Here is a 57,671-nt window from a genome sequence, read left to right as displayed (position 1 = left end):
CGCGACCGCCTTTAAGCGGCAGCAGGCGCAGGACAGCACGGCCCAGCGTCGACTTGCCACAACCCGATTCACCGACCAAGCCTAAGGTCTCGCCGGGCTTGAGATCGAAGGTGACGCCGTCGACCGCCTTGACGATCGCCGGCACCCCGCCGCCGAAGAGCCGCTTGCGGCTGACGTCGAAATGGACCTTGAGGTCGTGGACGGAAAGCAGGGGCGCGCTCATGCGACCACTCCGATCTTGGTTTGCCGGACAGCGCCGATCTCATCGAGGTGACAGGCCTTGGCGCGGCCAGCCCCCCCGCTCTCGCGCAGGGCGGGGCGTTCGCTGGCACAGCGGTCAAAGGCATAGGGGCAGCGCTCGCGGAAGGAGCAGCCGCTCGGCAGGTTCTGCAGATTGGGCGGTTGGCCGCCGATGGTCGCAAGACGGTTGATGCCGCTTTCATCGAGGCGCGGCATGGATCGCAGCAAGCCCTCGGTATAGGGGTGCTGCGGGCGCTTGAAGATGTCCCGGACGGACCCTTTCTCGGCGACGGCACCGGCATACATCACCATCACGCGGTCGGCGAGGCCGGCGATGACGCCGAGATCGTGGGTGATGAGCGCAATCGCCATACCGTTGTCGCGCCGCAGCTGCGAGAGCAGATCGAGAATCTGTGCCTGCACGGTGACGTCGAGCGCCGTGGTCGGCTCGTCGGCAATGAGGAGCTCCGGTCCGCACAGCAAAGCCATTGCGATCATCACGCGCTGGCGCATGCCGCCCGAGAATTCATGTGGGTGCATGTTGATGCGTCGGCGGGCTTCGGGAATCTGCACCTGATCCAGCATGCGGATGGAGGCTTCCGTCGCTTCCTTCTCGGTCATGCCCTTATGCGTCATCAGCACTTCGGTCATCTGCCGGCGCACGGTGAGATAGGGGTTCAAAGACGTCATCGGATCCTGGAAGATCATCGACATGCGGGCACCGCGGATCTTGTTGAGTTCCGCCGTGGTGACGCCGAGGATTTCCGTGCCGGTCACCTTGACCGAGCCGGTGGCGCGGCCGTTGCTGGCCAAGAGGCCCATGATCGACATGAATATCTGGCTCTTGCCGGAGCCGGATTCGCCGACGATGCCCAGTGTCTCGCCGCGCTGGATGGTGAAGGAGACGTTGCTGACCGCGTTTACGTCACCTTCCGGCGTCCAGAAACTGGTGTTGAGATTGGTGACTTCAAGAACGTTGCTCATGGCGCCCTCACCGATCCTTCGGGTCGAGGGCGTCGCGCAAACCGTCACCGACGAAATTGAGTGCCAGCAGCGTCACCACCATGACGGCGCTGGGGAAGACCACGGCCCAGGGCGCGATGTCCATCGCGCGGGCCCCTTCACTGATCAACATTCCCCAAGACGAATTGGGCTCCTGGACGCCCATTCCCAGAAACGACAGAAAACTCTCCGTCAGAATCACCGCTGGAACGGTCAAGGTCATATAGACCACGACCGGCCCCAGGCAGTTGGGAATGATGTGCCGAGTGATGATGCGCCAACTAGAAACCCCGCTCGCATGGGCGGCCTCGATGAATTCCTTGCGGCGAATGCTGATCGTCTGGCCGCGAACGATACGTGCCATGTCCAGCCAACTGACGGCGCCGATGGCGAGGTAGATCAGCACCATGTCACTGCCAAACAACATCTTGGCCCGTTGGCCAAGCGTTGCGGAAAGCAGAATGACAAAGAAAATGAAGGGCAGGGAATATAGTATATCCACGATGCGCATCATGACGCTGTCCGTTCGGCCGCCGACAAAGCCGGCCGTGGCACCCCACAGAGTGCCGATGAGAATGCTGACAAGCGTGGCAACGAGACCGACAAAGAGTGAGACCTGACCGCCGTAGAGTGTTCGCGCGAACAAGTCTCGACCATTCTGGTCAGTGCCAAAGTAGTAACCCAGCTCAAAATTGGGCGGGATGCTCATCGACTCCAGCGTCCAGTCCACTTCTTCAGGATCGTGCAGGCCGAGATATGGTGCGCCAAAGCAGAGCAAGGCAACGACGATGAGAATGGCCAGGCCAACAACCGCGGCCTTGTTGCGCATAAAGCGGCGGCGGGCGTCGGCCCAGAGGCTGCGGCCCTTGGTTTCTGGCTGGACGGCGAGGGCGGTGATATCAGTCATAGCGCACCTTCGGGTCGAGCAGGCCGTAGCAGATGTCGGCGATAAGGTTGCAGATGATGACGAGGGCGCCGAATAGGACGGTGACGCCCAGCACCAGCGTGTAGTCGCGGTTGATGGCGCCTTGCACGAAATAGCGGCCGATCCCGGGAATGCCGAAAATCTGTTCGATGATGACCGAGCCGGTGACGATATTGGCAATGGCTGGCCCCATATAGGAGACGACTGGCATAAGTGCGGCGCGAATGGCGTGGCGGGTCAGCGTCACGACTTCGGGCAGTCCCTTGGCGCGGGCGGTGCGCACGAAATTGCTGCGCAGGATCTCCAGCATCGAGCCACGGGTGAGGCGCGTGAAGGCGGCGATCTGCGGAATGGCCAGCGCAACAATCGGCAGCACCCAATTGGATGGCTTGCCCCAGCCACCAACAGGCAGCCAGTTGAGCATCAGCCCGAACACCAGCGTCATGATCGGGGCGATGACGAAGTTCGGCACGGCGATACCGAGCATCGCTGTGCCGACGCTCAGATAGTCGATGATGGAATTCTGCCTGAGCGCGGACCAGATCCCTAAGGTCACGCCGATGACGAGAGCGATGGCGATGGCCGACAGACCGAGGGCCAGCGAGGTCGGGAAGCCCTGCCAGATCAGTTCGGAAACCGTGAAATCCTTGTATTTGAACGAGGGGCCGAAATCGCCCTGGGCGAGATTGCCGACATAGCGCGCGAACTGCTGCGGCAGGGGTTCGTCCAAATGGTATTGCTGGATGAGCTTGGCTTCGACTTCGGCCGGAACCTTGCGTTCCTTGTCGAAGGGGCCACCGGGCGCCAAGCGCACCATGAAAAACGACACTGCCAGAATGATGAACAGGGTCGGTATCGCGCCAAGCAAGCGCCGGAATGTGTAGTTAAGCATAAAAGCCGCCTCCCATCGGTGCCGAAGAACGGTGCCGAGGCGTATCGGGTCAAAGAAAAGCGACCCGGTGGCATGATGCCACCGGGTCGCCCATCACGCAAATCTTACTCGGCAACCGCGAGGAAGCGCGCCAGATGGAAGTCGAGAATGTTGTATTCCCAACCGGCCACCTTCTTCGACACCATGTGCTGTGATGTGTAGTGGTAGATCGGAATCATCGCATAGTCGTTGAGGAAGATCTGTTCCGCGTCGTGGAACATCTGCATGCGTTTGGCGGGGTCGGTTTCCGTGCCCGTACCCTTCACCAGCTTGTCGTATTCCGGATTGTTGTAGCCGGCGTCGTTACGTTCACCGGCGTCGGAGAGGAACATATCGGCGAAGTTGATGGGATCGTCATAGTCGGCGATCCAGGCCGCGCGGGCGACGTCGAACTGCTTCTTGTCGCGGGTCTCGAGATAGACCTTCCACTCCTCGTTGCGCAGCGAGGCGTCGACGCCGATCTGCTTCCACATGCTCTGCACCGCCACGGCGATCTTCTTGTGGTTCTCGCTGGTGTTGTAGAGCAACTCGACCTTGAGCGGGTTCGACTTGTTGTACCCGTGCTTCTCAAGCAGCTTCTTGGCTTCCTCGAGGCGCTGCTTCTGCGGCATGTCCTTGAAGTCGACAAAGGCCTGCTTGTAGTTCGACATCGGCGGTTCCCACGAATAGGCCGGGGCCTCGCCGCCTTGCGTGATCTTGGAAACCAGGACCTCGCGGTTGACGCCCAGTGACAACGCCTTGCGGAGGTCCGCCTGCGCGCCCAGCGGTTCGCGGGTCAGGTTGATCACGTAGTAATAGGTGCCGAGATAGGGCGTGTTCTTGAACTCGTCAGCGAAATTCTTTTCCAGATCCGGAATCTGCTCGGACGGCGCGTCATAAGTGACGTGAAGTTCGCCAGCCTTGAACCGCTTCAATTCCTCGGCCAGGTCTTCGGTCGGATACATGACGACCTTGTCGACCTTCACATTGGTGGCGTCCCAATAATTTGGATTCTTGACATAGGTCAGCGACGCCTGCGGCGTCCATTCGGTCAGCTGATAGGCGCCGTTGCTGACGATGTTGCCTGGCTTCGTCCAGTCGTCCTTGAACTTTTCCACCGTCGCCTTGTGCACCGGATAGGAGATCGGGTGACGCAGCAGCCCCAGGAAATAGGGGGTGGGTCCGGTCAAGGAGACCTTCAGCGTGTAATCGTCGACGGCTTCGGCGCCGATCTTCGAGAAATCCTTCTCCTCGCCCTTGCGGATCTTTTCCGCATTGACGATGACGTCGAGGATCGGGGCGTAATCAGCGGCGGTTTCCGGGTTCACGGCATCCTGGAAGCCGAACACGAAATCTTTCGCCGTCACGGCATCGCCGTTGGACCACTTCGCATTCTTGCGCAGATGGAAGGTGTAGGTCTTGCCGTCATCGCTGATATCCCAGCTCTCGGCAGCACCCGGGATGATGTCGCCGTTCGGGGCATAGGTGGTGAGGCCTTCGAAGATATCGGCCTCGATATTGGCTTCGGTGACACCGGTCGATTTATGCGGATTGATCGTTTCCGGCTCGGCGCCGTTGCCACGGTTCAGCACCATTTCGGCCTGTGCCAGCGCGGTGCTGGTCAGCAGCGCGGCAGCGGTTACGGCCGGCAGTACCAGCCTCTTCATTACCTGGTTCATTTTTTGAAACCTCCTCTGTCATTCGGAAGCGTGAGGACTGCAGCGCGGTTTGGCGGCAAGGTTTGCGACTTGCCCGCTTCCGACGTCTTGCCCTCAGCTGGCGTCATCTTTCTTCAACAATTGGCATGGTTCAATAGAAATAGCTGATTTGTCGCGGTTTTCCGGCGTATGCGCCGGCTCCGCGAGGGCCGCTTTTGTTCCAATTTTCGGATCAAATTCAGTCGATCCGCGAGGCGGACCCGGCGCATCGACGGGTTGCCGACAATCCCTTCGCCGGAGCGCCGGGCTGTCACAGACATCGGCGCTCTTGGTAAACGCTTGTACGAAAGCGCTGGTTCAGGCCGCCGGTTCGGTTGGCAAGGTCTCTTCGGGCTCGGGAACGGGTTCGGACGCCTCCGCGGGCGGGGCCGGGGCCGCCACATCCTCGCTTTCCGTCAACGCGTCACGCGCTGATTCGCGGCGCCAGCGGGAGATGATCGCGCTGGCCTGCGCAGGCTCGGTCCGATCAAAGAAGTCGAGCGCCTGGCCGAGATCGGCAGCCCCGACGCCGCCCGATTTCGTACGCAGCTTCCGAACCTGCAGATAGATCTGGGCGAACTCGTCGCGCCGCAGACCGATCGCGCGCGCGATGAAGGCGATGCTGTCGCCGCCATTCTCATTCATCAGCTTGCGCACCAGGCCCATGCGCAGATTGGCAAGATGTGCCACTTGCGCCTGAAACAGGGCCAGATTGCCGCTGCGCAACGCGCTGATCATCGAACTTGGCGTCAGTTCGATATCTGCCGGTTCTGCGGCAGCCGGTGCCGCCGCTTCCTCCGGCAAAGCTGTCGCCTTCTGTCCATAGAGGGGCTGCTGCGCCGAGGCAACCATGGCGTCGAACAGGAAGCGGCCATTGAGGCTCTCGCACACCTCGGGGTCTGCCCAGGTCATCATGTCCTCGGCCAGGCTCTCCGGCAGCTCGCGCCGCTCGGCGATCAGCTTCTGCAGGCCGACATCGGTCATCGCCACCAGCGCCGCTGATGACAGCGCCGGGATGGAGAAGGGAGCCTCCGGGTCTTCCAGAAGGTGCCGCAGAATTTCAGGATCCTCGAGCCGGGCCAGCGCATCGATCACGGCAATGCCAAGGCCATTGCGCTTGGCGATCACGGCGCCGTGGCTGAGGCCGCGGGCGTCGATCACCGCAATAAGGTCGCTGGGTTCCAACCGGTTGTTGGCGAACAGGACCGGCGAGGCGATCTCGATCTCGTCCTCGGCAAAGACTTTCAGCAAATCCGGCTCGGCCAGGGTCGACCCCGCCATCTCATAGGCCAGTTCCATGCGGGCCTGTGGCAGGGTCTTGGGCCGCAGCAGGCGCAGGATCTCCGCCAGCATGACCTTTTCCTTGGGCTTCATGATGGCACCGCGGCGCCAGAACAGGCGCGCCAGCAACGCAAACATCTTCGAGCGGCCGTCCGGCGACTTGTCGCGGGCCACCAGCGCCAGTTCCTTGAGGTCGAACCCCTCGCTCACGCCCTCTAACTCCCGACTCAGCAGGGGATGCTCATCATTGGTAACCCGCGGAGCAGGCATGGGTAAAGGAGTTCGGCCACAGGGTATAAGTGAAGAAAATCCCCCTCCCCCTTTGAGGGGGAGGGCGGGGAGGGGGGTATCTTTCAGTCGCATCAGTGCGGTGGAGAGAGACCCCCCGCCCGCGCGTTCCGCGCGACCTCCCCCTCAAGGGGGGAGGTTGGGTGTGGCCTACTTCACCGGGGTCAGATGGTTACCGTCGATGACGCGCGTGCCGGGCAGGGTGACGATGGCGCGGGTGCCCTCGCCCAGTGTGCTTTCCAGCCGCAGATCGCCGCCGTGAAGGCGGGCGAGGCCCAGCGACAGGGTCAGGCCCAGGCCGGTACCTTCATATTTGCGATTGAGCCCGCCATCGGCCTGCGCGAAGGGATGCATCACGCGGTCGATATCCTCGGCGGCGATGCCGATGCCAGTGTCGTTGACCACCAGCACCATGTCGCCGTTCCGCGCCATGCTGGCGGACAGGGTGATGCGCCCGCCCTTGGGCGTGAATTTCACGGCATTGGCGAGGAGATTGGCGAGGATCTGCTTCAGCTTGCGCTTGTCGGCATGGATGCGCGGCAGGCGCAGCGGCAGGTCGACATTGAGGGTGAGACCTTGGGCCTGCAGGCGATCGTGGATGAGGCGGGAAACGGAATCGAACAATTCCTCGATGTTGCAGGCGCTTTCATTGATCTCGGCCTGGCCGTTCTCGATGCGTGAAACGTCGAGGATGTCGTTGATGATGCCCATCAAATTGATGGCGCTGCCGTGAATGTCCTTCACATAGGACCGGTATTCGGGGTTCTCGACCGGCCCCAGCAGGCCCATGCGCATGACGTCGGCAAAGCCGATGATGGCGTTCAAGGGCGTCATCAGTTCGTGGCTCATATTGGCGAGGAACTGGCTCTTGGCCCGGTTCGCAGTTTCTGCGGCTTCCTTGGCCGAGCGCAGGTTCTCTTCGCGTCGGGTCAGTTCGGTGATGTCGCTGGCTGAACCGCGATAGCCGATGAGGGCACCGCTCACCGGATCAAAGACCGGCAGGGCGCTCATCAGGAACAGCTTGCGCTTGCCGGTTGCGTCCTCGGCGTCGAAGGGGAGGTCACGGAAGGGCGACAGTTTCGCCAAGCGCCGCTGCAGATTGGTGCGCAAGGCATCGGAGGCAACGAGGTCGAGCAGGTTCCGCCCGATCAGCTGCTGCGGCACCATGCCAAGGGCTGAAACAACGCGCTGCGTCACCAGCTTGAAATTGAGCGCCGCATCCGTCTCCCACATCCAATCGGCGGAGAGGCGGATGAAATCCATATGCCGGTCGACCGTCTGCGTGGCGTCGTCGGCGCCAGCGCGACCATCCTGCAGCAAGGTGAACAGACCGGCAAAGCCGCCGGCCTGGCCGTTGGCCTCGTTCATCGGCTCGAAGCGCGCGCGCAGGCGCTGGATGTTGCCGGCGGCGGCGAAATCCCAGTCACGGAACACGGTGCCGCGGCGGAGGTCGATTTCCTCGGCGATCTCGGCCAATCGCAGCCTTTCGCCGATCAGGCCGCCATCGATGCGGGTTTCGTTGATGCGGCGGCAGGCGGCGTTGGCCCAGGTGATCTGCCCCTTGGGGTCGCACATCATCATGGCCGGGCCGAATTCGACCAGTTCCTGGCGGAAGAGGTCGGTGAGGCGTGTGGGCGAAGGCGCCGCTTCATTGGCCGGACTAGCGACCTTGGGCTGGCTGATGACGACGTTAGCCGAGGCGAAGCTGGGCGCCAGAGGAGTGACCTTGTTCATGCGCGTTTCTTCTCCTGCCCTTCTTCGATCGAGCGAATGGCAAACAGGTAATCAGGGTCGCGCCGCCAGCGCGTCAGCACCGTCTCAGCCGCAGCATGCGAGAGGCGGTCGAAAAATTCCAGCGCCCGGCCGAGCTCGGCTGGCGCGAAGGTCGCCTGCGCATTGCGGGCGCGGCGGGTCAGCAGATAGATGGTCGCGAATTCCTCGCGGTTGAGCCCCATGCCGCGGGCGGCAACGGCAAGGCCCTGGCCGCCCGGTTCATAGGCGATGCGGGTGATGAGCCTGAATCGCAGCCCGCTCATTTCCGCAAACATCGCTTCGAAAAGCTGGATCTCGCCCTTGCGCAGGGTTTGCAACAGCAAACGCGGCGTCAATTGCCGACCGGCGCCCAAGGCACGGGCGAGGACCGCAGAGGCCTCGTCCATCTCGGCCTGGGCAACGGCTTCGGCCACTTCTTCCTTGACCAGCGGTTCCAGCCGGTCGTCGAGGATGGCGGGATCGATGTCGAACCGGTCGAGCAGGGCCTGGCGCAGGCCCGCTGCCACCCAATAGATCATGCGGCGCGCCAGATCGGCCGGCAGATCGCGGCGGCGCACCAGCGGTTCCTGAAATTCGTCGACCGTCTTCGACTGTTCGACCAGGTAGGCGAGTGTCACCTTGGCAATACCGGCGTCCTGGTTTTCCAGCAGGGTGCGGATGACGTCGCGGTCGCCGGTTTCGACCAGCGCGTCCGAGACGGTGCTGGAGATGTCGCGCCGCATGGCGACGGTGAGAATGTGCTGGCGTGAGCGATGGCGGATCACTTCGATGAGGTCGACATCCTGCAGCACCGCCGAGCGCAGGAGAATAGGTGTCGCCACGTCGATCTCGTCATTGGCGAGGAGAACCGCCAATTCGCGCGGCAGGCCCGGCGCATCGGCCAGACGCAAGGCCAGCTTGCGTTTGACGTCGCGCGCCACTTCGCCGATCAGTTTTTCCAGAATGTCGAGCATGAGCGCGCGCTCTTGCGCGGAGAGGACATCACTGCGGTCGTGGAAAAGATCGCCCATGACGGCAAATAGCTCTGCCCGCCCTTCGTCGGAGCGGAGCCGCGCTAAAGCCAGCAATTGCTCGCCGTCGATGCTTTCGTTTGCCATCACCGCTGTGCAAGAGATTCAAGGGTGCCTTACAAATACCGGCACATCCCACCCCAAATCCCGCGCAGTTCCCCCGAAAAAGCCCCGGATAGTCGAGGCTAAATGCGGAGAATGGTTAAAGTCAACCTAATTTCGGAACTTTGATCCGTAGGTGTATGATTTGTAAGAGTATTTTTTTAAATAAAATGCAATATAACCACAAGATGAATGTTAGCTAACCATGGTGCGGACTAAATGCAGTGGGTTTAAGACAAAATGACGTTTTCGGGTCGGGCTTCACTTTCTTCGCTTGACCGCGGGACGTGCCGGACGGGGCGCCAGGCTGCGGTTTTCCCGGCGCTACATTTTATGTCGCTACACAATATGTGCGCGCGCGCACTGCCACTCTCGGCCGGTCGCTTATATGATAGGAGCGATGACACAGAAGCTGATCCGCATTCGCTCCACGCTTCCGGCCGCCTTCCTGGCGCTGCTGGCGTTGTTGTTTTGCCTGGCGCCCGCCGCCGCCGAACCGCGCCTGGCGCTGGTCATCGGCAACGGCAAATATGGCAAGGAAATCGGTTCCCTGATCAACCCGCCCAATGACGCTAACCTGGTTGCCGACAGCTTGGCCAAGCTGGGCTTCAAGGTGACCAAGCTCGTCAATGGGGACCAGAAGGCGATGAAGCGGGCCATCTCGACCTTCGGCCAGGCCCTCAGCGCTGCGGGTCCCGAGGCTGTCGGCCTGTTCTTCTATGCGGGCCATGGCATCCAGGTCGATGGGACCAATTACCTGATCCCCGTGGGCGCTGCGATCGCCGCCGAGGCTGACGTCGATCTCGAGGCCGTCTCTGCCGAAACGGTGCTGAAGCAGATGGAATATGCCGGCGCCCGGGTCAACATTGTCATTCTCGATGCCTGCCGGAACAACCCGCTGCCACGCTCGATGCGCGGCGCCGATCGGGGCCTGGCGCGCATGGATGCGCCGGCCGGATCCTTCATCGGCTATTCGACCTCGCCCGGCGATGTCGCCAATGACGGCGACGGCAAGAACTCTCCCTATACCGCCGCCCTGGTGAGCGAGATGTCGAAGCCAGGTGTCGCCATCGAGGAAGCGTTTCGCAATGTCCGCGTCAAGGTCATGCAGACCACCTCGAAGCAGCAGGTGCCGTGGGATTCCTCCTCGCTGACCGGCGCCTTCTATTTCAACGAACAACAGGCCGCGCCCGCCGCCGTCGCCGCGGCGGCCCCCGCTGCCAAGCCGATCGCCAATGCGGCCAAGGAGAAGGCCTATTGGGACGGCATCAAGGACAGCAAGGATGCGGACGACTATCAGGCCTATCTCGCCAAGTTTCCGGATGGCCTCTATGCCGATGTCGCCCGTGACAAGCTCGATCGCTATGGCGGCAAGGTGAAGACGGCCGCAGCGGCACCAGACTCGCAACCAGCAGCCCAACAACAAGCAGAGCGCAGTCCCGAACCGGCCGCAGAACCAGAAACGCAGGTCGCGTCTCTCCCTGCGGCAGATGCCGAGCCGGCGCCGCAGCCCTCAAATGCCGGCGACGGGCTGCTGCTTTCCGCCAAAGTCAGCGGCCAGCTCAAGGCTTATCTGTCGCAGCTGCAGAACCGCAACGGTGCCTTTGCCGTGTCGCCGGACGGGCGTTTTTCTGGTTCCTTCACCTGCGAGGAAGTGGGCCAGTGCATACCGGGCAAGAAGGGCCAGCGGCAGAATACCGACCCGCGTTTCCCCCGTAATGCAGCGCTGCAGAAATGCGCCAGCGTCTCGAAGCAGGAATGCGTCATCGTGCTGATACGCGGTGAGCAGAAGCAGCCCTATTCCCTGGCCAGCGAATAACCACACCCGGATCAATCGCGCATGCGCACGCGGGCCTGCGGGAAGCGCAGCACGACCCGGGTGCCTTGACCCGGCTCGCTGCTGAGGTCGATCGACCCGCCATGAAGCTCCATCAGTCGCTTGGTGATGGCAAGGCCAAGGCCCGTGCCGCCGAAACGCCGGCTGATGGTGGCATCCGCCTGATGGAAGGCTGAAAAAAGGTTCTGCATCGCCTCGGCCGACATGCCGATGCCGGTATCACGGATCACGATGACATAGTCGCCGCCATCACCCAGCCGTCCGGTAAGGTAGATGCTGCGCTCTGGCGGTGAGAATTTGACCGCGTTGGTCAGAACGTTGAGCAGCACCTGCGCCACGGCGCGTGCATCGGCAAACAGTGCCGGCAGATCACGCTCCCAGTTCTGCTCGATCCGCACATTGCCTTCGTCCGCACGGGCCTGCAGCATGCGCAGGCAATCCGCGGCGATGGTGGGTATGTCGACCATCTCTTCGAACAGATCGACCTTGCCCGCTTCCAATTTCGACATGTCGAGGACGTCGCTGATCAGCTTCAGCAGCAACTGACCGCTTTTGTGGATGTCGTCGGCATAAGCCGAGTAGCGGTCGGGAGCATCGCCGAAATGGCGATCGCGGATGACCTGCGAGAAGCCGATCACCGCATTGAGCGGTGTCCGCAACTCGTGGCTCATATTGGCCAGGAACTCGGTCTTCGAACGGTTGGCGATCTCAGCGGCATTCTTCGCCCTGATCAGTTCAGCCTCGCGCTGGCGCTGTTCGGTGACATCCTGCAGCGCGCCGGCCACCTCGACGACGCGGCCCTGCGCATCGATCGTCTTCTCGCAGAATGACCGCACATAGCGGATGCCGCGATAGCGCGACAGGATGCGGTAATCCTGGATTAAACTGGTCTCTGGTCCGCGCAGGAAGGATTCGTAACGGTCCCAGCTCGACTTGGCGTCTTCGGGATGCACGATCCGCTGATGCCAATCGTAGTCGTTGAGCGCCACATCCTCGGGTGCCAGACCCAGCAGATCGGCGGTATCACCCGAGGATTGATAGATGCCCGGCAACCCGTCGACGCTGTCCAGCGACAGTTGCCACGACCAATGGCACAGGCCCGACATGCGCAGCGAGCGTCGCAAATCGGTTTGCGCGCGTTTCAGCTGGCGTTCCGATGCGCGCAGCTCGGTCACGTCCTGGAAAGTGCCTACGATTTGGATGACATTTTCATCGTCATCCAGAATCCACTCGGCATTTTCGCGGATATAAAGGATATGCCCATCCCGGTGGATCGCGCGGTACTCGATCGAATAAGAGCTGCTGGCACGCGTGCGGAACGCCTTGTACTTGGCGAACACGTCGGTGCGGTCATCGGGGTGGATGATCATGGCGGCAAAATCGTCGCCATAGCCGGGCAATTCGTCGGCCGGATAGCCGAAGATGTCCTGCGCCTCCTCGGAATAGATGAAGCGGCCGGTACGATGACCTGGATCCATTGGCCGCAGCGGATTGTCCGACTGCCAATGCCAATGGCATAGCTTGGCGAGGCGATGCGCCAGACGCAGATACGTCTCGTTGCGCAGCAGCGACATCTCATGGCGGCGCAATTCGGTGATGTCGAGGCCGATCTTCAGCAATGCCGGTTGCGTGCCGGTGCCGTGGCGCAGGGCGACGTTCGACCAGCGAATGACCCGCCGCTCGCCCGATTTCGATATCCAGGCGCTTTCGCGAAAGACTGGCCGGTCGCTGCGCAGTGCTTGCAGTTCGACCATTTGCTCGGCTTCCCAATCGTCGGCGGGGAAGCGGCTTTGCCACACGGTCTGTTCCATCAGTTCGCGGCTGGTGAAGCCCGAAACGCGCTCGGCCACGGCATTGGCCTGCAGCATATGGCCGTCATGGTTGCGCAGGATAACGATGGCGTCGGCCGTCTCGAAGCCGGCATCGACCAGCTGCCGCTGGGCAGCGATGGTCGCGTCGCTGGCCTTGCCCATGCGCAGAACCACGGCGATGCCGGTGACGGCCAGGACCACGATCAGAACATAAAGAGCGCCTTCGATGGCGGGTGATCCCGCGACGAAGATCGTGGCGATGCTGGCCAATGCCATCAGCCCGAACAGGGCGCAGGCAACCCAGCGGCGCGCGACGCTGCGCGACTGCGATCCCCACAGAGTCGACAATGCGCTGCCGGCGCGCGCGGGTTGGCTTGTCGACCGCGGTGCCGCAGTCGAAGTGCCGTAAGCCACACCTCTCTCGTCTCTTCTCGCTCTGCCTTCGCCCATCATGATCCGAATTGATCGCCACGATTGGCTGCGCGCCCACACCCGGGCACGGCAACGGGACCTCATACTAGGGAGGCGTTGATTAACAACTCTTTACGATAGTGGAGGCCGTTATTGCTTCGCGCCAGGCCGGTGGATGGTCGCCTATCCGCGCTGTTTATGCTGCGTCGCAGCGAAGCGGCGGGCCGGTCGAGTCCAGTACTGGATGCCGGGCTCATTCGCGCTGGTGCCCTGCAATAAAGCTGCGTCTTGTCGCTCACCCAGGACAGATTTGAGCGATCACCCGTCTCGCCTCGCCATGTTTTTGCAAAGCCTAATGTCTTTCAGAAAAGACTACCCAAGCGATTGCGAAGCCGGGATGATCGACTTCAACAAAGCTAATTCTCTCCCGCCACAGGGAAACTTCATGGCCCATTCGTCATGCCGGTTTTGAAATCGGCGCTCAATCTTCAATCTACGGAATGCCGGGCCAACGCTGCCGCCATGGCGGAGCAGGTCGCCGCCTTGCAGCGCCTGCTGGCGGAGATTGGCGAAGGCGGTGGACGTGAAGCGCGCGCGCGGCATACCGCGCGGGGCAAGCTGCTGCCGCGCGAACGCATCCAGCTTCTGCTTGATCCGGGTACCCCCTTTCTGGAGCTATCGAGTCTCGCGGCGTATGGCGTCTATGACGATCATGTGCCGGCGGCAGGCTTGCTCACCGGCATCGGCCGCATCGCCGGACGGCTCGCCGTCATCGTCTGCAACGATGCCACGGTGAAGGGGGGCACCTACTATCCGCTGACCGTCAAGAAGCACCTGCGCGCCCAGGAGATCGCGGCGGAGAACGGCTTGCCTTGCATCTATCTCGTTGATTCCGGCGGCGCCAACCTGCCCAACCAGGATCAGGTCTTTCCCGATCGCGATCACTTCGGCCGCATCTTCTTCAACCAGGCGAACATGTCGGCAGCCGGTATCCCACAGATCGCCGTCGTCATGGGGTCCTGCACGGCGGGCGGCGCTTACGTGCCGGCCATGTCGGACGAAAGCATCATCGTCAAGAACCAGGGTACCATCTTTCTCGGCGGCCCACCGCTGGTGAAGGCGGCGACGGGTGAGGTGGTGAGTGCCGAGGATCTGGGCGGTGGCGATCTCCATGCCCGCCGGTCCGGCGTCGTCGATCATCTGGCCGAGAATGATTGGGATGCCTTGCAGCGGTGCCGCGATATGGTGGCGCGCTTGGGGCGCGGGGCCGGCGCACCGCTCGCGCCAAGCATCGCCTCGCGTGAACCACTTTATGACCCAGCCGAGCTTGGCGCCATCGTCCCGGTCGATACCCGCAAGCCCTATGATGTCCGCGACATCATCGCCCGCATTGTCGATGCGTCGGCCTTCGACGAATTCAAGCAGCATTACGGCGAAACGCTGGTCTGCGGTTTTGCGCACCTCTATGGCCATCAGATCGGCATCATCGCCAATAACGGCATTCTGTTTTCGGAATCGGCCCTCAAGGGGGCGCATTTCGTCGAGCTATGCGGCCAGCGCAAGATCCCGCTCGTGTTCCTGCAGAACATCACGGGCTTCATGGTGGGAAAGAAATACGAAGCCGGCGGCATCGCCAAGGACGGCGCCAAGCTGGTGACGGCCGTCTCCACCGTCGCCGTGCCCAAGCTTACCGTCATCATCGGCGGATCCTTTGGCGCCGGGAATTACGGCATGTGCGGGCGCGCTTTCGGGCCACGCTTCCTCTATATGTGGCCCAATGCCCGCATCTCGGTGATGGGCGGTGAACAGGCGGCCTCGGTGCTGGCGCAAGTGAAGCGCGACAATATCGAGGCCAAGGGCGACGCCTGGCCGCCTGAGGAGGAGGAGAAATTCAAGCAGCCGATCCGCGATCAATATGAACGTCAGGGCCACCCCTATTACGCCTCGGCAAGGCTGTGGGATGACGGCATCATCGCGCCCGCCGATACCCGCCGCGTATTGGGCCTCAGCCTCGAGGCCGCGTTGCAGCAGCCGATCGGTGAAACCCGCTTCGGCCTCTTCCGTATGTGAAAGAAAAAGATCATGACCGATATCGAACTTGAAATTGCCGGCCGTGTCGCCCGCATCACCATCAACCGGCCGGATCGGCACAACGCGCTCGATATCGCCATGATCGATGCCTTTCATGCGGCGCTTGATAAGGTGGCAGTGGATAAGTCGGCCCGGGTGCTGGAGATTCGCGCCCGTGGGGAGTCCTTCTGCGCCGGTGCCGACATCAATTGGATGCGGCGCATGGCGGAATATGACGCTGCCAGCAACATCGCCGACGCCAAGCGCCTTGCGGGCCTTTTCGAGAAGATCGCTTTTCTGCCCCTGCCGACGGTTGTCGCGGTCAACGGCCCGGCCTATGGCGGCGGCATCGGCATTGTCGCGGCCTGTGACTTCGCCATTGCCGTGCCGCAGGCTGATTTCGTGCTGTCGGAGGTGAAGCTCGGCCTCATTCCGGCGGTAATCAGCCCGCATATCATCCGCGCCATCGGCCCGCACGCAGCCAAGCGCCTCTTCCTCTCCGGCCGGAAATTCGATGCGGCCGAGGCCGAGCGCCTCGGCCTCCTTGCCGAAATCGTGGCACCGGAGAAGCTCGATGAGGCGGTGAATGCGCTGACCCGGCAGCTGCTCGACAACGCCCCTGAAGCGATGGCGGCGGCAAAGGAGCTGGTGCAGTTCGTGGCATCGAAGCCCTTGGGACCGGACGTCATCGCTGGTACGGCCGACCGCATCGCCGCCCGTCGCGCCAGTGCCGAAGGCAAGGAAGGCCTCACGGCGTTCCTGGAAAAGCGCACACCTGCCTGGCGCAAGGAATAGGCGGCGATGAATGCGTCGACACACCCCTCACCCCAACCCCTCTCCCCGCAAGCGGGGCGAGGGGCTTTTTGCGACGCTCGATCGGAACTCCCTCGCCCCACGCAGTGGGAAGAGGGGCGGGGTGAGGGGTCTTTGTTGCTGTCTGGTGGGGCCTAACCGATGTTCACCAAGATCCTCATCGCCAATCGGGGTGAGATCGCCTGCCGCGTCATCCGGACTGCGCGCGCGATGGGGGTGAAGACGGTTGCCATCTATTCCGATGCCGACCGGCATGCCCGCCACACGCAGCTGGCCGATGAGGCGATTCATATCGGCCCCGCGCCGGCGCGCGAGAGCTATCTGAAGGGCGAGCGCATCATTGCCGCCGCGAAATCGGCGGGCGCCCAGGCGATCCATCCGGGCTACGGATTCCTTTCGGAGAACGCGGCCTTTGCAAAGGCGGTGACGGAGGCCGGGCTTGTCTTCATCGGCCCGCCGGCGAAATCGATCGAGGCGATGGGCGCCAAGGATGCGGCCAAGGTGCTGATGCGCAAGGCGGGTGTGCCCGTGGTCCCCGGCTATGAAGGCAAGGCGCAGGATGCGGCGACCTTGCAAAGGCAAGCCGACAAGATCGGCTATCCAATCCTCATCAAGGCCGTGATGGGTGGTGGTGGACGCGGCATGCGCAAGGTCGACAAGGATGCCGACTTTGCGGAAAGCCTGGAATCGGCGCAGCGCGAGGCGCAATCGGCCTTTGGCGACAGCACGGTCCTGATCGAGAAATATCTCACCCGGCCGCGCCATATCGAAGTACAGGTCTTTGCCGATGGGCATGGCAATGTCGTGCACCTCTTCGAGCGCGACTGTTCGCTGCAGCGGCGCCATCAAAAGGTGATCGAGGAAGCGCCGGCCCCTGGCATGACCGAGGCCATGCGGAAACGCATGACCGATGCGGCGATTGCTGCCGCAAGGGCCATCGACTATGTCAGCGCCGGCACGGTCGAGTTCATCGCCGAGGGCGACAATCTCGACAATTTCTACTTCATGGAGATGAATACCCGCCTCCAGGTCGAGCATCCGGTGACCGAGATGGTAACCGGCCTCGATCTCGTCGAATGGCAGCTTTGCGTCGCTGCCGGTGAGCGACTGCCGAAATTGCAGGATGAGATCGCACTTTGTGGCCACGCCTTCGAGGCGCGCATCTGTGCCGAGGATCCGGCCCGCGACTACCGGCCGGAGACGGGCCGGCTGCTGCAATTCAGCGTACCGGAAGGGCCTTTTATCCGGCTCGATTCCGGTTTCGGGCAGGGCGACGAGATCTCCGTCCATTACGACTCCCTCATCGGCAAGCTGATCGTCGGCGGTGCCGACCGCGACGACGCGTTGGCGCGCCTGCGCGCCGCCCTCGGCCGTTCCCATGTCGCCGGTATCGCCAGCAACCTCAATCTGCTGACCCGCGCGGCTGGCGAGCTTGATTTTGGCACTGGCCACATCGACACGGGCTTCATCGCGGCGCATCCAGCCTTGCTGCGCCATACGGCCCCAGATTTCCCCGGCTGGGCGTGCCTCGCTCTGGCCGAACAACTTGACCTCGCGGCCGCGCGCGCAACAGACGCCTCGCCCTGGGCCGCTACCGACAACTGGCGCCTGGGTGGGCTGGCGCCGCTCGTCTGGCATTTCGAGTATGACGGCGTCGACCACGCGGTCTCGCTGCTGGCCCAGGGCGATCACTGGCTGGTCAGCTGGCGGGATGAGGCCTTGCCGCTGCGCCTGGTCGAACGCCGGGCGGATTCCTTCACGATCGAGCTGGGTGACCGGCAATATCACGCCCATCTCCATGCCGACGGTGCCACGCGCTGGCTCAAAGTGGGGCCGACGCGCTGGCGCGTGCGGGCGCTGGGTGCCTTTGGCCGCCCGCCGGAACGGCGCGACCAGGCGGGGGGGCACGGCGGAAGCGTCAGCGCCCCCATGCCCGGTCGCATCGTCTCGGTCCAGGCCGCGATCGGCGATATGGTCGTGGCAGGCCAGATCTTGCTGCGGCTGGAAGCCATGAAGATGGAGCACAATCTCGTCGCCGGCTCCGCCGGCAAGATCGCCGCCGTGTTGGTGGCGCCTGGGGATCAGGTGGTGGAGGGGGCGGAACTCATCCGCATTGAGGCCGGCGCATGAACCTGCCGGCCACAGTCCGCATCGTCGAGGTCGGCCCCCGCGACGGCCTGCAGAATGAAGCGGCACCCATCCCAACGGCGGTGAAGATCCGCCTCATCGAGGATCTGGCGGCAGCGGGTTTGTCGGAGATCGAGGCCGGGGCCTTCGTCTCGCCGAAATGGGTCCCGCAGATGGCGGATTCTGCTGCCGTCCTTGCCGGCCTCACGCGCGACCCCAGGAAGCGCTATCCGGTCCTCGTTCCCAATCTGCAGGGGTTGGAAGCGGCGCTGACGGCCGGTGCCCGCGACGTGGCGGTCTTTGCTGCGGCTTCTGAGAGCTTTTCCAGGAAGAACACGAACTGCTCGATCGACGACAGCATCGCGCGCTTCGAGCCCGTCCTCTCCCGCGCCCGTTCGGCAGGTGTTCCGGTTCGGGGCTATGTCTCCTGCGTCCTGGGCTGCCCCTATGAGGGGGAGATCGCCCCAGAGGCCGTGGCACGCGTCGCTAAGTCCCTGATCGATATCGGTTGCCATGAGATCTCGCTGGGCGACACGATTGGTGTCGGAACCCCCCTTGCCACCCAGCGCATGATCGGCGCGGTGGCGGAAGCGGTGCCGATTCCGCAGCTCGCCGCCCATTTCCACGACACCTACGGCCAGGCGCTGGCCAATCTGCTGGCCGCCATGCAGATGGGTATATCGGTCATCGATTCCTCGGTCGCTGGCCTCGGCGGCTGCCCTTATGCCAAGGGGGCGACAGGCAATGTCGCTACCGAAGATGTCGTCTTCATGCTCGACGGCATGGGCATCCAATCGGGAATCGATCTCACGCGATTGGCCGAGGCCGGCTGGCGAGTCCTGCGGCACTTTGACCGTGCGCCGCAAGCTGGCGTCTCGCGCGCGCTTTGGCAGAAAGCGCAGAAATCACAGGCATAACTCGCATGTGATGCGATTGGTGATTGCCGTCACTCGCCATTTATGGAATCTAAACATATCTATTTGGGCAAGTCGTTCAGCCGGGCTCATCCGGCCAACTTGCGAGAGAGATTGGGTTGCACCATGCGTAGTCGTTACGTTTTCGACGATGTCATCGAACTCACCACGCCGATCCGCCTGAAGAATGGCGTCACGGGCTATATCTCCGGCCGTTGCTGGAACGTTCGTCGCGGGGTCGAGGAATATGACGCCATGCTGGAAGGCAACCAGATGATCCGCGGCCTCGTCGCCCATGATTTCGAGGTGACCGGCCAGCCGCGCCTCGACCGCGTCCGCGCCGCCTGAGGGCGGATCGGGCGCGACGCCGGCGCCTTTTAGACTTCCTTAACGGGATACCCCTAGCATCGACAGGTCAAATGACCGTCTGGTGGAGGGTGTCATGAGCATCGGCAAATGGTTAACGGAATTGGTGGTCGGCCAGCCGGCCTTGCAGCCCATTCCCGTTCGCGCCCAGTCCCGCGCTCAGCTTATCGCCGAAGCCCGCCGTCAGGTGGGGAATGTGAGCGCCGAGACCCGCGACCGCCTGGCCGACGCGTTCGAGGCCCAGGCTGCCCGCCAGCGCATCGACCGGCAACTCCGCGATACCAGCGGCGCCCAGAACATGACCGATGTCATGCGCTCCATGATGAGCCGCCGCTAACACCGTCGCCTCCAGCCCAACTTTTCCTGAGTCTCACGCGGCCCTATCCCGCCCCGCTATCCCGCCCCGCTATCCCAGTGGGGGTATGCGCATGAATCCGGCACAGCCCAGCCCTGCGGGGTGTGGGGTTTAAGCGTGGCCCACCACCCGCTATAGTCCCGCCCGACTTTCCGAGGGGGCCGGAAACGCATCGGCCGCCCTTCATCATCATGAACGAAGAGGGATATGCGATGACGTCGAATGCGAACCTGCAGAAGCGCCGCGAAGCGGCCGTGCCGCGCGGTGTTGGCAATGCCTATGCGATCTTTGCCGAGAAGGCCAAGAACGCCGAGATCACCGATGTCGAGGGCAAGCGTCATATCGACTTTGCGGGCGGCATCGCCGTCATGAACACCGGCCATGGCCACCCCAAGATCATCGCCGCGGTGAAGGACCAGCTCGACAAGTTCAGCCACACCTGCTTCCAGGTGAACCCCTATGAGAGCTATATCCGCCTCGCGGAGCGCCTCAACAAGCTCGCCCCCGGGTCGACGCCGAAGAAGACCATCTTTCTGACCACCGGTGCCGAAGCGGTCGAGAACGCGGTGAAGATTGCGCGCGCGCACACCAAGCGAGCCGGCATCATCGCCTTCAGCGGCGCCTTCCACGGCCGCACGCTGATGGGCATGGCGCTCACCGGCAAGTACCTGCCCTATAAGAAGGGCTTCGGCCCGTTCCCGACCGACGTCTATCACGTGCCGTTCCCCGACCCCACCCAGGCCGACGGCGTGCAGCAATCCCTGAAGACCCTGGAGACGCTGTTCAAGGCCGATATCGGCCCGGACAACATCGCCGCCATCATCATCGAGCCGGTGCAGGGCGAGGGCGGTTTCAACCCGGTCCCCTTCGAGCTGATGAAAAAGCTGCGCGAGATCTGCACGCAACACGGCATCATGCTGATCGTCGACGAGATCCAGACCGGCTTCGGCCGCACCGGCAAGATGTTCGCCCATGAGCATAGCGGCATCGAAGCCGACCTCATCACGGTCGCCAAATCGCTGGCCGGCGGCTTCCCGCTCTCCGGCGTCATCGGCAAGGCCGAGATCATGGACGCCCCGTCCGCCGGCGGTTTGGGTGGCACCTATGGCGGCTCGCCCATCGGCTGCGCTGCGGCCAATGCGGTGCTCGATGTCATGGAAGAGGAAAAGCTGGTCGAGCGCGCCAATGTCATCGGCAAGCTGATGAAGGACCGCTTGGCCGACATGAAGAAGCGCAACACCACCGGCAATCGTATTGGTGACATCCGTGGCCTCGGCGCCATGGTCGCCTGCGACATCATCAAGGCCGACGGCTCGCCCGACGCGGACCTCACCAAGGCGATCACCGCGAAGGCCGGCGAGAACGGCCTCATCCTGCTCTCCTGCGGTGTCAACGCCAACACGCTGCGCTTCCTGATGCCCTTGACGTCTGAGGACAAGATCATCAACGAAGGCTTCGACATCCTCGAAAAAACGATCGCCCAGGCGATCGAGGGTGCGACGAAGGCGGCGTAACACTATCGCTTCAGAGGTCGGGCAGGCCCGACCTCTGGGGTGATGAGATGAGTTGAGGAATAGTCGCGTCGGCTTCGGGTGGGCGCGCTTCCTGTTTAGCCTGCGGATGTGTACGGCCTCTGCTTTGTGCTGTTCTCCAAGCCACTAGATTTAACTGGAGTGACCTTGGGTTCGCAGTGCTCCCCTACCCATGCTCAAGTCGTTGATACCTTCCGGGATTATGACGGGACGATGAACGGGTTCAAGGCAAGAAATTCGAGCCGGTAGGTAACAAGATGGTCGGAACGTTGATCTGAAGGGGAGGTTTTGTCGACCCCGCTCGGTTACAACTCTACTAGGCAAGGACGCTCTCGTTACGAAGCAAAGCGCCATCACTCGGCCTGCACTCTGCTACAACCAAGCAATCTGATGCCAGCTATATAACTACGATCAAGCTCCCACCGGAGCCGTCGTCCGCGGCATATCGCACGACCAGCTTTTCGGAGTTCATAACATTCATTACAAACTCTTCGCCGCTGACAGGATCGTTATGAACGCTGAAGCCACCTGACTGCGAGAACAATTCTGCTACCCGAAGAAGTGATGTGGCGGCTTGCTGGACACTAGCGTTCCCAACGATAGAGCTTCCATTTGAAGCTGTTTTTATTGCATTGCACAAGTCCTGCGGTTGCATAGTAGCGATCCTTTGCAGCGATACATGAACAACTTAGGAGGGCGGCTACGGTTTAGCCAAGCTAGGCGCATGACGCATGGTTTAAGTCGTGATCGCCGACCTTTCTTTCCGGCGAGCTGACAGAGCACTTAGTCGCAGATACTAAAAGAGTTTGACTCCTATAAAGTGTATTTGTCTAGTATAAAGGTATGTGAGGTTGTTTCGCGCGTAGGTAGGGTCGAATGAGAATCTTTTTGGTGGTTGTATGGCTCGTGCTGCTGGGGGTGCTCTTTGTTCTAGATTGGCCTCAGTTCAAGTTGGACAGTGACGTCGCGAATGTCGCGATCAAAGGGCTGGCGCAGGCGATGATTATTGCCTTTACCTACCTTATTTCCTTTGATGCGCGATCGGAGCATTACGCGGAAGTCGAAAAGAAAGTCGATTCTATCATCGACGTAACAAATTCAATTTCTGAGTTGTCGAAGAGACAAAGTGCAAAGGATGATGTTCGCACCCTTGTTAGTGTCCTTGACTATCTGCACGCCCTTACCAAGAGCTTCGCAAACTTCATCAAACCAATTGCTGATGCCCCTGAGGTGGTCGGAAATGACGCGGCGAGACGAGTGGTTGACACCCAAATCCGAGCTTACGCCGCTACAGTGCAATCCGTAAATGATGCTATAAAGTCGCGAGTCCGGGATCTTCAACCCAGGGTCGGAGACGAAGCAGCGTTCCGGGGAATTCTCGAAGAGATTGAAGCGGCCAATCGAATTGTTGAACAGTTCTTTTCCTCAACGAGGGGTATCGAGACAGGGCATGCGCCTAGGGTCGCGAGCCTGCCGAGTGATCCAGCGCTCGCAGCGCCCCGCTTAACGGCTGATGGTGAGGCAGATGAACGTCAATGACAATGCAGACCAAGGTGCAGTGAATCCTTCGTCTCTTCAGGATGCCAGCGCTAAATTGATTAGTCTTGCAAGAGATATAAGGAGGTTCGTTGCGACCTCCCCAATTAATCCTATGGAACGTGTTCGTCGAGATTGGAAGGTTGGCTTACTTGCCGTGCTGGTTATTTTAGCGGGCATTGTAATATCAGGTTTGTTTGGAGGATCGGAAACTGGCGCGTCTTCCGATAAGAGTGGGGCGCTGGCAGAAATCATTCGATATCAAGACTCGATTTTAGTGCAGGCTGCGGACCTGATCTCTACATGTGGGCCATTACCTCCATGTCGACAGAAGGCAGTAGATACTATTAACGCCGCACGAGAGAAGGTCCGACTTGAACTTGAATAGACGATCTCGCAGAGCAGTCTAAGGTGAAGTTGGCATAGTGCTTTCGCACAGCGTACTAAACCACGAGCGGGTCTGCGACCGCAGCCTCTTTGTATCATGACTGCTCTAAATGTATGATAACAGCAAGCACTTCGGTTTACTGATTTGCCGCGTGCCGGAGATTGAAGCCGCGCTGCATTTCTAGGCAAGTCTCTGTACGGATATCGGTTAGCCGTTCCAGCCTACATGCCTGCTTTCTTTTATTTTCACGCTTTCCTTTAATTAGCTCATTAACGGTGAGCCTAGAGAGTTCATGGAGGCAGCGAGTTCTTGCTGCGAAAGAATCCGCACGTCCAAGGCTTCGTGCTTTAAGATTACTCCCGGGTGAGTAGGCGCGCGACCCACGGCGCAGCGTGAAGCATCAGAAAGTGTCGATTTTGATTTTGTCGCAGCCATTTCTGTTCCAACAAAATGATATCCACCCATTGTCTAAGACGTGCATCATAAATTCAGTCTGCGTCCGTGATTCTCATTGAAGCTGACATCGGCTCAGCACTCACCCAGGTAGAAGCGGAAGGTCTTGCCGAAATGGCGGCCGACATCGGCACGTTTCGCCGGTACTGGCGCTGGGGAGGGGCGTGAGGCTTTGCTTCTTCTTTTTCGCGCTTGTCGCCACCCTCGCCCCGTCACGTCGTGCGCGGTTGCAGGGCTTGCGTGGGCATCGTTGTTGAGAGGGCGCCGCTATCTGGCGCTGGTGGGGCGGCATGGCGGGCGGGGGCTGCCCAGGCTTCCTCGCCATCGCTGATCACGGCCTGGTTCCGGCCGTTCGCCTTGGCGCGGTAGAGGGCGGCGTCGGCTTGGGCGCTGAGCTGGGCGGGGGTGATGCGGGTGCTGGCTTCTGTCGGCAGGATGGCGGCGCCGATGCTGACGCTGACACAAGGGGCGCTCGTGCTGCGGGCATGCGGTATGCCGAGCCGTGCCACGGCATCCAGCACGGCGGCGGCCATATGGGCGGCGCCGGCGCGGTCGGTATCGGGCAGGATCAGTGAGAACTCCTCGCCGCCATGGCGGGCGGCCAGGTCGCCCGGGCGGTGGCAGCTGGTGCGCAAGGCGTCGGCGATGGCCTTCAGGCAATCGTCGCCGGCCTGATGGCCGTATTGGTCGTTATAGGCCTTGAAGTGGTCGGCATCGACCACCAACAGCGTCAATGCCCGCTTGTGGCGCTGGGCGATCGCCATCTGCTCGGCCAGATAGGTGTCGAAGGCGCGCCGGTGGGCAAGGCCGGTGAGGCCATCCTGCATCGACATCTGCAGCAGCGTCTCATTGGCGGTCCGGAGGTCGGCGCTGTTCTGCACCAGCCGGTCATAATGGCGCGCGTTCTCGCTGAGCAGCACGATCAGCAGATAGCAGGCCGCGACCAGGCCATAGATGCGGCCGGCATACCAGCCAAGATCATAGCGCCCGGTGTTGAGCACCGCCGAGAGCGCGATGTCGAACAGCCAGGCACTGAGCACGACATAGAGCCACACATCGAGCACGGCATGCGGCCTGCGCTGCCAATGCAGGATGAGCGCAACGAGCGCCAGCAGCCAGATGCCGATGAGGAAGACCTTGCCCGTGACCGTGGTGCGGTTGACGTCGAGGAAGACCGGCAGCAGCTCCTGCCCCTGTGTCGCAAACGCCGTGAATGCGGCGACCGCCAGCAGCACGGCGGCGATGACGGTCCAGATCCGCGCGCGGGCCTTGGCGTGGTTGAGCCGTGGTGCCGCGCTCTCGGCATCGGCATCGGCACGTTGCGCCCTTCCGGCTTCAGCTTGCGGGCGCTTGGTGAGGGCATAGAGCATCACCAGCATCGGGAAGCCCGCATGCCAGAACATGTACATGGCCGAGGATGTCTGCGGCCCGGCGCCGAACAGCCCGGTGGGCGCGAAGAGGCCGGGGAAGATCAGCGCATAGGCGGCGGTCGCCGTGGCGGTGAAGAAGTATCCACCGGCCAGCATGAGAAGGCCCGGCGACATCCGCGCGCGGTACTGGCCAAAGAGCAGCACGGCGGTGACGAGGTCGCACAGCACCAAGGTGGTGACATAGATCGGGATGAAGACGGGAAACTCGACGAGCGGCTGACGCGCAAAACAGATGGCCACCACAAAGACCGCGGCCGAGGCGGCGATCATGATCCAGGCCGCGCGGAACTCCCGTGCCCCCGCGGGCTCGCTGGAGAGATGGGCCGAGATCAGCTGGCGCGGTGCTTCGTGCATGTGTCGCCGGTTAGAAATTATCCAGGACAACGACACGAGATTGTACGGCCCATCGAGGCGGGGGCAAGCAAACTATGCTGGATTCACCGACTCTTGGGCGATTGGCGCGCAGATTGGCTGCAAAAGTCGTCATCGACGCAAGACTGAACACCTATTGGCTGCGGGGGCCGCGCTTCGGCGAGGTCGCAGCGAGGTGGGTGGCTGGGTAAGAAGATGCCCGACCGCGTGCGCGGCATCACAGGTCCGCGCCTTGCGGAGATCGCAGCCCTTGTCGGCACGGCAAGGCGTGCGCAGGTTCATCTCCATCGGTGGCGCGGTTCTCGCGCTGCTTCGATCACGGAGGGAATATGCGGTCGTTCTTAAAGCGTGTCGGTCTTGCCTGCGGTGTCGCTGCCGGCCTGCTGGTGTCGTTTGAGTTTATCATGCCGGCCTTTGCGCTGCCCGCCGGCTATTTCCATCTACGCGGCTCGGTGCATGACGATTATCTGGGCGGTGCCTTGCGCGCCTGGGATGCGGTCGATAAGGACCAGCGCGTCAGCGGCTATGTGCGGCTGAACGCCACGACCTTCGCCAAGGATTCGCAGCTGTGGCAGGAGATCTTCCCGCGGAACGGCACGATCGACGTCATCCGCATCCGGAACAAGCTGACCGGCCAGTGCCTCGGCATGCCGCAGGACAATACCGGCCAGGCGGTGCTGCGGCCCTGCTCCGATCCCATCACGCTGTGGCAGAAGATTCCGTTTCCCGGCAACCGCGTCGTCTTCCGCCGCAGCGAGAGCGTGGTGGGGCCGTTCCTCGATGACTTCATCGATTGTCTGGCCAAGGACAAGCGCTGGCCGGGGAAGCTCCTGGTGCTGCCCTGCAATGACGGTTTCACGCCGGAGATGACGTGGGAAGCCTATATCTCGGGCTGATCCATCTCGGCCCAGTCTGCGCGGGCGCGTTGCGGTATCAGACCTGGTCGCGCAGGAAGAGGGTGGCGCTGCCCGCCGCCAGCGCCTTCATCTGCTCAGGTGTCGCGGGATTGCGGAGGATGAGCCGGCGCTGATGCAGTTCCAGCATCTGGGCCAGCTTGCCGAAGGCCGGTGTCGGCTTCTTGTCGGCGCCCATCGGCACCGTCCTTGCGGCCAGCGTCACCAAGCGGACATGGCGCGGCAGCCGCCCGATGAAAGCGGCGTCGAGGCCGGGCAGCTCCACCGCCACCGATTTAAAGAGGGGCGACAGGCGCATCACCAGATCCTCCAGCAGAGAGGCGGCGATGTCGCGAGGCGCATGGCGGATTTCCGCGATGATATTGCGTTTGCAGCTGTCGCCGAGCGTGCGGGCGACGTTGAACCAGCCCAGCGCGTCCTTGGGGCGGGTGAGCGTTTCCAGCCGCACCGGCGCCACCAGCAATTCCGAGGCGTTCTCGCCGAGAGACGAGAGGACTCGCTCCGCGGCGCCTGCCAGCAGAAAGGTCTCGGACTCCAGCGCGTATTTCACCTCGCCCAGGGCCACCAGTGAATCGGTGGCGGTGCGCAGCGCCTTGGGCAGGCGCATGAAACTGATCGCCGACGCTTCGCCTTTGACATTGGTGGCGTTGAGGATGATCGCCCGCTCGTTGCGCAGGCCCTGTTCCATGCGCTCCGTGGCTTCGAGGCGCACCCGTTCGCGCTCGGTCTTGAGGCGCCGCTCGATGGCGGCCACGATCGTTTCTTCCGGCTTGCCGATATGATCGGCGAGCGGCACCTGTTTCGTCACGCTGGAGACCTGGGCATCGACCAGGACCGGGTCGACGCCGGTCAGCCGCGCCTTGATTTCGTTAGCGATGGCGCGCGCCTTGAACTGCGCCTCGGTCTCGGTGAGATTGGCGAAGAGTACCAGATAGCCGTCATCGGCCGAGCGGCGGAAGATGTCGCCGCTGCGCATATGCTTTTCGATCGTGCGCTCGGCAACGCTGTAGGCGCGCTCGGCGATCGACGGCCACTTTTCGCCCAGCGCCTCCTTGATGTCCTGCAGTCCCACCAGCTGCAGCTTGCCTGCCACAAGCTGCGGCTTGTCCTTGTCGGCGTTGAGCGCATCGCGCATCGCCATTTCAAGATCCCATTGCTGCTTGGTCTGCTGCGCCTCGCTCGGCCGCAGCACCAGGATGTGGCAATGCTTGCCGTCGCCCTGCAGCACCGTGGTGAGTTCGACCTCGCCATCCTGCTCGGGCTTGTTCTTGACCCGCAGCATCGCGCCGGCGTGCCGCGTCTGGTCGAGTGCTTCGCCCGAGCGCATCATCTTGAGCATGCGCGGCCCGTCCTCGGCGCCGAGCAGCGTCGTGAACGGCTTGCCGGTGAGATCGAACACGCTCCAGCCGAAGCGGCGGGTGAGGGCGGTGTTTGCCATCAGGATGTTGCCGGCATCATCGGCCACGGCCAGCGCCTGGTTGATGACGCCGAAGACCGATGCCAGCAGCCGCTGGGTGGATTCGCGGTAGAGATCTGCCTTCTTGCGCTCGGTGATGTCGCGGCCGACGCGGACGAAATGCTTGAGCGTTCCGTCGGTGCCGAACATCGGCGTGGTGCTGACTTCGAGCCACAGCACCTTTCCTGCCGGGGTTACCGTTTCGACTTCTGAAATAGTGGCTTGGCGCGCTTGGGCCGCATCCTGCAGCCGAGCGATTTCAGCTTGATGGGTTCCCTTCTTCCACAGGCAGGATACCGGCTGGCCAACAAGGCTCTTCTCTGGGTGATCCCAGATGGCGGTGATCACTGAATTGGCAAACTCGATGCGGGGACCGAGTGCGGATGTCAGATCGCCATCCGTGACGATGATGGTTTCCGTGGTGTTGCTCAGCATCAGGTCTGCGAGCAGGGCGCGAATGGTGGCCGGTACAGCGGCAATCTGTGCTGCTTTGGCCTTCTCGGCGCCATCGATGACCGCAGTCGGCGGCATGCTCCATCTTTCCGAGGTGCCGGCGCGGCGTGTCGTTCAATGCCTGCCGAACTACCTCACCTAATTTGCCCCATGTTAGCGGCCGAGAGTTAGAGAGGCGTTAACCGCGGCAGGGGTGATCCTAGCAATGCAGTCTTGCAATCCCTCATCAAAAGGTTCTTGGTCCTGACGGTGGGTGGGTTATCCCTCTCGCCCGGTAACGCCCTGTTCAGTGAGTGACCGAGACGCAAACGCGCCGCGGCTTGACTTTCCGTTACGTTGATATCAACATGAAGCGACATGACAAATCAGCTTATGCGTGGCCGGCGCCTCGCGCAGACGCCTCCCAGTGAAAGCGCCGAGGGCGAGACAAGTTTCACGACGACACTGTTCGTGCGCGATCATTGCCTGTGCCTGCACGTGCAGCGCGCGGCCCGTGCCCTGGCCCGGCGGTTCGACGATGCCCTGCGGCCGCTCGACCTTACCAATGGCCAGTTCTCGCTGCTGATGTCGCTCAATCGGCCGCAGCCGGCGGGGATGGGGTCGGTAGCGCAGCTCCTCGCCATGGACCGCACCACCCTGACGGCCGCCCTGAAGCCGCTGGAAAGGCGTGGTCTGCTCAAGGTCAGCGTCGACCTCGCCGACAAGCGCGGACGGCTGCTGACGCTGACGCCCGCCGGACGCAAACTGCTGGCCAAGGCCGTGCCGATCTGGAAATCGCATCACGCGGCGATCGAATCGGGTCTCGGTGACCCGGATCGCCTGCGGCGGGACCTGACCATCCTGTCCTGAACCCGACGCCTTTTGCCGAAACCATCGGCCGGATCACACCCTTATCTATTATTCGCGAATTTTTGGGCGCCGCGCTGGGCAGTCCGACGATTTGTCACTTGCCCACTTATTGGCGACCTCACACGATGGGTCCGGGCCACAACCAATAGGGGATTATTTAAAATGCAAACTATCGCTATCGCATGCTTGGCCGTCGCGACCGTGAACAGCGCATTCCTGCTGTGGACCTTGTGGCGCATGTCCTCGACCGGCCGTCGTCCGGTCTGGCTCGGCCGACTTATCGGCTGATCCCAAAACGCCCCGGTCCATAGGGGGCGAGCAGCGGATCGCGCTGGCGGCCCAGGATTTCGGCGGCAGCAAAGAGGCCGATCGCCGGGGCGAGCGTGATGCCGGAATGGGTCACGGCGAGGTATAGACCGGGCCGATCCGGCGCCGGGCCGACAATGGGGAAGCCATCTGCCGGCATCGGCCGGTGGCCGATCTGATAGCGGTCGAAGGCGAGGGTGTCACCGCCCGTCAGCATTGCCTGCAGGCCGGTGAAGACCGTGCGCGCCGTCCCCGCCGCATCGCTGCCGGGATCCGATCCGCCAAAATGGGCGCCAGCGAGCAGGCGCCCATCCTCCAATTGCCGCACATGCATGTCCGGCGCCATCACCAGGCCGTTCAATCGCGTCGTCGTCGGCTTGGTCGCCACGAGCAAGCCGGGCGGGGCCGAGGTCGGCACATTGACACCGGCGGTGGCCGCCAAAGCCGTCGTCGCGGTGCCCGCGGCAACCACCACCTGATCGGCGGCGATGCGACGCTGTGCCGTGACGATTCCGACGATGTTGCCGGCCGCCATATCGATGCCGGTGACGGAGGCGTGTTGCAACTCGGCACCGAGGCCCACGGCGGCGGCAAGCAATGCCTGGGCCGTGGCGAGCGGCTCAAGCGCGCCTTCTTCCGCAACATGCAGCGCCATGGCTGGAGGTGCCTTCAGCGCCGGCTCCATGCGGCTGATCTCGTCGGCGGTCACGCGGCGGATGCCATAACCCCAGGTGCTATGCTGGGTGGCATAGGCGTCGAGTTCGCCTGGCGGCAGGTCGTAGATCAGGCCGCCCAGCCAATGCAGGCGGATGGCTGGGACTTCTTTGGCGAGGCGCTTCCATTCCGCCATGGCGCGGATGCGCAGGCGGAAATAGGGTTCCGGATTGCCCCAACTGGCATTGAGCCAGGCCCAGGAATGACGCGTGGCAATGCCGCCCGGCTGGTCGGCCTCGATAATGGTGACCTTGGCGCCGTCGCGCGCCAGATGCCAGGCGATCGATGCGCCGATGATGCCGGCGCCCACCACGATCACATGCGGCCGATCTGCCATGGCGATGTCCCCTTGCTCGCAAACAAAAATCCCCGCGACCTTAGGGGCTGCGGGGATCTTGTACCAGTGAAGAGGTGTCGCCCCTTAGAGCGAGCCGACCTTCTTCTTCAGGATATCGATGAGGGCGGAAACCTTGCCGCCGTTCGAACTGATGACCGAGGAGAATTCCTGGCGGTGCGTTTCGGCAAGGCTCAGGCCCTCGACGCGCACGTCGGTGATCATCTTGTTGCCGCCGGCGGTGGAGACGTCCCAATCGACGCGCGGCTCGCCTTCGGCGCCCTTGACGATGGTGAAGACGGTTGAAACATCACCCGTCTCCCGCACCTTCTGTATGGCCAGCGACTGGCCGGAATATTCAGCGAAGCGCTTGCCGTAGACGGCACTCATATACTGGGTAAAGACATCGACATAGGCCGACTGCTCTTCCGGCGTTGCGCGTTTCCAATAGAGGCCCAGCGTATGCTTGGCGAGCTTTGGCATGTCGAAGAACTGCTGCAGGATCGGCAGCAGTTTTTCCGCGCGTGCTTTGTCGCTGGTCGCCGAGGAAAGCTCGGTGATCGCCTTCTGCGACAGCGACTGGATGAACGCTTCGAGTTCAGCCTGGTCGGCAAACGCCGACGGGGCGGAAACGGAAACGGCGGCGGCAAATGCCGCCGCCGCCATGAAAGTCCTACGCGTCAGCATGGAACTCAGTTGGCCTCCGAGAGCTGGTCGCCACCGGCCGGGACCTGGGTCGCGGCAGAGGGTTGCGGCTGCAGCAGGACGCTGGGGAGTTCTGCGCCGTCTTCCGGGATCATCTCTTCCGAGGTGACCTTGCTGACCGCCGCATCCGGATCTTCGCCATTCTTGATGGCGTCGTTGCGGTGCTGGCGATAGAGGCTGCGGATGGTCGCATAGAAATCGACCGAGCCCTTTTGCAGTTCGGCGATTGTCTCGAGATTGCGGGCGCGGGTGTCGATGCCCTCGACCGCAAAGCGGGTCGTGTTGATCCACGAGACATTATAGACGTAGCCGACCCAGGTGAGCGGATCGAGCACGTAATCGACCAGCTTGCCGCCGACGTCGCGCGGATTCGATGGGCCGAGGAGCGGCAGGTGCAGATAGATGCCCTCGCCCGAGCCCCAGACCGCGAGCGTCTGGCCGAAGTCTTCGTCGTGGTAGTTGATGCCGAACCAGCTGGCTGCATCGAGAATGCCGCCGATGCCCAGCGTCGAGTTGATGAGGAAGCGCGACGCGGTCGTGCCGGCGCGGCCACCTTCACCCTGGAACAGGTCGTTCGCCAGAATGACCGGCGCATGCAGGTTGCGCAGGAAATTGCGAATGCCGTCCTTGGCCGGATCGGGCAGCGCAATGTTGTAGTAGCCGGCAAACGGCTTCACGAGCAATTCGTCGAGCCCGTGGTTCACTTCGAAGAAGTAGCGGTTCATCGGCTCCAACGGATCGTTGGCTTCGTTGAACGCCTGGACGGCGGCTTCGTCGCTGGGATCGGGCGGCGTGGCGCAGCCACTGGCCAGCAAACCGAGGGCCACGGATGTGACAGCCAGCGTCGTCTTGGTGAAATTCATGACCTTAAACATAGAACCCCTAACCCTTTCCGGTAGCCCGGTTTCGAAAAGTTGATCTGCTCTTCTAGCGAACCGTTGCACCGTCCCCCGAAAGCGGCCTCCATCTTGTCCCCGGCCGCGGAATCTTGAACGTGCCTCAAGCTCTCAGTCGTGACTTGCATCCATCTGACGGTGCGGCCCAGCCACATCGCCTTTGTCACATTGTCACGGCTAAAACCTTAACCGACCCTTATCCACGCTGCCGCGGAGTCCGACCGGTCAACCCGTGCGCTTTGATAACACACGCATTTTCAAAGTGAAAGATGAGTCACTAAGGGGTCGTGGCAGAGCCGTTTGCGGCTGTGGCATAAATGACGCAGAAGGCGCCATCCGGCTGGCAAGATTTCCTAAATCGCACGGAAATCGGTCGTTTTCACCAGGCGAAACGGCTTTAATTCCTTGTGCATTGCCACAAAAACAGGCGACTGCGCCGTGGTATTTCCAAGTGCTGCGGTCAGAATTTGTGGAAAAGACGTCCGAAAAAGGGCGGCGGCAATCTTCACGACGAAGCAAAAGCGAAGGCAAAACGCGCTTGGCAGAAAGAATCCGCCACGCCGCTCGCCAGCCCGATTCTCTAAGCCGCCCGCCGCGCCAGCCGAGCCTTGATCGAGGCGACGTCGGCGCGGGGCGTCGCCGCAAAGAGGGTCTTGGTATAGGCGTGTTGCGGGTTTCCAAAGACCGCATCGCGGGTGCCGTATTCCACTGCCTCGCCGAAATACATCACCATCACCTCGTCGGCGATGTAACGCACCACCGACAGGTCGTGGCTGATGAAGACATAGGTGAGGTTGAACTCGTCCTGGAGGTCGGCCAGCAGGTTCAGGACCTGGGCCTGGACCGAGAGATCGAGCGCTGAGACTGGCTCGTCGAGGACCAGCAGCTTGGGATTGAGCATGAGCGCGCGGGCAATCGCGATGCGCTGTCGCTGCCCACCGGAGAACATGTGCGGGTAGCGGTTGAAATGCTCCGCCTGCAGGCCGACTTTTTTGAGCATTTCCGCCGCCCGGTCGTCGCGCTCGGATTTGGACATGCTGGTGTTGATGAGGAGCGGCTCGCCCAGCACATCGCCCACCTTCTTGCGCGGGTTGAGGGAACCGTAGGGGTTCTGAAAGACGATCTGAACTTTACGTCGCAACTCTGGCGTGATGCCGTCCTTGACCATGTCGATCTTCACACCATCGATCATGAATTCGCCACCCGTGGGCGATTCGATCATGGTGATCATGCGGGCGAGGGTGGACTTGCCGCAGCCGCTCTCACCGACGACGGCCAGAGTCTTGCCACGTTCGACGTCGAAGCTGACGCCCTTCACCGCATGAATCGTGCGGGCGGGAGAGAACAGGCCGCCGCCCAAGCGGTATTCGCGCTTCAGATCCCGTGCTGCGAGGATGACGTCGCTCATCGCGTTTCTCCCGAGGCAAGAGCGGGGGCGGGCGTGAATTCCTCCATCAACCCGGCGATGGTCGGCAGGCGGTCGCCGACGGCATTTTCGGGCAAGGCGGAGAGGAGGGCTCGGGTGTAGTTGCTCTGCGGGTTCTCGAAGAGCGACAGCACGTCGGCTTCTTCCATCTTGCGGCCCTTATACTGGACGATGACGCGGTCGGCCGTCTCGGCGACGACACCCATATTGTGGGTGATCATGATGAGGCCCATGCCATGCTCGGCCTGCAGGCGCATGAGCAGTTCGAGGATCTGGTTCTGGATCGTGACGTCGAGTGCCGTCGTCGGTTCGTCGGCGATGAGGAGCTTGGGGTTGCAGGAGAGCGCCATCGCGATCATCACGCGCTGACACTGGCCGCCTGACATCTGGTGCGGGTAGGCGGCAAGTCGCGCCGCCGGATCCGGAATGCCGACCTGCGTCAGCAATTCGATGGCACGGGCACGGCGTGCCTTGCGGTCCATCTTCAGGTGCAGCCGCAGCGTCTCCTCGATCTGGAAACCGACGGTGAAACACGGGTTGAGGCTGGCAACGGGTTCCTGGAAGATCATCGCCACGTCCTTGCCGATGATCCGGCGCCGCTCGGCCGGCGTGATCTTCAGCAAGTCTTGGCCGGCAAAGGTCATGCGGTCTGCCGTCACCTTGGCGGTCCAGGGCAGCAGGCCCATCACAGCCAGCATCGAAACGGATTTGCCAGAGCCGCTTTCGCCGACGATCGCCAAGACCTCGCGCTCATGGACGCTGAGCGTGATGCCGTCGACGGCACGGAACCAGCCGGTCGCGGTCTGGAACTCGACGACGAGGTTCTGGATGTCGAGGAGGGCCATGGTCACGACCTCTTCAGCTTGGGGTCGAGGGCATCGCGCAGCCCGTCGCCCATGACATTGATGGCCAGCACGGTGATGAGAATGGCAAGGCCCGGGAAGGTCACGACCCAGGGTGCCCGCTGCAGGAACTTCAGGCTGTCGGCCAGCATGGTGCCCCATTCCGGTGTCGGCGCCTGGGCGCCCAACCCCAGGAAGCCGAGCGCTGCTGCATCGAGGATCGCGGTCGAGAAGGAGAGCGTCGCCTGGATAATGAGCGGCGCCATGCAATTGGGCAGCACGGTATCCAGCATCAGGCGTGTGGTCGACGCACCAGCGACGCGGGATGCCGTCACATATTCCTTGGAGAGTTCGGTGATGACGGCGGCGCGCGTGAGGCGCGCGTAATGCGGCACATAGGTGATGGCGACGGCGATCATCGCGTTGAGGAGGCTTGGGCCTAGGATCGCGACGATCACAATCGACAGCAGTAGGCTGGGGACGGCCATCACAATGTCCATAAGGCGCATGATGCCGATATCGACCGGGCCGCGGTAGAAGCCGGCAAAGAGGCCGAAGCCGATGCCAAGTGCCAGCGACAAGGTCACAACAATGGTGCCGATGATAAGTGACAGGCGCGCACCGAAAATGAGGCGCGAGAGCACGTCTCGGCCGACGTCGTCGGTTCCGAGCGGAAACGCCCAGGATCCGCCCTCGGCCCAGGCCGGCGGCTGCAGGAAGTTCTCGCGGAACTGCTCGATCGGGCTGTGCGGGGCGACGATATCGGCGAAGACGGCGACGAATACCAGCACGACCAGGACGGCAAGGCCGGCCATGGCACCGCGGTTGGCGCGCAGCGACAGCCACACTTCGCGGGTCGGCGAAATGAGATGGGGAGCATCAACTGCCTTCTGGGCGGCTTTGTCGGCTGGGGTGGCGGCGGATTGAGACATATCGGTCACCCTCAACGCTTATGACGGATGCGCGGATTGATCAGCCCATAGAGCAGATCGACCCCGAGATTGATCGTCATGACGAGGGTGGCGATCAGGAGCACGCCGCCTTGCAGGGCGGGGTAGTCGCGGCGGTTGATGCTTTCGACCAGCCACTTGCCGATGCCCGGCCAGGAGAAGGTGGTCTCTGTCAGGATAGCACCCGCCATCAGCGTGCCGACCTGTAGGCCGATGACCGTGACGACGGGGATGAGCGCGTTGCGGAGCGCGTGTACACCGACCACACGCCAGGCAGACAGGCCCTTGGCGCGGGCGGTGCGGATATAGTCTTCGCCCAGCACTTCCAGCATCGCGGAGCGCGTCATGCGCGCGATCACGGCCAGCGGAATGGTACCGAGTACGATGGTCGGCAGGATGAGATGCGAAAGGGCGGATTTCACGGCGCCTTCCTCCCCGCTCATGATCGCGTCATAGATCATGAAGCCGGAGGTGCCTTCGAAGAAGAAGTCGTTGCCGATACGGCCGGAGACGGGTGTCCAGCCAAGGCTCACCGAGAAGGTCAGAATGAGCAGCAGGCCCCACCAGAAGATCGGCATGGAATAGCCGGTAAGGGATACGCCCATGATGGTGTAGTCGACGGCGGAGCCGCGCTTCATCGCGGCGATCACCCCGGCTGGAAGGCCGATCGTGATGGCGAGCATGATGGCGAAGAATGAAAGTTCCAGGGTGGCTGGGAAGAGCGTGAAAAATTCGTCCAGAACCGGGCGGTGCGTGACGACAGAGATGCCGAGATCGCCCTGAAGAACGCCGCCCACATAATCGAAGAACTGTACGTAGAACGGCCGGTCGAGGCCCATGTCGTGGAGCAGCTGCGCGTGGCGCTCAGGAGAGATGCCGCGTTCGCCGACGCGTACTTCGACCGGGTCGCCCGGGACCAGGCGGATCAGGATGAAGGCCAGGAAGACGATTCCGAGGAAGGTCGGAATGACGAGACTGGCGCGGGTCAGCAGAAAACGGATCATGGGAGACTATATCACAAAAAAAACGAGCGGCGGGGAGTGTTCACTCCCCGCCGCTCATGGTTGATAGCTGCTTATTCGTCGATATCGACGCCTTCGAAGATATGGGTGCCCAGCGGGTGGATCTTGTAACCCTTAACCTTCTTGCTCATCGGCATGTAGACGACCGAGTGGGCGATCGGAACCCAGGGGGCCTGATCGTGGAAGATCACCTGCGCCTGCTTGTAAAGCTCGGTGCGCTTGGCGACATCGGCGGTCGCCGCCGCTTCGTCGATCAGCTTGGTGAAGTCTTCGTTGCACCACTTGGCGATGTTCTGACCGCCTTCACGCGCCGAGCCGCAAGAAAGCAGCACGCCCATGAAGTTGTCGGGATCGCCGTTGTCGCCGGTCCAGCCCAGCATACCCGTCTGGTGCTCGCCCGCCTGCAGACGCTTGCGATACTCGCCCCACTCGTAGGTCTTGAGCTCGGCCGTGACGCCGATCTTGGCGAGATCCGCCTGCATCAACTCGGCCACTTTCTTGGCGTCCGGGTTGTAGGGACGCTGCACCGGCATGTACCAGAGGTCGATCGAGAGGTCCTTCACGCCGGCTTCGGCGAGGAGGGCCTTGGCCTTTTCCGGATCATACGGATAAGGCTCGACCGCATCGTTATACGACCAGATGGTCGGCGGAATCGGGTTCTTCGCCGGCTGGCCGGCGCCCTGATAGACCGCCTTCACGATCGCGTCCTTGTCGAACGCCATGTTGAAAGCCTGGCGGACCTTCACATTGTCGAACGGCGCCTTCTTCACATTGAGGGCGAGGTAGCCGACATTGAGGCCTTCCTGTTCCTGAACGTTGAGGTTCGGATCGGCCTTCAGCTTCTCGATGTCGGCCGGACCCGGATAAGGCGCAATGTCGCACTCGCCGGCGATCAGCTTGGCGGTACGGACGGCCTGGTCCGGGGTGATGGCGAAGACCAGCTTGTCGATCGGCTGCTTGCCGCGGAAGTAGTTGGCGTTGGCCTTGTAAAGGATGCGGGCGTCCTTTTCATAGGCTTGCCAGATGAACGGCCCGGTGCCGATCGGTTCCTGGTCGACGCGTTCGGGCGTGCCGGCCTTCAGCATCGCGTCCATGTATTCCTTGGAATGAATGGCAGCGAAGTCCATCGCCAGATTGGCAATGAAGGGCGCGTTGGGCTTGGTCAGCGTGAACTTCACCGTCAGATCGTCGACCTTGTCGATCGACTTGAGGAGGTCCGGCATGCCCATGTCGTTGAAGTAGTCATAGGCGCCGCCGGAAACCTTGGCATACGCGTCATCCGCTTTCCACATGCGGTTGAAGGAGGTGATCACATCGTCCGCGTTGAAATCACGCGTCGGCGAGAAATCCTTGCGGGCGTGGAACTTGACACCTTCTTGCAGGTGGAAGGTGTAGGTCAAGCCGTCATCCGACACTTCCCAGGACTTGGCGAGGCCCGGCTTGACGTTGGTGGTGCCGGGTTCGAATTCGACCAGACGATTGAAGATCGGGTAAGCCGTATCGAAGCTGGTGCCGGTGGTGTTGATCTGCGGGTTGAAGTTCTCGGGGCTACCTTCCGAGCAATAGACGAGTGTCTTGGCTTGCGCCGCGGCGGCGCCGAAGCCAACGACAAGCGCTGCGGCCGCGACGGCCCCAAGCAGGCGATGTTTCATCTGGATTCTCCCAAATATAAAGCAGTGGCAGGACAGCCCACATTTGATGGCCCCATCTGTTAGTTAATTAAGGGGCTGCCTTGAGGAAAACCGTAAGCGGTATGAAAGTCCGAAGTCAACGACGCGCTTGACCGTATGGTTACAATTCCGGCGCCCGTCCGGCGCATCCGGCCAATCGCAGGGCCTTGCCGACCAATTGCCGGGGACGCAAGCAATGTCTCCACACGGCGCCAAAGGTTAACCCGCAGCTTGACCCGACCCGTTGCCCAAGGGCATCGTCCGAGCCATGAAACTCAGCCCCGATTCCCCGATCCCCGCCCCCTTTGTGAGCCTCGGCCAGAGGGTTCTGCCCGAATGGATCGATGGCAATGACCATATGAATGTGGGCTTTTACCTGCGTGCCTTTGATCAGGGCTTCGACACGACTTATGAGGCGCTTGGTCTCGGCTACGATCTTATCGAAACGCGCGGCTTCTCGACCATGACGGTCGATACGCACGTCTCCTATCACCGCGAACTGTTGCTGGACGCACCGCTGCGCATCACCTGCCAACTGGTCGATTGCGATCGCAAGCGCGCGCATTGGATACAGGCAATGTACCACGCCGAGGAGGGCTATCTGGCGGCGACCGCCGAATGGCTCATCCTCTTCATCGATATGAGCAAACGGAAAGTCGGCAGCATGCCCGACGACATCTTTGTCCAGATGGAGCGGGTGAAGGCGGCGCACGCGTCGTTGGCGCTGCCGGTACCACTCGGACGAACGATCTCGATCAGCAATCGGCGCGGCTGATCGCCGCGACGGCTCGTTATTGGCCGGCGACGGCTTTCAGTTCTTCGAGCAGGGCCGGGGTCGCCGCACCGTCCTCCGGCAGGCCAGCCGCCTGCTGATAGCTGCGAATGGCCTCGGCGGTGGCCTCGTCCATGACGCCATCCTGCGGTCCCGGGGCAAACCCCAGATCGGCGAGCAGTTTTTCGATTTGTTGCACCTGGGCGCTGGCCGATGGGGCGTCGCTCACATCGCTCGGGGCGCCGACGTCGTGCCAAATATAGAGGGTCAGTCCAACGGCGACAGCGAGCACCGCGGCCACGACCCCAAAGCTCACCATCAGGCGCTTGGCTTCGGCCCTGGCGCCATCTTCCTCGCGCCGCATGCTGGACGAAAAGCGATCGGCCGGGCTGACCTTCACACCAGGCCTCTGGCTCCGCACCTCGTCCATCCGCCAATACTCCCGCTGATCCCCAAAAACCCATGCGGCGGAGCATAGGTGCCGGTGCCATCAGAGGCAAGATTCGCAAGACCGGAATATGTCCCAAAAGATGTGTCGGGGGGGGCGTTTTTTGGCACTCTGCGGCCCTTTTTCGCGACCAGCAGACGGCACTTCTACGCTGCTTGCTCTTCCCCGGCACTTTCCCTATGTTACGCCCGCCGCGCGACCGGGGATCCCCCGTCGCCAGCAGGATTGGGGCGTAGCCAAGCGGTAAGGCAGCGGTTTTTGGTACCGCCATTCCCAGGTTCGATCCCTGGCGCCCCAGCCACCTTTCCCAAGGTTCAATTTTCGAGCGTCCGAGCGAGACAGCGTCCGCCGGTCAGGCGCACCGGGCGCCGGTCGATGCGTCGAAGAAGTGCTGCTTGTCGGCGCGGGGTTTGAGATCGATCTCGGCGCCACGGACGATGTTCGGGCGGTCGGTGAAGAGGGCCGTCAGCACAAGCTGCCCAGCCATCCCGGTGACGAGTGTCGCATGCCCGGTTGTCTCCACGGCCGTCACACGCATGCCGATCGCGCCCGCGGTGCCGGGCGGCACGAGGTCGAGATGTTCCGGCCGCACACCCCACACGATGTCGCCGTCGAGTCCAGCGGGTGCCGGCACGTGAACATGGGTGCCGAGAGTGATCGTGCCATCCAGCGCCTCGCCCTTCAGCAGGTTCATCGCTGGCGATCCGATGAAGCCGGCGACGAAGACATTGGCCGGCTTGTCATAAAGCTCTAGAGGGGCACCGGCCTGCTCCAGACGACCGGCACGCAATACGACGATGCGGTCAGCCATCGTCATCGCCTCGACCTGGTCATGGGTGACGAAGATGGAGGTCGAATGCAGGCGGTCGTGGAGCCCACGGATTTCCGCACGCATCTGCACGCGCAAGGCGGCGTCCAGATTCGACAATGGCTCGTCGAACAGGAAGACCGCCGGATGCCGCACGATCGCCCGTCCCATCGCCACCCGCTGCCGCTGGCCGCCGGACAATTGCTTGGGCAGGCGGTCGAGATAGTCGGTGAGGCCCAGGATGGCGGCGGCCTCCGCAATTCGGGCGTCGATTTCGGCCTTCGGCGCCTTCCGGACCTTGAGCGAGAAGCTCATATTCTCGCGGACGTTCATGTGCGGATAGAGCGCGTAGTTCTGGAACACCATGGCAAGGTCGCGTTCCGCCGGCTCCAGATCGTTGACGACACGGCCGGCAATCGAAATCGTGCCGCCGTTGATGTCCTCAAGCCCCGCAATCATGCGCAGCATGGTGGATTTGCCGCAACCCGAGGGGCCGACGAGTGCCACAAATTCACCGTCGGCCACATCGATGGAGACGTCGTGCAGCACCTGCATGCCGTCATAGTGCTTGATCACGTTCTTGAGCGAAACCTGGGCCATATCGTCACTCTTTCGGCGCGGGCGTAGCGCTTGCGTTCATTGCAGGACCACGACTTTGGAAAGGTGGCGCGGCTGGGCGGTGTCGACATTCTTCTGGTTGGCGACACGCTCACCGAGAAGTTGCAGCGCCGGGAACAGTTCCAGCGCCCGCGCCGGACCCTTTTGCGCCAAAGGGATCGATAGATCGCCAGGTCCGCCCAGGCCGATGACCTTGGCGCCCATGGCCTGCACTTCCTTGGCAACCTTGGCTTCGTCCGCCAGCGTATCCTCGGAATAGAGCATGACGACGACGGATTTGTCGTCGATCAGGCTGATTGGTCCGTGGCGATATTCGAGCGGATGAAAGGCCTGGCTGAAGGTGATCGACATCTCCTGCAGTTTCAAGCAGCCCTCGGTCGCCATGCCATAGAGCGTCCCGGCGCCGAGATAGACGAAATGCGAGCGCCCCTTGATCAGCGGCACGACGCCTTCCGCCGCACGCAGGACGGCTTCGCCTTCCGCAACGGTGCCCATTTTCACGCCCGCCATGCGCAGGCCGGCCAGCAGCATCAGCGAGGCGGAGACCGTCATCACGATCCCTTCTTGCGGGTGGGTCGGAAGATAGACGGCCGTGTCGGCGATCTTCAGCAGTGTCGTATCCGGTTCGCAGGAGATGGCGATCGTCTGCAATCCAGCCTGCTTTGATGCCTCGATCGCCTGGACCGTCTCGGTCGTGGTGCCGGAGCGGGACAGGCCGATGACGACGGCATCCTCCCGATCGGCGAGATACTGGTCCATGCGGCGTGCCCATTCGGCGCCGGGCACCGCGATGGCATTGCGCCCGTTCATGTTGAACGCCGTCGCGATTGCCTGGGCGAGGTAGAATGACGTCCCGCAGCCCGTCACCACGACCGATTTGCCTGGCAGTTCGGGCAGGGCCGTGGCCAGCGCCTTTTCCCAGAAGGGGAACTGCTCTTTGATCACTTTCTCGGTCAGATTCATTCTCTTCATTTTCCTCTATTTGCTCGCGCCGGCCATCAGGCCCTGCACGAGGAAGCGGTTCAGAAAGATCACCAACAGGACGGGCGGCACGATCGCAAGGATGCCGGCGGCGTTCATCAGGCCGTAATCGACATAATTGCGCGTGACGAATTCCGGGATGAGGACGGTCAGCGGCTTGGTCGCCAATGTCGGCGAGAAGACAAGCGGCACCATGAACTGGCCCCAGGCGGAAAGGAAGGTGAGGATCGCCGCCGCGACAAGCCCCGGCCCAGCCAGCGGCAGCACGATGCGCACCAGCGTATAGAGCTTGGAGGCGCCATCGAGCCAGGCCGCCTCCTCGAGGGACAGTGGCATCGACTGATAGAAACTGCGCATCAGCCACAAAGCCAGGGGCAGAAAGGCCGAAACATAGATGAGTGTCACGCCGACATAAGTGTCGACCAGCCCGGCGGCGATCATGATCCGGTAGAGCGGGATCATCACCGTATAGGCCGGCACGCCCAGCGTTGCGACAACCAGAACGAACATCGAATCGCGCCCGGGAAATCGCAGGCGGACGAAGGCCCAGGCGCCGAAGGCAGCGATGATCACCGTGACGATGGTGGCGGCCAGCGACGTCAACAGGCTGTTGATGAAGGCGCGGGAGAATTGCGGCCAGACCGATTGCACCTCGTTGCCCTGGCTGGTCGACGTGGCGCCAAAAAGCTTGGCGTAATGCTCGAAGGTCATATGTTCGGGCCACAGACGCAGCTGGTCGCTGACCAGGGCATTGGGCGGCGTCACGGAGGTCACAAGCGACCAATAGACCGGGCCCAGCGACCAGACGAGCAGCGTCGCCACCGCAAGATAGAGACCGAGGCGGCGCATCAATCGAACCTCGTTTCCCGATAGACGCGGAAGACATAGATGGCCGAGACCGCCAATGAGGCGACCATCGCCAGGATGGAGAGCGCCATGCCCAGCGAGAATTTCATGTTCTGGAAGGCCGCCATATAGACCTGCACCATGATGCTGCGGGTGCCCAGCGAACTGCCATTCAATATCCAGGCTTCGTCGAACAGGTTGAAGGCAAAGACGGTCGACTGGCACAGCGCAATCGCGAGGCCGCTGGATATGAGCGGCAATGTGACGGAGGTGAATTGGCGCCAGGGCGAGGCACCGTCGAGCCGTGCCGCCTCATAAAGATTGGCGGGAATGGATTGCAGGGCCGCCAGCAAAATGATGGCGGTGAGTGGCAGCATGCGCCAGGCATGCACGACCGAAATCAACAGCAGACCGGTCAAGCGGTCGTTGAACCAGACCTGGTTCTCCGAGATCAATCCGGCAGCCCGAAGCAGGCCGTTGAGGAGGCCGTAGCTCGGATTGTAGATCCACAGCCAGATGATGGCATTGATCACGGGCGGCAGGCACCAGGGCAGCACCACTGCAGCGAGGAGCCATTTGCGGCCACGCTTGACATTGTGCAACACCAGAGCGGCGCCCAGCCCACCCAGCGTCTCGATGGCTACTGCCACCAGCACATAGATGAAGGTGTTGAGCCAACTCTGCAGGACATTGCTGTCCACCATCAGGTTGACATAGTTCTTGAGGCCGACGAAGGGCGTGCCCGGCTTCATCGGTTCGATACGAAAGAAACTGTCGATAACGGTAATGACCAGGGGCAGGAGAACCAGCCCGCCCATGATCACAATCGTGGGTGCCGAGAGGCCCAGCCCGAGCCGTGCCTCCCGTCCCCATAACAGACGCTTCTCGATGAAGCGGTGCGGCATTACTGCCGCGCCTCCTCAGCCGCAGCCGCGATGGCAGCGACCGCCTGATCGACCGTCACTTCGCCCTTGGCAGCGGCATTGAGATTGGTAGCGACGGCCGCCGAGAATTCCGGATACCAGCCGGGCGCGCCACCGACGAACAGCGGCTCCACGACGGCAGCCTGTGCGATCAAGACATCACCCTGCTTAAGCTTGCCTTCCTTGTTGAGCTTGTCGAGCACCGAGATGCGTGTCGGCAGGTTGCCGAGCTTCACATAGTTGTCGACCATGGTGTCGGGGTCGAGCATCCAGTTGATGAAGGCATGGGCTGTTTCCTTGTCCTTGGCGGAAACCGGGACACCCAGCGCACCCGGCAGGCCGATGGTGCGCGATTTGCCATCGACATTCGGCACCAGGGCGGCCGCCGTATCATCGGCAACCTGCGACTTCGTTGCGTCGGTATAGACCGCGAGATTGCCGGCCCAACCGGCGACATCGAAGGTGATCTTGCCCGCTTTGAACAGTTCCTGGATCTCGACATCCTTGAGCGAGGTCGAGGCGGGATCGATCAGTCCGTCCTTCAAGGCGCTGATCTCGAATGCCATTGCCTTGTAGCCGGCGCTACCGGGATCGACGAAGAGCGGCTTGAACTCCGCGTCGAACAACTCGCCGCCGAAGGCCTTGGTGAGCAGATACCAGGCCGTGGCCGAGCCTTCGGTCGCCGAGAGCGGCAAGCCGATCGGATATGCGACGCCGGCCTTTTCCTTGACGGCCTTTGCATCCGCCAGCAATTCGTCCGGCGTCTTCGGTGCTTCTCCGATACCGGCCTTTGCGAGGTGGCCCTTGTTGTAGATCAGGACGCGGAAGTCGTTGTTGTAGGGAACACCTATCAGCTTGCCGTCATAGGTGAAGATGGAGGTCGTCGGCAGGTCCTTCTTCAGATCGTCGGAGAGGATGCCGGACAGGTCATCATACCAGCCGGCGCTGCCGAATTGGCCGACCCAGGACCAATCCATTTCCGTGGCCGAGGCCGGTGCGGTATTCGCCACCATCGAGGTGACGATCTTGGTCCGGATCTCGTCCCAGCCCAGGGTCTGGATATCGAGCGTGCCCTTGGTTTTCTCGGTGTACTTGTCGGTCATGTCCTTCGGCAGCGTAACCCAGGGCGGCAGCAGGACGGAAAGCGGTTCCGCTGCGATCACGGCAAGCGGCAGGGCCGCGGCGAGAGCGACGGCAACGGGGAACAATGCGCGATGTTTCATTCTTTCGTCTCCCTTGAGGTTTATTGTTGAAGCGAAGTAGCAAGCGATTGGATGAAGCGGTTGTCGGCCTCCCAGCCCGCCAAACCGGCTGCACGCCACAGGGCGCCACCCAAAGGCGACAAGATCGGCCTTTGGGGTTGACCCAACAATCGGGCCGTTTCCTGCAGAATCGTGGGCGAGCGGAAGACGCTGCCGGCATGAGACCAGGCGAGTGTCGGTCGCGCGAATTTGCGCCGGACGGCATCGGCGTGACGCGCGAGATGGGCGGCTGCGGCCGTGAGCACGCCGACAGCATCTCGATCGCCGGCATTGGCCGCCTTGCTCACTGTCTCGGCAAGGGCTGCATAGGCAGCGCGGGCACCTTGCTGGGTGTAGGCCCAATCGATCAGGTGCTGCGGACCGACGCCGCAAGCGTCGAGGATCGCCTTGGCCAAGGATGGTGCCGAGATGCGCCCATCGAGGCTCTGCGAGGCCAAAGAAAGCGCCTCGCGCCCGATCCAATAGGCCGAGCCTTCATCGCCGAAGGCTTCACCCCAGCCGCCAACCCTGGTGCTTTCGCCCCTGATCTTGGCCCAGGCCATGCTGCCGGTGCCAGCCAGTATCAGGACGCCTTCACTGCCCAGAAACGCACCGTCATAGGCGATTTCGACGTCGTTAAGCACCAGATGCGGGGCAGAGATAACGGTCTTTGCCGCTTGCAGCTGTGCCTCGGTAATCGCCGGCACTTCGCCGTGAAACGGCAGGCCGATCGCAGCGGCGGCCGGCGCTTCAGCACCACAGAGGGTGGCGACGGCTGCGGTGAGATCGCTCGCCCAATGCGCGCGGGCAATCGGGTCGAAGCCAGGCCCGGCCCAGCGCTGCAGGATTCGCCCCGACTCGTCGGCGATCGCCGCCACCGTCTTGCTGCCACCTGCATCCAGGCCCAGGACGATGGCCATCAGCCGACATCCTCGTCCAATCGCCCGGCGCGGTGCAATCGTGCCCCAGCCGTTTCAACGCGCTCCGCCCATTCAGCCGAGATCGCATCGTCGGTCACCACCTCATGCATGTCCGACAGAGACGCCACGCGGTAAGTCAGGCGCTGGCCGAACTTGCCGGAATCGGCGAGAAGAACGCGCTGTTCGGCACGTGACAGCATCACGGCATTGAGGCGCGCCTCACTCTCGTCGATCGAACTCAGGAAACAGTCATCGGCAATGGCGCCGGCGCCCAGGAACAATTGCTTGAACCACAAGCGGTCCAGCATTTCTTCGGCAAGTGGGCCGACGACCGAGGAATTCTCCTTGCGCAGCTGGCCACCGAGGAGGGTCATCTTGACCCCCGCGACATCGATCAGCATCTGCGCCGCCGGCAGGCAATTCGTGAAGACGTTGAGTGGCAGGGGATTGAGGCGGATGCGGCGGGCGAGTTGCAGGACCGTCGTACCGGAATCGAGGAAGATCGACGACCCTGGCTGCAGCATGTCGTAGGCCACATCGCCGATCGCCCGCTTGGCTGGCAGCGCATGGGCTTCGCGCTGCTCGAACGCCACTTCGACTTCGAACTGATCTGCAAGACGCGCACCGCCATGGGTGCGAACCACCACGCCTTGCCCCTCCAACGCGACCAAGTCGCGGCGCAGAGTCGGGACCGACGCGCCAACGGCCGCAGCGATCGCGGTAATCGACGACGCCCCGTTCGAGAACAGGAACTGGCGGATAGCTTGGCTACGGTCGATTTTCATCCAGCTGCCCAGTTGGTGATCAAGTTTGGTCAAAATTTGCAGCCAAAAGAACTATTGTCAATCATATTTCTGATCGATATTGATTGAATTGACGCTGTCAGGGAGACCCAAATGTCGACGAAAGCACTGCTGGCGCTGCCGCAGCTTCACCGCCAAGGCGTGCAGGCCGGCATTACCTCGGTCTGCTCGGCGCATCCGGCGGTCATCCGCGCGGCGCTGGAACTCGGGCGCGATCTGGGACAGCCGGTGCTGATTGAAGCGACGTGTAACCAGGTCAACCAGGATGGCGGCTATACCGGAATGACGCCGGTCGATTTCCGCCGGTTCGTCGAGGGGATCGCGGATGCAACCGGTTTCGATCGAAGCCATCTGATTCTGGGCGGCGATCATCTCGGACCCAATCCGTGGAAGCATTTGCCGGCAGACCAGGCCATGGCCAAGGCACAGGCAATGGTCGCTGGCTACGCCGCAGCCGGCTTTGAAAAGATCCATCTCGATTGCTCGATGGGCTGTGCCGGCGACCCGATCGCCCTCGATGACGCAACGACAGCGCGACGCGCGGCGCAACTTGCCGCGGTGAGCGAGGCGCAAAGCGCCGTGCCGCCAGTCTATGTCGTCGGCACGGAAGTGCCGGTGCCCGGCGGTGCGCTTGAAGAGGTAGCGGCCCTTGAAGTGACATCCCCAGAAGCCGCCCGGACCACCGTCGAGGTGCATCGGTCTGTTTTCGAGGCACACGGTCTGCAAGCGGCACTTTCACGCGTCATCGGCCTTGTCGTCCAGCCAGGCGTCGAATTCGGCAATCAGAATGTGGTCGCCTATGTCCCAGCGGCAGCGGCGGCCCTGTCGCAAAGTCTGCAACAGTTGCCGCACCTGGTGTTCGAGGCCCATTCGACCGACTATCAGACACCGCAAGCGCTGCGCGCCCTGGTGCGGGATGGCTTTGCCATTCTCAAGGTCGGTCCCGGCCTTACTTTCGCCCTCAGGGAAGCGCTTTATGGTCTCGATTTGATTGCCGCCCAGCGTGACAACGCATCACCCACACTGCAGCCGGCAATGGAAGCGCTGATGACTGCCGAGCCGGCTCACTGGGAGAAATACTATCCCGGAACGGCGGGCGAGCAGCGCCTTCAGCGCCATTACAGCTATTCTGACCGCATCCGCTATTACTGGGCGCATCCCGTGGCGCAGAAGGCCGTGGCCGCGCTAATGGCGCGACTGGGCGATGCCGCGTTGCCGGAGACGCTCATCAGCCAGTACCTGGCGGCGGCTTGGCCGGAAGTCATGTCCGGCGTCACGCGACCCACCGCACCGGCCTTGGTGCAGGCGGCAATCCGGCGTGTGCTTAAAAGCTATGCCGCGGCGTGTTTACCGGATGCCGCCGGCTGACGCTACCGGGCGGCTTGGTCGGGAATTTGGTGGCGCAGGCGGTATTCGCGCCAGAAGGTGAAGATGCCGGCGGCGACGACGATGATGGAGCCGGCCAGGATGTTCCAGGTCAATGTCTCGCCATAGAGCAGAACGCCGAACAGTGACGCGTAGACGAGGCCAAGATAGCTGATCGGCTGCGCCGCCGATGCGTCGAGCAATTCATAGGCGCGGATCACCAGGTAGTGGCCGGTCATGCCGGTGACGCAGAGAAGGGCCATCCATGCCTTGTCCCAGCCTTCGAGGCTGGTCCAGAAAAACGGACCGACAAGTGTTGCTGTCGCGGCGCCCGCGACGCCGATATAGAAGAAGCTGGTTGCCGGTGTGTCGGTGCGGCTCACCAGCCGGGTCGCGATCAGATAGATCGCATACATGAAGCAGCAGACGACGGGCAGAAGCAGCCAGAGATCGAGGAAGCCGCCGGCATCGGGCTTGAGGATGAGCAGAACGCCGATCAGCCCAACGATGATCGCCGACCAGCGTCGCCAGCCGACATGCTCGCCGAGCAGCGGGATCGACAGCAAGGTCACGACCAGTGGCGTCGCCGACAGGACGGCGGTCGAATGTGCGAGGCCCGCATGGGCAAAGGACGTGATGACGATCATGATTTCCGTCGCCAGCAGCACGCCGCGCATGATCTGGAGCACCGGCCGCGTCGTCTGTGCCGCTGCCCTGAGACCGCCGGGCCGGCGCGAGGCAATCAGAATGCAGAAGGCGCCGAATGCCCAATAACGGATCATGGTGATGAAGATCGGCGGGTAATGGTCGCCGAGATGCTTAGAAACGGCATCCTGGAACGAGAAGATCGTCGTTGCCGCGAGGGCGAAAAGGTAGCCGTGAGCCTTGGATTTCATGCTCATTTTCTAGCCGCGAAACCGGGATTAGACCATAGCCCCGGCTGCGTGCCGCCTATGTCGAAATGACTGGGCGCGGAGTCGGCGTCAGCCAATGCGGCGGCGCGCTGGCCGCCATCCCGGTGATCGCGGCCGTGGCGCATTGCGCCAGACTGCCGAACCGGACGGCACGCTTGGAGAGGCCAGGGGCATAATGCGCGTACTTGCCGGAATTGGTCATCAATACCCTGGCCGCCGGTGGAAAGACGGGTTCCGAGATCGAACACCAGCAGAGGTCGGGAACGATCTTCACCCCCGCTGTTTCGAGAATCGCCGCCGTACCATCCGACCGGATGGCGTCTAGAGTCGCGCGGCCGAGCGTCACGATCGCCGCGACGTCTGCGTGCACGTTGCAGCCAGACATCAGCGCGGCAAAGGCTTTGCACTCGGCATGGGAGAAATGCGGGCTGCCGAGCGCCACGAGATCGACCTTCGCTGGGGCGGCATTAAACCGGTCCCACAGCTTGGCGAAATCCTCCGCGCTGATCCGCACGGTCGCGGCATTTGCGGCAACGGGCAGATCGGCTTCCGGCGTCACGCCGGCAATGTGCAGCATGGGTGCCGCGGAAGTCGTGCCGAACGCCCCGCACAGCGCCTTCAAATCATCTTCCGACGGCGCGCTGGCATCGAGCCCGCGGATCAACGGAATGCGGTCCGGCGCCGCCTGACCAGCCAACCAGCCGAGCATCGGCCAGAAGGCATCGTCGATCCGGGCTGGAAGATCGACCGCGATGACCACCCCTGCTGCGCGGTTCTGTTCGATATAGACGCCGGATCGTGGCGCCCGGCCGGTGAGGGCGATGCACAAATCCAAGAAGTCCGGGTGCTTGACCGTGCGCGCGCCGAGAACACTGTTGGCATAGATGACAGCGTTGGATTCCGCCCACGCAATGTCCTCGCCCTTGGCCGGCTTGTCGGCCAGCAGATAGGGCGCGCAGGTGAAACTCGGACGCGCGCCCATCTCGACATAGGCATCGGCAAGGCCGCTCGCCGGGCCGCCGAAACGCTCATCGACACCTTGCCGACGCCAATTGGCATGATCGACCGAGATCGCATTCATCGTCGTCGGCACGCGCACCCTGCCGCCCATATCCGCCATTTTGCGCGCGAAGGTGAGAAAGGCTGGTGCGGCGTAGATGCAGCCATCGATATGGACGCGGCTCACGTCGGTAAGGCGTTCGGCACCCTGGGCTGCGGCCATGGCGCAGACGATTTCCATGGCTGTTCGTGCTGCGACACCGTCGCGGCCGCTTAGCACAGCGCGGTCATCCACTGTCAGGGAGACATCCGTGGCCGATACCGGCGTCAGATCCCATGTCAGCGCGCCGGCCGACAATGTGGTGGGCGTCATCGATGCCATGGTCGCGCGCGCGAGGGCGGCGTAGTCGTTGCCGGTCAGGCGCAGGACCGCAATTTTCCGGCCGAACAGGCGATCGGCGACGAGCGCGCCCAGCGTCAGGACGTCCTCGGCCTCACGAAAGATGAATGCCGCCGGTGCCAGGCCGGCGAGGGCAAGATCGAGCAGAACGCCGCTGCCACTGCAGGAACCGCGGCTGGTCGGCATCATGACAATGCGCCCGGCCAGCGATTGGCCATGCTGTGGATGATGGGCATCGACGATGACGCCCGTGGTGGCATCGACTCCGCCCCAGAAGCTCAGCCCCTCCTCACAGACGAGGAGGGGGGCGGTGACCGTGCCGGAGATGATAACGCTTGCCATCGGTGCTCTTTCGCGCGTCAACCTGGTAGATCCAGTCGATCCTTGCGGTTTTGCGCGGAATTCCGGGCCGTCGTCAAGCTTGCTGCTGACCATCCGGACCAGCCCCGATCAGGTCAGTTGCACGTTCTCGTCATTGATCAGGGTGGTGAGGTTGAGGCCGCTGACGCCGGTCAACGTTGCGACATCGACGAAATTGCTGCCATTGATGGCGCCGTCGACATCGACCTGAACGATGGTATCGCTGCCCACGCCCAGCAAGCGAACGAAATCGAGTTCGTCCGACGTGCCGTCGACAAACCCCACCAGCAGGTCGCGGATATTGAGGTGATCGCCATTCGTCCCGGTCTCAAAATCGGTGATGGTATCGCCCGCTTCTTCGATCTTCTGCCAGGCATAAGTGTCGGAGCCACTGCCACCGGTCAACGTATCGTGGCCCAAGCCGCCGATCAGCGTGTCGCCGTCGCTGTCGCCATAAAGATTATCATCGCCCTTGCCGCCGATCAGCGTGTCGCCGCCCGATCCGCCCGCGAGCGTATCGTTGCCTTCGCCGCCGTCGAGCCTGTTTGCGCCGATCGAACCGGTGAGTGAATCGCCGAACACGGAGCCGATGACGTTCTCGAAATTGAATAGAAGGTCGCCAGCCGCATGCCCGCCGGAATTGTGCGAGTTGTCGCTGAGATCGACAGTGACGGCGGTCGAATCCGCGTAACTGGCAGTGTCGGTGCCATCACCGCCATTGAGCGTATCCGCGCCCAAGCCGCCATTGATGACGTTGTTGCCGCTATTGCCGGTCAACGTGTCGGCGTGGGTCGACCCGATCAGGTTTTCGATATCGACCAGGGTATCGCCGGTCGCGTCGCCGCCGGAGATCTTGGTGCTGTCGCTGAGGTCGATCGTAATCGAGCCGGTCGAACTGGCATAGCTCGCCGTATCCGATCCGGACCCGCCATTGAGAATGTCGGCGCCGATGCCACCCTCAAGGACGTTATCGCTACCGTCGCCGGTCAGCTTGTCGTTGAAACTGGATCCGGTCAGGTTTTCGACGCTGTAGAGCATGTCGCCCGCAGCATCGCCGGTGCTGACCTGGACCGATTTGGTGAGATTGACCGTTACGCCTGCCGTGGAGCCGAGATAGTTGGCGACATCGATGCCGTCGCCACCATCCAGCGTGTCGGCGCCAGCGCCACCGCTCAGCACGTCGTTGCCATCTCCCCCCTGCAGGAAATCGTTGCCAGCCGCTCCATTCAGCACGTCATTGCCAAGTTCGCCCGCCAACTGATTGGCCTTGGCATCGCCGCTCAGCGTGTCCGCGTATGCGGAACCGAGCAGGTTTTCGATATTGGCGAGAATGTCGCCGGCGGCGTCGCCGGCACTCACCTGGGCGGCCAAATTCGCAAGATCGACCGTGACGCCAACCGAGGCGTTGGTATAGGCCGCGAAGTCGTTGCCGTCGCCGCCATTGATCTTGTCGGCACCGGCGCCGCCTTCGATGATGTTCTCCCCCGCATCGCCGGTTAGGACATCGGCATTGGCCGATCCCGTCAGGTTTTCGATGCCGGACAATACGTCACCCGACGCGTCACCTGCACTGATCTGTGCGGTCAGCAACGCCAAATTGACCGTCACGCCAACTGCGGAACTGCCATAGGCCGCCGTATCGCTGCCAAAGCCGCCTTCGATGACATCGGCTCCAGCGCCGCCTTCAAAGGCATTGTCGAGGACGCTGCCGATCAAATGATCCTTGAACGATGATCCGATCACTGCCTCGATATCGACCAGCCTGTCGCCGGCGCCGTCACCGGCACTGCTCTGCACCGTCGTCAGGCCGAGGTCGATGGTGACCGCCGCGGTCGAGCCGGCATAGCTTGCGGTATCCCAGCCGATACCGCCGTCGATCAAGTCGCCGCCGGCGCCGCCTGCCAGAATGTCGTTGCCATCGCCGCCGCGCAGCGTGTCGTTGCCGGCCAGCGCCTTCAGATAGTCATTGCCCGCGCCGCCGATCAGCAGGTTGACATTGTTGTCGCCCAGCAGGCTGTCGGCAAAGGCTGAGCCCGTCAGGTTCTCGATGCCAGAGAGCACGTCGCCAGCCGCATCGCCGCCGGCGTTATTGCCGTTATTGGTCAAATCGACCGTGACGCATTCGCTGGATTGGGCATAGTCGGCGGTGTCGATGCCGCCGCCCCCGGCCAGCGTGTCGGCGCCTTTGCCGCCAATCAGCGTATTGGCACCGGCATCGCCGGTGAGGATGTCATCGAAGCGCGACCCTTCCAGATTCTCTATGCCGGAAAGAATGTCGCCCGAAGCTTCGCCGGCACTGGTCTGGGGGCCGGTCAAGGTCAGGTTGACCGTCACGCCGACATCGGATTCGGCATAGCTTGCCATGTCAATGCCGCTGCCGCCGGCCATCGTATCGGCACCGCTTCCGCCGGCGAGCAGATCGTTACCGCCGCCGCCCGTCAAAATGTCGTCGGCTGTGCCGCCATAGGCTGACAAGGCGCCGACCGTCTCGGCAGCGCCATTGAGGATCAGCTTGTCGCCAATCAGGCCGCGCCCATCGACCCGAAGCCCTTGCGTGTTGGTAGCGTTATTGAGGACCAATTCGTAGTCGGACCCGGAATCCTCCAGCAGGATGGTCTCGACGTTGACCATGGTCGTCGTGCCGAAGGCGAGGCCACCGGAATAGTCACCCTTGAGGCGCAGCACATCCGCACCGGCACCACCGTCGATGTGATCGGCCGCGGTCATCTTGTCGGCCATGATGATCGTGTCGGTGCCATCGCCACCCAGCAGGGTGTCGATCCCGGCGCCGGCCAGCAGCGTATCGTTGCCGGTGCCGCCAGAGAGTGTGTCGTTGCCGTCACCGCCCTCCAGGCGGTCGGCACCGGCACCGCCGGTCAGCATGTCTGCGCCCTTGCCGCCAGTCAGCAGATCGTTGCCGCCGCCGCCAGTGAGGATATCGGCCGCGGTGCCGCCGATGGCGGTCAGCGCTCCGGACTGTTCTGCGGCACCATTGACGATCAACCTGCTGCTGCCAGTCAGCACAGAGCCGTCGACCGTCAATGTCTGGACGTTGTTTGCATCGTTGAGGATCAGGTTGTAGCTGTTGCCGTCGGCGACGTCGATCTTCTCGACATTAATCATGGTAAGGGCGCCGAACGACAGGCCTTGCGAATAGTCGCCGTCCAGCGTGACGGTATCGAAATCCTGCCCGCCATCGATCTTGTCGAGCGACGTCAAGTCATCGCCCATAACCAAGGTATCGTTGCTGCCACCGCCCAGCAGCGTGTCGGCGCCATAGCCGGCCACCAATGTGTCGGCCCCGGCCCTGCCATCGAGGATATTGCCGTTGCCGTCACCAACCAGCGTGTCGGCATAGATTGAGCCAGTGAGGTTCTCGATGTTTTTCAAGGTATCGCCGGCGGCATCGCCACCGGCATTGTTCGTATCGTCATTGAGGTCGACGGTGACGAGTGCGGACGATTTGCTGTAATCCGCCGTGTCGATGCCGTCGCCGCCGTTCAGCGTGTCGGCACCAAGGCCGCCAGTTAGGATGTTGGCATCCTTGTTGCCGGTCAACACATCGTCGAAATCCGAGCCGCGCAGGTTCTCGATCGTGGCCAGGATGTCGCCCGAGGCATCGCCGGCGCTGATCTGGGCCGTCAGGCGCGACAGGTCGACCGTCACGCCCACTGCCGAATCCTCATAGCTGACGAGGTCGATGCCGCCGCCGCCGGTCAGTTTGTCGGCGCCGGCGCCACCGATCAGCAGATCGTCGACATTGCCGCCGGTCAACAGGTCGTTGCCGGTGCCGCCCTTAAGGGTCAACGAGCTTTCACCTTCGGCAGAACCGATCACGGTAAGGCTGTTGGTTCCGGTGAGTGCGCTGCCGTCGACGGTCAAGCCGACGAAGCCATCGACAAGCCGTCCGAAGGTGTTGGTCGCGTTGCTGAGCGTCAGCTTGTAACTGTCGCCGTCGCCAAGGACAAAGGTCTCGACATTCTTGACGGTCTCCGTGCCCAGCACGATGCCGGTTGCATAGACGGCACTGGCAGAAAGCGTCATTGAATCTATGCCGCTGCCACCATCTACCTTGTCCTGGGCTGTCAGATTGCCGCCCAGAACCAGGGTGTCGGCACTGTCGCCACCGTCCAGGATGTCGATGCCGGTGCCGGCGATCAGTGTGTCGAAGCCGCCCCCGCCGATGAGGACATCATTGCCGCCGCCGCCATCCAGCGTGTCATCGCCTTTGCTGCCATCAATACGATTGGCATTGCCGTCGCCGACGAGGTGGTCGGAATAGATCGACCCGATGAGATTCTCGATATTGACCAGGGTGTCACCGGCCGCCTCGCCGCCGGCATTCTGGCTGTTGTCGCTGAGGTTTACCGTGACGCCTGCCTTCGAGCGGTCGTAGCTTGCGGTATCGATTCCGGCGCCGCCATCCAGGCTATCGGCCCCCAAGCCGCCCAGCAGGATATTGACGCCGCTATTGCCGGTCAGTGTGTCGGCATGATCGGAGCCCAACACATTTTCCATCGATACCAGGATGTCGCCCGATGCGTCGCCAGTGCTGATCTGCGCGGTGGACAGCGACAGATTGACGGTCACGCCGGTAGCGGAAAGATAGTAGCTGGCGGTATCGTTGCCATTGCCCCCCGTCAGCTTGTCCGCACCCGCACCACCATCGAGATAGTCGCCGCCACCACCACCGGTCAGCACATCATTCCCGGCACCGCCTCTGGCGTCGAGGGCGCTCTCGATTTCGCCGGAGCCGATCAGCGTCAGGCTGTTGGTACCGGTCAGATCAAGGCCAAGGACATGCAGGCCGCCGGTGAGTTTATCCTCGACATGGTCATAGACGATCTGGCCGAAAGTATTCGTCGTATTGTTCAGCGTCAGCTTGTAACTGCCACCATCATAGAAGTAGATATTTTCGGTATTGATAAGTGTCGTGGCACCCAAGGTGATCCCGGCAACGTAGGTGCTGCTGGCCGATAGGGCGACGACGTCGCGCAGGCCGCCGCCGCCGTCGATCTTGTCCAGCGCCGTCAATTCACCCAGGAAATAGATTTCGTCGTCGTCGCTGCCCGCATTGACGGTGTCGATCCCGCTGCCGGCGTAGATGTAGTCGACACCAGAACCGCCGATCAGCACGTCGTTCCCCGCGCCGCCCCGGAGTATGTCGGCACCGTCGCCACCATCGAGAATATTGGCGTTGCTGTCGCCAGTGAGATCGTCGCCCTTGGCCGTGCCGACGACATTCTCGACGCCGGTCAGAATGTCGCCGGCCGCGTCGCCGCCGGCATTGGCGCCGCTATTCGTCAGATTGACCGTGACGGCGTCAACCGATCCGGCATAGTTCGCCGTATCGATGCCGAGCCCGCCGTCCATCGTGTCAGCGCCGATATCGCCGATCAGCATGTCGTTGCCGGTGCCGCCGACCAGGATGTTGTTTTCGTCGTTGCCTTGGAGGACATCGTTGAAGTTGGATCCGGTCAGGTTCTCGATACCGGAAAGAACGTCGCCGGCGCCATCGCCCGAACCGCCTTGCGGTCCGAGGATATTGAGATCGATGCTGACGCCCGCCAGGGAGCCGGTGTAAAGGGCCGTATCATTGCCGTCACCGCCGATGATTCTGTCGGCACCGGCGCCGCCTTTGAGGATGTCGTCGCCCAAGCCGCCATCGAGTTGGTTGGCCTTGGCATCGCCGGTCAGGGTGTCGGCGAAATCGCTGCCGACGATGTTCTCGATACCGCTGAGCTTGTCGCCGGCCGCTTCGCCAGCGCTGACCTGCGCCGTGAGGACAGTGAGATTGATCGTCACCCCGGCTGCCGAATTATTGTATTTGACCGTATCGTTGCCGTTACCGCCCGTCAGGACGTCTGCGCCAATTCCACCGGTCAGGGTGTCGTCGCCGCCACCGCCGATCAGCGTGTCGTTGCCGGCGCCGCCAAGCGCGATCAGGCTTGCCGACAGTTCGGCGGCACCACTCGTCCACAGCGTGTTCTTCCCCGTGAGCAGGCTACCATCGACTTGGAGGTTGGTGCTGTTGGTGGCGTCGTTGAACGTGAATCTGTAGCTGCCGCCGTCGGAGAGGTCGATCTCTTCGACACTTTTCATGGTGGTGGCGCTGAAGGTGATGCCGGCGGCATAGGCGGCGCTGGCGGTCAGCTGCAGCTTATCATAGTCGTCGCCGCCATCGATCTTGTCGGCGGCAGTGAGATTGCCATCCAGTACGAAGGTGTCGTCACCAGCGCGGCCCAACAGGGTGTCGATGCCAAGACCCGCCGTGATCGTGTCATTGCCGACGCCGCCATCGAGCACATTGGCGTTGGCGTCACCGACAAGGATGTCGTCGAAGGCGGAACCGACGACGCCTTCGATGTCGGCTGCCAACACATCGCCCGACGCTTCGCCGGCACTTGTCTGCGCAACGCCGTCCTGGCCGAGGTCCACCGTCACGCCAGCGGCCGAATCGGTATAGGCGACGAGATCGATACCGGCGCCGCCGATCATGGTGTCGGCACCCAGACCGCCGGTCAGGATATTGGCACCGCTGTTCCCGGTCAGTGCATCGTCGTGATCCGAACCGCGCAGGTTCTCGATGGCCGAGAGTATGTCGCCGGCGGCATCGCCAGCACCGCCTTGTGCCGTGAGGACCGCTAGGTTGACCGTGACGCCGGCGGCGGAGCCCGCATAGCTTGCCGTATCATTGCCAAGGCCGCCGGTCAGCTTGTCGGCACCCACACCGCCTTCGAGAATATCGTCGACCCTGCCGCCGGTGAAATTATCGTTGCCGGCGCCGCCGATCAGCTTGAAGGCGCTTTCGATCTCGGCTGATCCGACCAGGGTGAGCGCATTCGTGCCGGTGAGAGCGCTGCCATCGACGGTAAGCCCGCCTGTGTTGCTGGCATTGCTCAGCGTCAGCTTGTAGCTGTTGCCGTCAGTGAGAGCGACAACTTCAGTGTTGGTCAGCGTCGTGTCATTGAAGACGATCCCCGTCGCATAGCTTGCGCTGGCGGCAAGGATCAGCGTATCGGTGCCGGCGCCGCCATCGATCTTGTCGAGTGCATTGAGGCCGCTGCCCTGGTCGATCGTGTCGTTGCCGGCG

General features: G+C 62.4%; 45 protein-coding genes and 1 tRNA gene (2 of these 46 running past the window's edge). 16 read left to right on the top strand and 30 right to left on the bottom strand.

Annotated features, from left to right (window positions below; genetic code table 11):
- The 8 genes from SMD31_RS03875 to SMD31_RS03840 form a co-directional block, all read right to left on the bottom strand.
- Window positions 1–223, bottom strand: the 5' end (the start) of a protein-coding gene (locus tag SMD31_RS03875) for an ABC transporter ATP-binding protein (RefSeq protein WP_320499409.1). 770 nt of this gene lie to the left of the window's left edge; the window shows 223 of its 993 coding nt (coding positions 1–223); the start codon lies at window positions 221–223; its stop codon lies off the left edge, out of view.
- Complete coding sequence (locus tag SMD31_RS03870) at window positions 220–1,224, bottom strand: ABC transporter ATP-binding protein (RefSeq protein WP_320499408.1); 1,005 nt, start codon at window positions 1,222–1,224, stop codon at window positions 220–222. The genes SMD31_RS03875 and SMD31_RS03870 overlap by 4 nt, the downstream gene beginning before the upstream one ends.
- Before the next feature lie 7 nt (window positions 1,225–1,231).
- Entirely contained in the window at window positions 1,232–2,149 is a 918-nt protein-coding gene (locus SMD31_RS03865) for an ABC transporter permease subunit (protein WP_320499407.1), read from the bottom strand.
- On the bottom strand, window positions 2,142–3,059 hold the full coding sequence (oppB, locus tag SMD31_RS03860; protein ID WP_320499406.1) for an oligopeptide ABC transporter permease OppB: 918 nt from the start codon (window positions 3,057–3,059) through the stop codon (window positions 2,142–2,144). The genes SMD31_RS03865 and oppB overlap by 8 nt, the downstream gene beginning before the upstream one ends.
- A gap of 104 nt (window positions 3,060–3,163) precedes the next feature.
- Complete coding sequence (locus tag SMD31_RS03855) at window positions 3,164–4,756, bottom strand: peptide ABC transporter substrate-binding protein (protein WP_320499405.1); 1,593 nt, start codon at window positions 4,754–4,756, stop codon at window positions 3,164–3,166.
- A 336-nt stretch (window positions 4,757–5,092) separates the two neighbouring features.
- Window positions 5,093–6,265, bottom strand: a complete 1,173-nt coding sequence (locus SMD31_RS03850; protein ID WP_320499404.1) for a DUF2336 domain-containing protein — start codon at window positions 6,263–6,265, stop codon at window positions 5,093–5,095.
- A 228-nt stretch (window positions 6,266–6,493) separates the two neighbouring features.
- Window positions 6,494–8,077 (bottom strand): PAS domain-containing sensor histidine kinase, encoded by a 1,584-nt coding sequence (locus SMD31_RS03845; protein ID WP_320499403.1) that lies wholly within the window; start codon window positions 8,075–8,077, stop codon window positions 6,494–6,496.
- Window positions 8,074–9,213: a DUF2336 domain-containing protein gene (locus tag SMD31_RS03840; protein ID WP_320499402.1), complete on the bottom strand. Its 1,140-nt coding sequence runs from the start codon at window positions 9,211–9,213 to the stop codon at window positions 8,074–8,076. Before SMD31_RS03840 ends, SMD31_RS03845 begins: the two co-directional genes overlap by 4 nt.
- Before the next feature lie 415 nt (window positions 9,214–9,628).
- On the opposite strand from SMD31_RS03840, the gene SMD31_RS03835 reads away from it, so the two are divergent.
- Complete coding sequence (locus tag SMD31_RS03835) at window positions 9,629–11,047, top strand: caspase family protein (protein ID WP_320499401.1); 1,419 nt, start codon at window positions 9,629–9,631, stop codon at window positions 11,045–11,047.
- An 11-nt stretch (window positions 11,048–11,058) separates the two neighbouring features.
- On the opposite strand, the gene SMD31_RS03830 is transcribed toward SMD31_RS03835, so the two are convergent.
- The gene (locus tag SMD31_RS03830; RefSeq protein WP_320499400.1) at window positions 11,059–13,290 is read right to left on the bottom strand and encodes a PAS domain-containing sensor histidine kinase; all 2,232 of its coding nucleotides are present in this window, start codon (window positions 13,288–13,290) and stop codon (window positions 11,059–11,061) included.
- 456 nt (window positions 13,291–13,746) lie between these two features.
- Here SMD31_RS03830 and SMD31_RS03825 point away from each other — a divergent pair, with 456 nt between their 5' ends.
- The 9 genes from SMD31_RS03825 to SMD31_RS03785 all read left to right on the top strand — a co-directional run bounded on the left by SMD31_RS03825 (window position 13,747) and on the right by SMD31_RS03785 (window position 23,388).
- Complete coding sequence (locus tag SMD31_RS03825; RefSeq protein WP_320499399.1) at window positions 13,747–15,357, top strand: carboxyl transferase domain-containing protein; 1,611 nt, start codon at window positions 13,747–13,749, stop codon at window positions 15,355–15,357.
- 12 nt (window positions 15,358–15,369) lie between these two features.
- Window positions 15,370–16,152 carry an enoyl-CoA hydratase-related protein gene (locus SMD31_RS03820; RefSeq protein WP_320499398.1) on the top strand — a complete coding sequence of 261 codons (783 nt, stop codon included), beginning with the start codon at window positions 15,370–15,372 and terminating at the stop codon, window positions 16,150–16,152.
- A 159-nt stretch (window positions 16,153–16,311) separates the two neighbouring features.
- On the top strand, window positions 16,312–18,300 hold the full coding sequence (locus SMD31_RS03815; protein ID WP_320499397.1) for an acetyl/propionyl/methylcrotonyl-CoA carboxylase subunit alpha: 1,989 nt from the start codon (window positions 16,312–16,314) through the stop codon (window positions 18,298–18,300).
- Window positions 18,297–19,214: a hydroxymethylglutaryl-CoA lyase gene (locus SMD31_RS03810; protein WP_320499396.1), complete on the top strand. Its 918-nt coding sequence runs from the start codon at window positions 18,297–18,299 to the stop codon at window positions 19,212–19,214. Before SMD31_RS03815 ends, SMD31_RS03810 begins: the two co-directional genes overlap by 4 nt.
- Before the next feature lie 123 nt (window positions 19,215–19,337).
- Window positions 19,338–19,559 (top strand): hypothetical protein, encoded by a 222-nt coding sequence (locus SMD31_RS03805; protein ID WP_320499395.1) that lies wholly within the window; start codon window positions 19,338–19,340, stop codon window positions 19,557–19,559.
- Between the two features lie 94 nt (window positions 19,560–19,653).
- The gene (locus SMD31_RS03800) at window positions 19,654–19,914 is read left to right on the top strand and encodes a hypothetical protein (protein WP_320499394.1); all 261 of its coding nucleotides are present in this window, start codon (window positions 19,654–19,656) and stop codon (window positions 19,912–19,914) included.
- Between the two features lie 230 nt (window positions 19,915–20,144).
- The gene (gene gabT / locus SMD31_RS03795) at window positions 20,145–21,446 is read left to right on the top strand and encodes a 4-aminobutyrate--2-oxoglutarate transaminase (protein ID WP_320499393.1); all 1,302 of its coding nucleotides are present in this window, start codon (window positions 20,145–20,147) and stop codon (window positions 21,444–21,446) included.
- An 894-nt stretch (window positions 21,447–22,340) separates the two neighbouring features.
- On the top strand, window positions 22,341–23,003 hold the full coding sequence (locus tag SMD31_RS03790) for a BAR domain-containing protein (protein WP_320499392.1): 663 nt from the start codon (window positions 22,341–22,343) through the stop codon (window positions 23,001–23,003).
- Complete coding sequence (locus SMD31_RS03785; RefSeq protein WP_320499391.1) at window positions 22,990–23,388, top strand: hypothetical protein; 399 nt, start codon at window positions 22,990–22,992, stop codon at window positions 23,386–23,388. Before SMD31_RS03790 ends, SMD31_RS03785 begins: the two co-directional genes overlap by 14 nt.
- Window positions 23,389–24,053: 665 nt before the next feature.
- On the opposite strand, the gene SMD31_RS03780 is transcribed toward SMD31_RS03785, so the two are convergent.
- Window positions 24,054–25,625 carry a sensor domain-containing diguanylate cyclase gene (locus SMD31_RS03780; protein ID WP_320499390.1) on the bottom strand — a complete coding sequence of 524 codons (1,572 nt, stop codon included), beginning with the start codon at window positions 25,623–25,625 and terminating at the stop codon, window positions 24,054–24,056.
- A 347-nt stretch (window positions 25,626–25,972) separates the two neighbouring features.
- Here SMD31_RS03780 and SMD31_RS03775 point away from each other — a divergent pair, with 347 nt between their 5' ends.
- Entirely contained in the window at window positions 25,973–26,539 is a 567-nt protein-coding gene (locus SMD31_RS03775; RefSeq protein WP_320499389.1) for an RICIN domain-containing protein, read from the top strand.
- A 37-nt stretch (window positions 26,540–26,576) separates the two neighbouring features.
- Here SMD31_RS03775 and SMD31_RS03770 read toward each other — a convergent pair whose 3' ends face one another.
- A complete protein-coding gene (locus SMD31_RS03770; protein ID WP_320499388.1) occupies window positions 26,577–28,544 on the bottom strand; it encodes a PAS domain-containing protein in 1,968 nt (655 codons plus the stop codon).
- Between the two features lie 279 nt (window positions 28,545–28,823).
- Between SMD31_RS03770 and SMD31_RS03765 the strand changes: the two genes are divergently transcribed.
- Together SMD31_RS03765 and SMD31_RS03760 are read left to right on the top strand one after the other, a co-directional pair.
- The gene (locus SMD31_RS03765; protein ID WP_320499387.1) at window positions 28,824–29,315 is read left to right on the top strand and encodes a MarR family winged helix-turn-helix transcriptional regulator; all 492 of its coding nucleotides are present in this window, start codon (window positions 28,824–28,826) and stop codon (window positions 29,313–29,315) included.
- Window positions 29,316–29,477: 162 nt separating this feature from the next.
- Window positions 29,478–29,603 carry a hypothetical protein gene (locus SMD31_RS03760; protein ID WP_320499386.1) on the top strand — a complete coding sequence of 42 codons (126 nt, stop codon included), beginning with the start codon at window positions 29,478–29,480 and terminating at the stop codon, window positions 29,601–29,603.
- On the opposite strand, the gene SMD31_RS03755 is transcribed toward SMD31_RS03760, so the two are convergent.
- The 8 genes from SMD31_RS03755 to SMD31_RS03720 form a co-directional block, all read right to left on the bottom strand.
- Window positions 29,593–30,672, bottom strand: coding sequence for an NAD(P)/FAD-dependent oxidoreductase (locus SMD31_RS03755; RefSeq protein ID WP_320499385.1), 1,080 nt, complete (start codon window positions 30,670–30,672; stop codon window positions 29,593–29,595). The two genes, SMD31_RS03760 and SMD31_RS03755, sit on opposite strands and share 11 nt — an antisense overlap.
- Before the next feature lie 84 nt (window positions 30,673–30,756).
- A complete protein-coding gene (locus SMD31_RS03750; protein WP_320499384.1) occupies window positions 30,757–31,356 on the bottom strand; it encodes an MlaC/ttg2D family ABC transporter substrate-binding protein in 600 nt (199 codons plus the stop codon).
- A 5-nt stretch (window positions 31,357–31,361) separates the two neighbouring features.
- On the bottom strand, window positions 31,362–32,249 hold the full coding sequence (locus SMD31_RS03745) for an MlaA family lipoprotein (RefSeq protein WP_320499383.1): 888 nt from the start codon (window positions 32,247–32,249) through the stop codon (window positions 31,362–31,364).
- Window positions 32,250–32,850: 601 nt separating this feature from the next.
- Window positions 32,851–33,678 (bottom strand): dipeptide ABC transporter ATP-binding protein, encoded by an 828-nt coding sequence (locus SMD31_RS03740; RefSeq protein ID WP_320499382.1) that lies wholly within the window; start codon window positions 33,676–33,678, stop codon window positions 32,851–32,853.
- Window positions 33,675–34,541, bottom strand: coding sequence for an ABC transporter ATP-binding protein (locus SMD31_RS03735; protein WP_320499381.1), 867 nt, complete (start codon window positions 34,539–34,541; stop codon window positions 33,675–33,677). The genes SMD31_RS03740 and SMD31_RS03735 overlap by 4 nt, the downstream gene beginning before the upstream one ends.
- 2 nt (window positions 34,542–34,543) lie before the next feature.
- Entirely contained in the window at window positions 34,544–35,470 is a 927-nt protein-coding gene (locus SMD31_RS03730; RefSeq protein ID WP_320499380.1) for an ABC transporter permease subunit, read from the bottom strand.
- A gap of 11 nt (window positions 35,471–35,481) precedes the next feature.
- Window positions 35,482–36,492 carry an ABC transporter permease subunit gene (locus tag SMD31_RS03725; protein WP_320499379.1) on the bottom strand — a complete coding sequence of 337 codons (1,011 nt, stop codon included), beginning with the start codon at window positions 36,490–36,492 and terminating at the stop codon, window positions 35,482–35,484.
- Window positions 36,493–36,563: 71 nt separating this feature from the next.
- Entirely contained in the window at window positions 36,564–38,162 is a 1,599-nt protein-coding gene (locus SMD31_RS03720) for an ABC transporter substrate-binding protein (protein ID WP_320499378.1), read from the bottom strand.
- Between the two features lie 286 nt (window positions 38,163–38,448).
- Here SMD31_RS03720 and SMD31_RS03715 point away from each other — a divergent pair, with 286 nt between their 5' ends.
- Window positions 38,449–38,955, top strand: coding sequence for a thioesterase family protein (locus SMD31_RS03715; RefSeq protein ID WP_320499377.1), 507 nt, complete (start codon window positions 38,449–38,451; stop codon window positions 38,953–38,955).
- A gap of 16 nt (window positions 38,956–38,971) precedes the next feature.
- Here the strand turns inward: SMD31_RS03715 and SMD31_RS03710 are convergent, their stop codons facing one another.
- On the bottom strand, window positions 38,972–39,382 hold the full coding sequence (locus SMD31_RS03710) for a peptidoglycan-binding domain-containing protein (RefSeq protein WP_320499376.1): 411 nt from the start codon (window positions 39,380–39,382) through the stop codon (window positions 38,972–38,974).
- 244 nt (window positions 39,383–39,626) lie between these two features.
- On the opposite strand from SMD31_RS03710, the gene SMD31_RS03705 reads away from it, so the two are divergent.
- Window positions 39,627–39,701: transfer RNA gene (locus SMD31_RS03705), tRNA-Gln, on the top strand.
- Between the two features lie 51 nt (window positions 39,702–39,752).
- On the opposite strand, the gene SMD31_RS03700 is transcribed toward SMD31_RS03705, so the two are convergent.
- The 7 genes from SMD31_RS03700 to SMD31_RS03670 are packed head-to-tail and all read right to left on the bottom strand — an operon-like array spanning window position 39,753 to window position 46,522.
- Window positions 39,753–40,808, bottom strand: coding sequence for an ABC transporter ATP-binding protein (locus SMD31_RS03700; protein ID WP_320499375.1), 1,056 nt, complete (start codon window positions 40,806–40,808; stop codon window positions 39,753–39,755).
- Window positions 40,809–40,844: 36 nt separating this feature from the next.
- Window positions 40,845–41,798: an SIS domain-containing protein gene (locus SMD31_RS03695; RefSeq protein ID WP_320499374.1), complete on the bottom strand. Its 954-nt coding sequence runs from the start codon at window positions 41,796–41,798 to the stop codon at window positions 40,845–40,847.
- Between the two features lie 6 nt (window positions 41,799–41,804).
- Window positions 41,805–42,656, bottom strand: a complete 852-nt coding sequence (locus SMD31_RS03690; RefSeq protein WP_320499373.1) for a carbohydrate ABC transporter permease — start codon at window positions 42,654–42,656, stop codon at window positions 41,805–41,807.
- Window positions 42,656–43,558, bottom strand: a complete 903-nt coding sequence (locus SMD31_RS03685) for a carbohydrate ABC transporter permease (RefSeq protein WP_320499372.1) — start codon at window positions 43,556–43,558, stop codon at window positions 42,656–42,658. The genes SMD31_RS03690 and SMD31_RS03685 overlap by 1 nt, the downstream gene beginning before the upstream one ends.
- The gene (locus SMD31_RS03680; RefSeq protein WP_320499371.1) at window positions 43,558–44,799 is read right to left on the bottom strand and encodes an extracellular solute-binding protein; all 1,242 of its coding nucleotides are present in this window, start codon (window positions 44,797–44,799) and stop codon (window positions 43,558–43,560) included. Before SMD31_RS03680 ends, SMD31_RS03685 begins: the two co-directional genes overlap by 1 nt.
- A 20-nt stretch (window positions 44,800–44,819) precedes the next feature.
- On the bottom strand, window positions 44,820–45,737 hold the full coding sequence (locus SMD31_RS03675) for an N-acetylglucosamine kinase (protein ID WP_320499370.1): 918 nt from the start codon (window positions 45,735–45,737) through the stop codon (window positions 44,820–44,822).
- Window positions 45,737–46,522 (bottom strand): DeoR/GlpR family DNA-binding transcription regulator, encoded by a 786-nt coding sequence (locus SMD31_RS03670; protein ID WP_320499369.1) that lies wholly within the window; start codon window positions 46,520–46,522, stop codon window positions 45,737–45,739. The genes SMD31_RS03675 and SMD31_RS03670 overlap by 1 nt, the downstream gene beginning before the upstream one ends.
- 111 nt (window positions 46,523–46,633) lie before the next feature.
- Between SMD31_RS03670 and SMD31_RS03665 the strand changes: the two genes are divergently transcribed.
- Entirely contained in the window at window positions 46,634–47,908 is a 1,275-nt protein-coding gene (locus tag SMD31_RS03665) for a D-tagatose-bisphosphate aldolase, class II, non-catalytic subunit (RefSeq protein WP_320499368.1), read from the top strand.
- 2 nt (window positions 47,909–47,910) lie between these two features.
- On the opposite strand, the gene SMD31_RS03660 is transcribed toward SMD31_RS03665, so the two are convergent.
- The 3 genes from SMD31_RS03660 to SMD31_RS03650 all read right to left on the bottom strand — a co-directional run.
- The gene (locus tag SMD31_RS03660) at window positions 47,911–48,801 is read right to left on the bottom strand and encodes a DMT family transporter (protein WP_320499367.1); all 891 of its coding nucleotides are present in this window, start codon (window positions 48,799–48,801) and stop codon (window positions 47,911–47,913) included.
- 55 nt (window positions 48,802–48,856) lie between these two features.
- Complete coding sequence (gene lhpI / locus SMD31_RS03655) at window positions 48,857–50,560, bottom strand: cis-3-hydroxy-L-proline dehydratase (RefSeq protein ID WP_320499366.1); 1,704 nt, start codon at window positions 50,558–50,560, stop codon at window positions 48,857–48,859.
- Window positions 50,561–50,668: 108 nt separating this feature from the next.
- Window positions 50,669–57,671: the 3' portion of a type I secretion C-terminal target domain-containing protein gene (locus SMD31_RS03650; protein WP_320499365.1), read on the bottom strand. It continues 1,940 nt past the right edge of the window; 7,003 of the gene's 8,943 nt are visible here — the last part of the coding sequence; the start codon falls outside the window, past its right edge; it ends in the stop codon at window positions 50,669–50,671.

This window comes from Dongia rigui, from assembly GCF_034044635.1.
In the GTDB taxonomy this organism is placed as follows: domain Bacteria; phylum Pseudomonadota; class Alphaproteobacteria; order Dongiales; family Dongiaceae; genus Dongia; species Dongia rigui.
The sequence above is the reverse complement of the archived record's forward strand: the minus strand, read 5'-3'. Positions and strand labels throughout refer to the sequence as shown.

Bases quoted from the DNA above. Each gene is read 5' to 3' on its own strand.
- SMD31_RS03690 (WP_320499373.1), bottom strand. From the start codon at position 42,656: ATGCGCCGCCTCGGTCTCTATCTTGCGGTGGCGACGCTGCTCGTCTGG.
- SMD31_RS03670 (WP_320499369.1), bottom strand. From the start codon at position 46,522: ATGAAAATCGACCGTAGCCAAGCTATCCGCCAGTTCCTGTTCTCGAAC.
- SMD31_RS03735 (WP_320499381.1), bottom strand. From the start codon at position 34,541: ATGGCCCTCCTCGACATCCAGAACCTCGTCGTCGAGTTCCAGACCGCG.
- SMD31_RS03840 (WP_320499402.1), bottom strand. From the start codon at position 9,213: ATGGCAAACGAAAGCATCGACGGCGAGCAATTGCTGGCTTTAGCGCGG.
- SMD31_RS03740 (WP_320499382.1), bottom strand. From the start codon at position 33,678: ATGAGCGACGTCATCCTCGCAGCACGGGATCTGAAGCGCGAATACCGC.
- SMD31_RS03685 (WP_320499372.1), bottom strand. From the start codon at position 43,558: ATGCCGCACCGCTTCATCGAGAAGCGTCTGTTATGGGGACGGGAGGCA.
- SMD31_RS03815 (WP_320499397.1), top strand. From the start codon at position 16,312: ATGTTCACCAAGATCCTCATCGCCAATCGGGGTGAGATCGCCTGCCGC.
- SMD31_RS03785 (WP_320499391.1), top strand. From the start codon at position 22,990: ATGAACGTCAATGACAATGCAGACCAAGGTGCAGTGAATCCTTCGTCT.
- SMD31_RS03775 (WP_320499389.1), top strand. From the start codon at position 25,973: ATGCGGTCGTTCTTAAAGCGTGTCGGTCTTGCCTGCGGTGTCGCTGCC.
- SMD31_RS03825 (WP_320499399.1), top strand. From the start codon at position 13,747: ATGCCGGTTTTGAAATCGGCGCTCAATCTTCAATCTACGGAATGCCGG.
- SMD31_RS03870 (WP_320499408.1), bottom strand. From the start codon at position 1,224: ATGAGCAACGTTCTTGAAGTCACCAATCTCAACACCAGTTTCTGGACG.
- SMD31_RS03780 (WP_320499390.1), bottom strand. From the start codon at position 25,625: ATGCACGAAGCACCGCGCCAGCTGATCTCGGCCCATCTCTCCAGCGAG.
- SMD31_RS03675 (WP_320499370.1), bottom strand. From the start codon at position 45,737: ATGGCCATCGTCCTGGGCCTGGATGCAGGTGGCAGCAAGACGGTGGCG.
- SMD31_RS03805 (WP_320499395.1), top strand. From the start codon at position 19,338: ATGCGTAGTCGTTACGTTTTCGACGATGTCATCGAACTCACCACGCCG.
- SMD31_RS03715 (WP_320499377.1), top strand. From the start codon at position 38,449: ATGAAACTCAGCCCCGATTCCCCGATCCCCGCCCCCTTTGTGAGCCTC.
- SMD31_RS03710 (WP_320499376.1), bottom strand. From the start codon at position 39,382: ATGGACGAGGTGCGGAGCCAGAGGCCTGGTGTGAAGGTCAGCCCGGCC.
- SMD31_RS03755 (WP_320499385.1), bottom strand. From the start codon at position 30,672: ATGGCAGATCGGCCGCATGTGATCGTGGTGGGCGCCGGCATCATCGGC.
- SMD31_RS03695 (WP_320499374.1), bottom strand. From the start codon at position 41,798: ATGAAGAGAATGAATCTGACCGAGAAAGTGATCAAAGAGCAGTTCCCC.
- SMD31_RS03810 (WP_320499396.1), top strand. From the start codon at position 18,297: ATGAACCTGCCGGCCACAGTCCGCATCGTCGAGGTCGGCCCCCGCGAC.
- SMD31_RS03820 (WP_320499398.1), top strand. From the start codon at position 15,370: ATGACCGATATCGAACTTGAAATTGCCGGCCGTGTCGCCCGCATCACC.
- SMD31_RS03700 (WP_320499375.1), bottom strand. From the start codon at position 40,808: ATGGCCCAGGTTTCGCTCAAGAACGTGATCAAGCACTATGACGGCATG.
- SMD31_RS03855 (WP_320499405.1), bottom strand. From the start codon at position 4,756: ATGAACCAGGTAATGAAGAGGCTGGTACTGCCGGCCGTAACCGCTGCC.
- SMD31_RS03765 (WP_320499387.1), top strand. From the start codon at position 28,824: ATGACAAATCAGCTTATGCGTGGCCGGCGCCTCGCGCAGACGCCTCCC.
- SMD31_RS03835 (WP_320499401.1), top strand. From the start codon at position 9,629: ATGACACAGAAGCTGATCCGCATTCGCTCCACGCTTCCGGCCGCCTTC.
- SMD31_RS03720 (WP_320499378.1), bottom strand. From the start codon at position 38,162: ATGAAACATCGCCTGCTTGGGGCCGTCGCGGCCGCAGCGCTTGTCGTT.
- SMD31_RS03750 (WP_320499384.1), bottom strand. From the start codon at position 31,356: ATGCTGACGCGTAGGACTTTCATGGCGGCGGCGGCATTTGCCGCCGCC.
- SMD31_RS03745 (WP_320499383.1), bottom strand. From the start codon at position 32,249: ATGTTTAAGGTCATGAATTTCACCAAGACGACGCTGGCTGTCACATCC.
- SMD31_RS03660 (WP_320499367.1), bottom strand. From the start codon at position 48,801: ATGAAATCCAAGGCTCACGGCTACCTTTTCGCCCTCGCGGCAACGACG.
- SMD31_RS03760 (WP_320499386.1), top strand. From the start codon at position 29,478: ATGCAAACTATCGCTATCGCATGCTTGGCCGTCGCGACCGTGAACAGC.
- oppB (WP_320499406.1), bottom strand. From the start codon at position 3,059: ATGCTTAACTACACATTCCGGCGCTTGCTTGGCGCGATACCGACCCTG.
- SMD31_RS03865 (WP_320499407.1), bottom strand. From the start codon at position 2,149: ATGACTGATATCACCGCCCTCGCCGTCCAGCCAGAAACCAAGGGCCGC.
- SMD31_RS03845 (WP_320499403.1), bottom strand. From the start codon at position 8,077: ATGAACAAGGTCACTCCTCTGGCGCCCAGCTTCGCCTCGGCTAACGTC.
- SMD31_RS03725 (WP_320499379.1), bottom strand. From the start codon at position 36,492: ATGATCCGTTTTCTGCTGACCCGCGCCAGTCTCGTCATTCCGACCTTC.
- SMD31_RS03790 (WP_320499392.1), top strand. From the start codon at position 22,341: ATGAGAATCTTTTTGGTGGTTGTATGGCTCGTGCTGCTGGGGGTGCTC.
- SMD31_RS03800 (WP_320499394.1), top strand. From the start codon at position 19,654: ATGAGCATCGGCAAATGGTTAACGGAATTGGTGGTCGGCCAGCCGGCC.
- SMD31_RS03680 (WP_320499371.1), bottom strand. From the start codon at position 44,799: ATGAAACATCGCGCATTGTTCCCCGTTGCCGTCGCTCTCGCCGCGGCC.
- SMD31_RS03770 (WP_320499388.1), bottom strand. From the start codon at position 28,544: ATGCCGCCGACTGCGGTCATCGATGGCGCCGAGAAGGCCAAAGCAGCA.
- lhpI (WP_320499366.1), bottom strand. From the start codon at position 50,560: ATGGCAAGCGTTATCATCTCCGGCACGGTCACCGCCCCCCTCCTCGTC.
- SMD31_RS03665 (WP_320499368.1), top strand. From the start codon at position 46,634: ATGTCGACGAAAGCACTGCTGGCGCTGCCGCAGCTTCACCGCCAAGGC.
- SMD31_RS03730 (WP_320499380.1), bottom strand. From the start codon at position 35,470: ATGTCTCAATCCGCCGCCACCCCAGCCGACAAAGCCGCCCAGAAGGCA.
- gabT (WP_320499393.1), top strand. From the start codon at position 20,145: ATGACGTCGAATGCGAACCTGCAGAAGCGCCGCGAAGCGGCCGTGCCG.